Source organism: Actinomadura sp. 3N508 (genome assembly GCF_044326375.1).
GTDB lineage: Bacteria > Actinomycetota > Actinomycetes > Streptosporangiales > Streptosporangiaceae > Spirillospora.
Genome location: NZ_JBIRAX010000005.1, coordinates 616,976 through 661,944, shown reverse-complemented (window position 1 = coordinate 661,944; position 44,969 = coordinate 616,976). Strand labels below are relative to the sequence as shown.

Here is a 44,969-nt window from a genome sequence, read left to right as displayed (position 1 = left end):
GGGGGGGGGGGGGGGGGCCCCGGGGGGGTAAACGGTGGTGTCGCGGTGGGGTGGTGGCCGCGCGGGTGCGGGTGGGCGTGGCGGCGGGAGTGTGATCTACGACTCGGTGGGGCCGCCGGGCGTGGCGGCGCCGTCCGGTGTGGCGGCGCCCCCTTGGGGGGCGGGGTGGGCGGCTTTGGCGGGGCGGCGGCGGCGCGCGGGCGGGGTGACGCCGTCGGCGAGGCGGCGGGCGGTGACGAGGAAGCCGGTGTGGCCGATCATGCGGTGGTCGGGGCGGACGGCGAGGCCGTCGACGTGCCAGGTGCGCAGGAGGGTCTCGGAGGCGTGGGGTTCGGCGAAGGCGCCGTGGGCGCGGAGGTCTTCGACGACGCGGGACATCTGGGTGGTGGTGGCGATGTAGGCGCAGACGATGCCGCCGGGGATGAGGGCTTTGGCGACGGCGTCGAGGCATTCCCAGGGGGCGAGCATGTCGAGGACGACGCGGTCGACGTCGGTTTCGGCGAGGTGGTGTTCGAGGGCGCCGAGGGTGAGGTGCCAGGCGGGGTGGGGGCCGCCGAAGAACCTTTCGACGTTGGCGCGGGCGATGTCGGCGAAGTCGGGGCGGCGTTCGTAGGAGGAGACGAGGCCGTGGGCGCCGACGGCGCGGAGGAGGAAGCAGGTGAGGGCGCCGGATCCGGCGCCTGCCTCGACGACGCGGGCGCCGGGGAAGATGTCGGCCATGGCGACGATCTGCGCGGCGTCCTTGGGGTAGATGACGGCGGCGCCGCGGGGCATGCGGAGGGCGAAGTCGGCGAGGAGGGGCCGGAAGGCGAGGTATTCGGTGCCGCCGGTGGAGCGGTAGACGGTGCCTTCGGGGCTGCCGATGATGTCGTCGTGGGGGACGGAGCCCTTGTGGGAGTGGTAGAGCTTGCCGGGCTGGAGGGTGATGGTGTTGATGCGGCCTTTGGGGTCGGTGAGCTGAACCTGGTCTCCGGGCCGGAACGGGCCGTGGGGGGCGCGGCCGGGTGTGGTCGAGGGGTCGTTCGGCTGGGGTTCGCTCATGAACGTCAAGGCTAGCGGCGTGCGGGGCCCGGTCTGGACGCGGTCCGCGGGGGCCTGCGCGGCGGGTCAGATGCCGGCGAAGGCGCGGTCGAGGTCGGCGGCGACGAGGACGCCGTAGACGCGGCCGCCGGGTTCGAGGAGGAGGTACTCGGAGGCGGGTGCGCGGCGGAGCGCGTCCATGAGGTCTTCGCCGGAGATGTCGACGGGGAGGGTGAGGCGTTCGTCGACGCCGCGGGAGAGGTCGCCCGCGGTGACCCAGGGGCGGCGGTGTTCGGGCGTGGCGGTGACGGCCTTCTCACTGACGAGGCCGAGGGGCTTGCCGTCGTGGTCGGCGATGACGATGGCGCCGGCGTGGTCCTCGTGGGCGCGGCGGATGGCTTCGGCGAGGGGGGTGTCGGCGGTGACGAGGGTGGCGCGGCGGGCGAGGCGGCGGGCGGACAGCAGGGGGATGCGGTCGCGGACGTGTTCGGCGCGGATGGCGTGGGTGGCGCCGACCCAGATGAAGGACGCGACGAGCGCGGACCAGAGGAGGGCGAGCCAGCCGATGCCCTCTCCCGCGCCGGTGCCGTAGGTGGCGAGGAGGGCGCCGCCGATGAGGGTGGCGATGGCGACGCCGCGGCCGACCCAGCCGGCGATGATGGCGCCGCTGCGGCTGCGTCCGGTGGCCTTCCAGACGGCGGCGCGGACGAGGCGGCCGCCGTCGAGGGGCAGTCCGGGCAGGAGGTTGAAGACGCCGACGAGGAGGTTGGCGAAGGTGAGGGCGTCGACGAGGAGGAGCGCGACGTCGGGCATGGGGACGACGGCGCGGGCGAGGAGGCCGATGCCGGCGAGGACGAGGTTGACGAGCGGGCCGGCGAAGGCGATGAGGAACTCGCGGCCGGGGGTGGGGGCTTCGCGTTCGATGGAGGTCTCGCCGCCGAGGACGTGGAGGGTGACGGACCGGACGGGGAGTCCGAAGGCGCGGGCGGTGACGGCGTGGCTGAGTTCGTGGACGAACACCGAGCCGTAGAGCAGGACGGCGTAGGTGAAGGCGACGAGGTAGCTGGCGGGGCGTTCGACGACGTCGTGGACCTGTCCTTCGAACATGACGGTGACGAGGACGGCGACCAGGAACCAGCTGGGCGAGACGAAGATGGGGACGCCGAAGAGGCGGCCCATGAGGAGGCCGGGCCGCGGGGTGGGGCCGTCGCCGGGGCCGGTGCCGCCGGCGGGCGTCTTGCCCTCGGTCGGGGGCGCGCTGTGTGTCACGCCACCGATGCTACGGCCCTGGTGCCGCGGGCCGACCGGGTGGTCGGGGTCGGGGGGCCCGGCGGGGTGCGGGATTTCGTCGGGGGTGTCGCCTAGTGTGCTGTGCCATGACGACGACCGAGGCGGGTAGTGAGGCGTCCGTTCCGACCGCGCGCGGGGAGGCGGGCGGGGACGGGCCGGGGGCCGTGGAGGTGGTCGGGTCGTTGTCGCCGTCGCGGGCGAGCGATTTCATGACGTGCCCGCTGCTGTACCGGTTCCGGGTGATCGACCGGCTGCCGGAGCGGCCGAGCAGGGCGGCGGTGCGGGGGACGCTGGTGCACGCGGTGCTGGAGCGGCTGTTCGATCTTCCGCGGGGCGGGCGGACGGCCATGGCGGCGCTGGAGATGCTGGGCCCGGAGTGGGAGCGGCTGGTCGAGGCGGAGCCGGAGCTGGCGGGGCTGTTCGAGGACGGGGACGGCGGGGACGCGGAGCGGGCGGAGTGGCTGGGGCAGGCGCGGCGGATGGTGGAGCGGTACTTCACGCTGGAAGATCCGCAGCGGCTGGAGCCGGCGGAGCGGGAGCTGTTCGTGGAGACGGTGCTGGATTCGGGGTTGAAGCTGCGGGGCTACATCGACCGGGTGGACGTGGCGCCGAGCGGCGACGTGCGGATCGTGGACTACAAGACGGGGACGGCGCCGCGCGCCGATTTCGAGGCGCGTGCGCTGTTCCAGATGAAGTTCTACGCGCTGGTGCTGTGGCGGCTGCAGGGGCGGGTTCCGCGTCTTCTGCAGCTGATGTATCTGGGGAACGGGGAGGTTCTGCGGTACGAGCCGGACGAGTCGGATCTGCGGGCGACGCAGCGGAAGGTGGAGGCGCTGTGGGAGGCGATCCGGCGGGCGATGGACACGGGCGAGTGGCGGGCGCGGTCGGGCCGGCTGTGCGACTGGTGTGACCACAAGGAGCGGTGCCCGGAGTTCGGTGGCACTCCCCCGCCGCTGCCGGCGGCGCCGGTGCGCCGTCCGTCTCCCGCCGATCTGGAGGGCGTGTCCGGCGTGCAGGCCGCGGCCCGTGAGCGCGACGACCTGTAGCCCTGCCGAGTGCCCGTAACCCGTTCTGGCGCCCGGAGGCGCAGGGTGGGTCGCGGGGTGGATGGAGTGGGTGGGGCGTAGGGGCTGGGTGGGGCCGGGGCGGTGTCCGCAGGCGGATCGGGGCGGTGGATGCGTCCTCCTTGGGGAGGACTGCGGATCCGCGTACAGGATGGCTCACGACCTGGCGCGACCTCCTAGGGTGAGAGTCGTGTCACCCCGCATCCGTGGTCTTCATTCCTTCCGCGCCTGGCTGCAGGCGCGTCCGCTGGCAGCGGACACGCTGCTGGCGTTCGGGCTGCTGCTGGCGGGGCTGCCGCAGATGCTGCTGCAGGAGCTGCCGAAGACCGAGGAGTTCGAGGCATTCCGGGACCCGGACCTGTGGAGCGTGCTGGTCGTCGTCGTGGTGACGATGTCGCTGCGGTGGCGGCGGCGCCATCCGCTGCCGGTGCTGCTGTTCATCGTGGTGGGCGAGCTGGTGCTGGCGCTCGGGGACTATCCGCCGTCGGCGTCGGACGTGCTGGCGTACCTGATCGCGATCTACAGCATCGCCGCGCACCGGGGGCTGGCGCAGAGCGCGCTGGGCGGGCTGGTGGCGCTGACGCATCTGCTGGTGTATCTCGCGCTCCTGCCGGTGTCGACGTCGGCGGTCGAGATGCTGACGAACTTCGTGCTGCTGATCGGGGTGTGGGTGCTGGGCCGGAACCTGCGGCTGCGGCGCGCGTACTTCGCCGAGCTGGAGGATCGCGCGGCGCGGCTGGAGCGGGCGCGGGGCACCGACGCGCGGGCGGCGCGGATCGAGGAGCGGTCGCGGATCGCGCGGGAGCTGCACGATGTGGTCGCGCATCATGTGAGCGTGATGACGGTGCAGGCGGGCGCGGCGCGGCGGATCATCGACCGGGATCCGGGCAGCGCGCGGGAGGCGATGTCGACGATCGAGGAGGTCGGGCGGACGGCGCTGAGCGAGATGCGGCGGATCGTCGGGGTGCTGCGGACGGACCGGGATCCGGAGCGGGCGGGCCGGGAGCTGGCGCCGCAGCCGGGCCTGGGCGATCTCGGGGAGCTGCTGGATCACGTCCGGGAGACGGGGCTGTCGGTGCAGCTGTGGATCGAGGGTGAGGCGCGGCCGCCGTCGCCGGGGGTGGACGTGGCGGCGTTCCGGCTGATCCAGGAGGCGTTGACGAACACGCTGAAGCACGCGGGCCCGCAGGCGCGGGCGTGGGTGCGGCTGTACTACGGGGACGGGGACCTGACGGTGGAGATCGAGGACGACGGGCGCGGCACGGCGACGTTCATGGCGGAGGACGGCGCCAATCCGGGGCACGGCCTGGTCGGCATGTACGAGCGGGTGGCGCTGTACGGTGGCGAGTTGAAGATCGGTCCGCGGGTCGGTGGCGGGTTCGGGGTGCGGGCCCGTTTCCCGCTGGAGGCGTGAGATGCCGGAAGGCCGTAGGTTGGGCGGGAGTCCCGTAGGTTCGGGTGGGAGCGCCGTAGGTTCGGGCGAGGGCGCTGTGAGGCGAGGAGCGGGCACGATGGACGGAGCGGGACGCCGAGCGGGTGGAGCGGCGCGATGACGACGGTGCGGGTGCTGCTCGTCGACGATCAGCCGCTGCTGCGGACGGGGTTCCGGCTCATCCTGGAGGCGGAGCCGGACATCGCGGTGGTCGGTGAGGCCGGGGACGGTGCGGCGGCGGTGGAGCTGACGCGGTCGCTGCTGCCGGACGTGGTGCTGATGGACATCCGGATGCCGGGGGTCGACGGGATCGAGGCGACCCGCCGGATCATCCGGGAGGGTGCGGCCTCGCACGATCCGAAGGTGCTGATCCTGACGACGTTCGATCTGGACGAGTACGTGATCGAGGCGGTGCGTGCGGGGGCGAGCGGGTTCCTGCTGAAGGACTCCCCGCCGGAGGATCTCGTGCAGGCGATCCGGATCGTCGCGGCGGGTGATGCGATCGTGGCGCCGTCGGTGACGCGGCGGCTGCTGGACAAGTTCGCGACGCGGCTGCCCGCGGTGCGGGACGCGTCGCCGCCGCCCGGCCTGGACACGCTGACGGAGCGGGAGCGCGAGGTGCTGGGGCATGTGGCGCGGGGCCAGTCGAACGCGGAGATCGCGGCGGAGCTGGTGGTGAGTGAGACGACCGTGAAGACGCACGTGGGGAACGTCCTGGCGAAGCTGGGGCTGCGGGACCGGGTGCAGGCGGTCGTGTACGCGTACGAGACGGGTCTGAGCCGCCCGGGCCAGAGCTGACCCGTACCGGGGCCGGGCCTGACCTTGTAGGGCGCCGTGGAGGCGTGCCGAGCTCTCAGGGACGTCCCTGAGGGCTCGGCGTGCCCGTATCGGCGCAGGTGCCGGGCCTGGTGGTGCGGCGGGTCCGGGGCCGGTGGGCGCGGCGGGTTCGGGGTGGGCCCCTGAGACGCCCCCGTCTTCCGGATGGACGGGTCTACTCCGCTGGTACGAGCGGAGGGTCCCTTCTACTGCCTTGGGTGGACCGGCAAGTCCGTTCCTGAGGGGCATCACACGAGATCGTTCGCCTTCTAGTGTTTTGAGCGTCGGATCGCCGGGGGGACGGCGCGGTCGCGACACGCAACCAGTCCAGCTCACTCACTCTCGGGAGTTTCACGTGACGAACACCGCCCCATCGACCGCCGGCGCGAAGACCGCGCCCGGGGCGGGCGACTTCGCCGCACGGACCCAGCGGATCGCGAAGGTGTACGGGCGCGGCGACGCCCAGGTCGTCGCGCTCGACGGGGTCACGGTCGGCATTCCCCGCGGCCGCTTCACCGCGATCATGGGCCCGTCCGGGTCCGGGAAGTCGACCCTCATGCACTGCATGGCGGGCCTGGACTCGGTGGACTCCGGTGAGGTGTTCATCGGCGACACCGAGCTGACCCGCCTGAAGGACAAGCAGCTGACGCGGCTGCGGCGCGACAAGGTCGGGTTCGTGTTCCAGGCGTTCAACCTGGTCCCGACGCTGACGGCGCTGGAGAACATCACGCTGCCGATGGACATCGCCGGCCGCAAGCCCGACAGGGAGTGGCTGGACCAGGTGATCGACACGGTGGGGCTGCGGCCGCGGCTGAAGCACCGCCCGACGGAGCTGTCGGGCGGGCAGCAGCAGCGTGTCGCGTGCGCCCGCGCGCTCGCCGCCCGTCCCGCGATCATCTTCGCGGACGAGCCGACGGGGAACCTCGACTCCAAGTCCGGCGCGGAGGTCCTGGGGTTCCTGCGGGACTCGGTGCGGGGCATGGGGCAGACGATCGTGATGGTGACGCATGACCCGTCCGCGGCGGCGTACGCCGACCAGGTGCTGTTCCTGACCGACGGGCAGATCGTCGACACGATGCAGGGGCCGACGGCGGAGCGGGTGCTGGAGCGGATGAAGGGCTTCGAGACGGGCGCCGCCCGCCCCGCGCAGCCCGACGCCCAGCCGGGCGCGCGGTCTGCCGGGCAGCCGGGCGCGCAGGGGCCGGGGGTCGCGGCGCGATGATGGGCAAGGTCACGCTCCGCAACCTCGCGGCGCACAAGATCAGGCTGGTGCTGACGGCCGTCGCGGTGATCCTCGGCGTGGCGTTCGTGGCCGGCACGCTGATCTTCACCGACAGCATGAACAAGCAGTTCGACGACCTGTTCAGCCGGATCGGCACGAACGTGGCCGTCGACGTCCGCGCCAAGAAGGTCCTGGAGGGCGACGACGACGGGATGGCGGCGCAGCCGGTCCCGGCGAGCGTGCTGAAGGCGCTGGAGGGCGTCGAGGGCGTCAAGGACCCGAAGGGGAACGTCACCGGGTACGCGGCGGTCGTCGGCAAGGACGGCAAGGTCGTCGGGACGCCGCAGGACGGGCCGCCGCAGATCGGCGCGAACTGGACCGGCACCGGGACCTACGACCTGGCGTCGGGCCGCGCGCCGCAGGGGCCGGGCGAGGTCCTCCTCGACGACCGCACCGCGGAGAAGGGGAAGCTGGCCGTCGGCGACACCGTCCAGGTCCTCACGCAGGGCCCGCCGCAGCGGATGCGGGTCGTTGGTCTCATCGACGCCGGGAACCTGATGGGCGCGACGCTCACCGCGTTCGACACCCCGACGGCGCAGCGGCTGATGCTGAAGCCCGGCTACTTCAGCGACATCGAGATGGGCTCCACGGGCCCGTCGCAGGCGGAGCTGCGCGACCGGGTCGCGAAGGTCCTGCCGGCCGGGATGGAGGCCGTCACCGGGGAGCAGCTCCGCGAGGAGTCCAAGAGCGACATCGCGACGATGATGAACTTCTTCCGGACGTTCCTGCTCGTGTTCGCGCTCATCTCGATCTTCGTCGGGGCGTTCATCATCTTCAACACCTTCTCGATGCTGGTCGCGCAGCGGACCCGCGAGCTGGCGCTGCTGCGCGCGGTCGGCGCGGCCCGCGCGCAGGTGACGCGGGCGGTGATCGGCGAGGCGATCGCGGTCGGGATCGTCGGGTCCACGCTCGGGCTGGTGGCCGGGGCGGGCCTGGCGACGATGCTGCAGTCGCAGGTCGGGGACGCCGGTGACGGCGGCCTGACGTTCACCGCGACGCCGGTGATCTGGTCGTACGTGGTCGGGATCGTGGTGACGGTGGTGTCGGCGTACTTCCCGGCCCGGCGCGCCGCGAAGATCCCGCCGGTGGCGGCGATGCGCGACGACGTCGCGCTGCCGCAGCGGTCGCTGCGGATCCGGGTCGCGCTCGGGTCGCTGCTGACCCTGGCCGGTGCGGGCCTGATCGCGGTGGGCCTGGCCGGCAACGGCGGCAACCCGGTGATCCCGGTGGGCGCGGGCGCGTTCGCGGTGTTCATCGGCGTCGCGATGCTCGCGCCGGTGATCAGCGTGCCGGTGCTGCGGGTGCTGGGCGCGCCGGCGGCGCGGCTGATGGGGTCGCCGGGGCGGCTGGCGCGGCAGAACGCGCTGCGCAACCCGCGCCGTACCGCCGCGACCGCGGCCGCGCTGATGATCGGCCTGGCGCTGATCACCACGGTGAACGTGCTCGGCGCGACGATGCGGGCGTCGGTCGACGACCAGATCGACGCGCAGTTCGGCGCGGACTACCTGGTCGAGTCGGAGGGCATGGGCGGTGTCGCCGCGGGCGCCGCGGAGAAGATCACGGCGGTGCCGGGGGTGACGGCCGCCTCGCCCGCCTACGAGGGCGACGCGAAGATCGCCGGGAAGAACACGTGGTTCACGGCCGCCGACGGCGCCATGGTCGCGAAGGCCGCGAAACTGAAGATCGTGTCGGGTGGCACCGACCTCGGGAACGCCGGGATCATGGTGGACGAGGACACCGCGAAGGACAACGGCTGGAAGGTCGGCTCCGCGGTGCCGGTGCAGTTCACCGACGGGAAGACCGAGCAGCTGACGGTGACCGGGGTGTACACCAGGAGCGACCTGATCGGGAGCCGGCTGGTGTCCCCGCAGGTGTATCTGCGGCACACCGTGAACCCGTCCGTGGCCACGATCGTGGTGGACGCGGCGGCGACGACCGCGGCGACCAAGACCGCGCTGGAGACGGCGCTGAAGGACTACCCGAACCTGAAGGTGTCCGACCAGTCGGCGCTGAAGGAGGACGCCCGCAAGCAGGTCGACGGGTTCGTGACGTTCCTGACGATCCTGCTGATCATGTCCGTCATCATCGCGGCCGTCGGGGTGGTCAACACCCTCGCGCTGTCGGTGATCGAGCGGACCCGGGAGATCGGGCTGCTCCGCGCGATCGGGATCTCCCGGCGGCAGCTGCGCCGCATGATCCGGCTGGAGTCCATCATGATCGCGGTGTTCGGCGCGGTGCTCGGCATGGGCATCGGGGTCGCGTTCGGCGCGGCGCTGCAGAACGCGCTGGCCGACGAGGGCCTCGGCGTCCTCGCCGTCCCGTACGGGACGCTCGCCGTCTACCTGGTGGTCGCCGCGGTGATCGGGGTGCTGGCGGCGCTGTGGCCGGCGTGGCGGGCGGGGCGGATGGACGTCCTGAAGGCCATCGCCACCGAATAGCCGCCACCGAATAGCCGCCACCGAACGACCCCGGCGGGGGACGTGAAAGACCCGGCCGCCTCCACGTGGAGGGGCCGGGTCTTTCGCGTGCTCGGACGAGCGACCGTGCGACCGTGGGCGAACGAGACGATCTGGTCGGGCCGGACGCGGTCAGTCGGTCGGTTCGGCGGGGTCGTCGGCGGGCGCGGGGGCCTGCGCGACGGCGGCCTTGGCGACCGCGTCGGTGGCGCTGACCGTGGTGTTCTCCGGGAAGTGGCAGGCGGCCTGGTGGCCGGGGCTGAGCTCCACCAGCGGCGGCTCGACCTGCTTGCAGATGTCCTGCGCCTTCCAGCAGCGGGTGTGGAACCGGCACGCGGGCGGCGGGTCGAGGGGGCTCGGCACGTCGCCCTGCAGCCGGATCCGCTTCCGCTCGCCCCGCTGGGCGGGGTCGGGGATCGGCACCGCGGACAGCAGCGCGTTGGTGTAGGGGTGCATGGGCCGCTCGTACAGGTCGGCCCGGTCCGCCAGCTCGACGATCTTGCCGAGGTACATGACGGCGACGCGGTCGGAGATGTGCCGCACCACCGACAGGTCGTGCGCGATCACCACGTAGGTGAGGTCGAGCTCGTTCTGCAGGTCTTCGAGCAGGTTCACGACCTGCGCCTGCACCGACACGTCCAGCGCCGACACCGGCTCGTCCGCGACGATCAGCTTCGGCTTGAGGGCGAGGGTGCGGGCGATCCCGATGCGCTGCCGCTGCCCGCCGGAGAACTCGTGCGGGTACCGGTTGTAGTGCTCGGGGTTCAGGCCGACGAGCTCCAGGATCTCCTGGACGGCCTTCTTCACGCCCTGCTTGGCCTCGATGTTCTGCAGCCTGAACGGGGCCCCGACGATCGCGCCGACCGTCTTGCGCGGGTTCAGCGAGGAGTACGGGTCCTGGAAGATCATCTGAAGGTCGCGGCGGAGCGGCCGGAGCCGGCCCTGCGACATCTTCGTGATGTCGTGCCCCTCGAAGACGATCTTCCCGAAGCTCGGGTCGAGGAGCCGCATGATCATCCGGCCGGTGGTGGACTTGCCGCAGCCCGACTCCCCCACCAGCCCGAGGGTCTCGCCCTTGCGGACGGAGAACGACACGCCGTCGACGGCCTTCACCGCCGCGACCTGCCGGCGCAGCAGCCCCGCCGTGACGGGGAAGTGCTTGCCGAGGTTCTCCACCTCCAGGAGGGTCTCGCCCTCCCGGAAGGGACGGGCCGCGTCCGCCGGGGTCTTCGTAGTGCTCACCACAGTCTCGTTCCCACCCGTGCTCGTCACAGCTTCGGCCGGATCTCGTCGGCCCAGATCTCCCGGCGCTTCTCCAGCGGCAGATGGCACGCCGCCTTGTGGCCGGGTTCGAGCTCGATCAGCTCGGGCCGTTCCGTCGTGCTCTTGCCGTCGTTCATGTCCGCGTAGGGGCAGCGGGGATGGAAGGCGCACCCGGACGGCACGTTGATCAGGCTCGGCGGCGACCCGACGATCGGCAGCAGCCGGTCGGAGCGCTCGCGGTCGAGCCTCGGCATCGAGCCGAGCAGCCCCCACGTGTAGGGGTGCAGCGGCCGGTGGAAGGCGTCGTCCACGGAGGCGTACTCGACGGCGCGGCCCGCGTACATGACCAGGATGTCGTCCGACAGCTCCGCGACGACCCCCAGATCGTGGGTGATCATGATGACGGCGGAGTTGAACTCCTGCTGCAGGTCGCGGATCAGGTCCAGGATCTGCGCCTGGACGGTCACGTCCAGCGCGGTCGTGGGCTCGTCGGCGATGAGCAGCTCGGGGTCGCACGACAGCGCCATCGCGATCATGGCGCGCTGCCGCATGCCGCCGGAGAACTGGTGCGGGTAGTCGTCGACCCGCTTGTCCGGCTTGGGGATGCCGACCTTGCCGAGCATGTCGATGGCGTGCTTGCGCGCCACCTGCTTCGACACGTCGTTGTGGACCCGGTACGCCTCGATGATCTGGTGCCCGACCGTGTAGAACGGGTGCATCGACGACAGCGGGTCCTGGAAGATCATCGCCATGTCGCGGCCGCGGAGCCGGCGGACCTCGGTCTGCGAGGCGCCGACTAGCTCCTTGCCGTTCAGCCAGATCTCGCCGGATACCTTGGAGTTGCGCTTGTTGTGCAGGCCGAGGATGCCGAGGCTCGTGACGCTCTTGCCCGATCCGGACTCGCCGACGATGCCGAGGGTGCGGCCGCGTTCCAGCTGGAACGACAGCCCGTCCACCGATTTGACCAGGCCGTCGTCGGACGGGAAGTGGATCTTCAGGTCGCGGACCTCGAGGAACGCGGCGGGCGCCTCGCCGGTGCCCGCCTTGTCCGCGGTGGGCGCGGTGCCGGTCATCAGCCCAGCCTCACTCTCGGGTCGACGATGGCGTACAGCAGGTCGACGATCAGGTTGATCACCACGATGGAGAACGACGTGATCAGCGTGACGCCGAGCACCATGGGCAGGTCGCCGCTGCGGATCGAGTCGATCGCGAGGCGGCCGAGGCCCGGGATGCCGAACGTGCTCTCGGTCAGCACCGCACCGCCGAGGAGCAGGCCGAGGTCCAGGCCGAACACCGTCATGATCGGGGTCAGCGACGCGCGGAGCGCGTGCTTGGTCACGACGGTCTTCTCCGGCAGACCCTTGGCCCGGGCGGTGCGGATGTAGTCCTCGTTCATCGTTTCCAGCATGCCCGCTCGGGTGAGCCGCGCGTACATCGCCGCGTAAAGGAACGCGAGCGTCACCCAGGGCAAGACCAGCGCCTGGAACCATTTCACCGGATTGGCGGTGATGCTGGTATAGCTGCCGCCGCCGGGAAATATCTCGATGCTGTAGGAGAACAGCGCCAGGGACACCAGACCTGTGAAGTAGATGGGCAGCGACACGCCGCTCAGCGCGATCACCATCGCGGTGCGGTCCCAGAGGCTTCCCCGCCGGAGCGCCGAGATGACGCCGATGGTGATGCCTCCGACGAGCCAGATGACCGCGGCGCCGAGCGCGAGCGACGCCGTCGCCGGGGCCCGGTCGAGCAGCGTCTCGCGGACGGGCTGGCTGCTGCGGAAGGAGTATCCGAAGCACGGTGCCGGGCAGTGGTCGGTGACGGGGCCTGCCTTGTAGTCCCGGCCGGCGACGATGCCCTTGAGGTAGTCCCCGTACTGCACGAGGACGGGGTCGTCGAGGCCGAGCCGTTCCTTGGTGTCCTGGATCGCCTCCGGCGTCGGCGCCTTCCCGACGAACCCGGCCGCGATCTGGTCGGTGGTCTGTCCCGCCAGTTTCGGCAGCCAGAAGAAGATGCCGAAGGTCACCAGGCTGACCAGCAGCAGCATGACGACGGCGCCGATGAGCCGCCGGATGATGTATGCGAACAAATTGCTCGGCCCCACCCGCCGGCCGGGCGGACCTGTGGGTCCGGACCCGGCCGGCGGGCGTCGCCTTCACCTGCCTTCAGAAGGACGCATGGTCGAGCGGGGTGTTTACTCCGTCACGCCCATGTTGAGGTAGTCGTACATGCCGCCGTAGGAGTAGGTGATCCCCACGTTGGTGGCACGCTTCGGCCTGTACATCAGAGCCTTGGCGTAGATCAGCGGGACCTCCGCGGCCGTCTGCATGATCAGCTTGTCGGCCTCGCCATAGGCCTTCAGGCGGGCCGCCTCGTCCGGGTTCTGGATGGCGTCGTCGAGGGCCTTGTTGACCCCCGGGTCGTCGAGCTCGGCGAGGTTGTTGCCGCCGGACGGCTTGATGGCCTCACCGTGCGCGATCTGCTGCAGGAACCCGTAGCCGGTCGGCCAGTCCGCCGCCCACGCCATGATCATCATGCCGATGCCGTGGTCGTGCACGTACTTCGGCACGCCGACGTACTTCGAGAAGTAGTCACCGGCCGGGAACTGCACGATCTCGGTCTTGATGCCGACCTTGGCCAGGCTCTGCTGGATGGCCTGCGCCATCGCGACTTCCTTCGGCCGGTCGGACCGGGCCGAGATCTTGGTGCTGAAGCCGTTCGGCTGGCCGCACTCCTGGAGCGCCTGCTTGGCCTTGGCCAGCGTGGCCTGGTCGAGACCGCCGCCCTCGGCCTGCTTCTGCGGGTACAGGTCGAACTTGCTGTAGCCCGCGACCGTCGGGGGCAGCACCGTCGTGGCGACGTCACCGCCGGCCAGCGGGCCGCCGTAGGCGGTCTGCGCGGCGACCTTGTCGGTCGCGTACTGCACGGCGACGCGGCACTTGACGTTGTCCAGCGGCTTCACGTTGACGTTCAGCGACATGAAGCGCAGGAAGCCCTGGACGGGGTTGTCCACGTACGGCTTCTGCTCGGCGGCCAGCACCTTCGGCTGGGTGCCGGACTGGACGCCGACGCCCGCGATGTCCATCTCGAGCGAGCCGGCGAGCAGCCGCTGGTCGATGTCGTCCGCGTTCTGCTTGAGCTGGACTTCGATCTTGTCGGGCAGCGCCTTGCGGATCGGGTCCGTGCTCTGGTTCCAGTGCGTGTTGCGCGACAGCGTCATCGACTTGCCGCGCGTGTAGTTGTCGACCTTGTACGGGCCGCTGGAGACGATCGCGGACTCGTACTTCAGGCCGGTGTCCTTGGCCTTCGGCACCGGCATCGTCTGCGACATCGCGACCAGGTAGTCGAACTCCTGGAACGGCTCGTTCAGGTGGAAGACGATCGTCTGGTCGTCGGGGGTCTCGATGGACTTCAGACCCTCGTCGCTCTTGTCCTCGTACGGGCCCTTGTACGCCGGGTCGTTGTCGACCAGGTACTGCTTGAAGTACTTCGGCCCGTTCTGCAGCTCCTTGGAGTAGTTGCTGCGCTCGACCGCGTACTTCACGTCCTTGGACGTGACGGTCGTGCCGTCGTCGTACTTGACGCCGGTGCGCAGCTTGTACGTCCAGGTCTTGCCGCCGTCGCTGGCCTGGCCGAGGTCGGTGGCCAGGTCGGGGACGACCTTCAGGCTGGCGTCGCCGGCCTTCGGGTCGAACGTGGTCAGGCCGCGGCCGTACAGCCGGGCGAAGTTCTGCGAGAACGCGTAGTAGGTGTTGCCGGGGTCCGGCGCGTCCCAGTCGTCGGAGCTGGCGAGCTTGAGCGTCCCGCCCTTCTTGTCCGACTTGTTGACGACCTCGTTGACGCCGGCGTTGTAGCCCGGGCCGCTGCCCGAGCCGCCATCGTCCTCGCCGCCGCCGCAGGCGGCGAGCCCCGCGGCCGCGAGCACCCCGGCCGCAAGGACCGCGAACGGTCTCATCTTGTTCATGTGCAGGCGCACCCCTTCAATTAGACGGGTCCGAAGGAACCCGAGTCACTTGGACCGAGGGTCGAGAGCGTCCCGCAGCCCGTCACCGAACAGGTTGAAGGCGAGGACGGTGATGAAGATGGCCATACCGGGAATGATCATGTACATCGGGTCCGACTCGTAGATCGGCACCGCGAGGGTCAGCATGCCGCCCCACGACGGCGTCGGCGGGATGACGCCGACGCCGAGGAACGACAGCGCCGCCTCGAACAGGATGTTGGTCGGGATCAGCAGGGTCGAGTAGACCAGGATCGGCGCGACCAGGTTCGGCAGGATCTCCTTGAACAGGACGTAGAAGTTGCTGGCGCCCATGCTGCGCGCCGCGTCGACGAACTCGCGCTCGCGCAGCGACAGCGTCTGGCCGCGGATGATGCGGCCGATGTAGGGCCAGTTGAAGAATCCGATGACCACGACCAGCACCGACACGCGCAGCCCGTTGCCGCTCAGCCCCCACGCCCCGTCGGCGACGACGCCGACCAGCGCGATCGCGAACAGCAGCAGCGGGAAGGCGAGGAAGGCGTCCATGGCGCGGCTGATGATGGTGTCGACCCAGCCGCCGAAGTACCCGGCGGTGATGCCGAGGACCGTGCCGATGACGACCGACATCAGGGTCGCGAGGAACGAGACCAGCAGGGAGATCCGGGCGCCGTGGACGATGCGGGCCAGCATGTCGCGGCCGGAGCCGGGCTCGACGCCGAGCCAGTGGTCACTGCTGATGCCCGAGTGCCAGAAGCCGTACTTGGGACGGTTGTAGGTCGGGTCGATCAGGTTCTGGTGGTACTTCAGCGGGTCCTGGACGAAGTAGGGGCCGAAGATGGCGATGAGGATCAGGGCGATCACGACGATCGCGCCGGTGAGCGCCACCTTGTCGCGCTTGAGCCGCAGCCAGGCGATCTGCCCGAGGGAGCGTCCCTGGATCTTCTTCCGGTCGACGCCGGCCAGTACCGATTCCGGCTGAGCCTCTTTGTCGGACCCGGTCACCTCGATGGGTGCGGCCACGCTCCATACCTCCTACCGTCCGGCCACTGGTTCGGCCATTCCGCCGGCGTCCGGCCGGCGACCGCGGAGATCATCCGCCGGCCTCCGTGCCCGTCACGCCGCGTTCGCTGAAGGGAAACGTAGTCCTTCGGGCACGACTGTCCATCCGTGAAGCGACCTTCGCCAGTACCCGTATCTGACTTGTGATCTCGTCGTCATCTGGGCAACACGCGTCCGGACGTCCCGTCGGACAAATCGCCCGAATAGTACGTACGCCACTACCCCGGCAGGCAACACGAAGCCGGTCTAGACCAGAAAGCTTTATCGTACTGAGTCCGTTCCGAGACCGTTCCTCCGCAGGTCAACCACGGTCACCACGGATCGTCACGCGGGGCGGGACCTGGCACGGAGGGCGGTGCGGACGGGCCGGTCACACGGCGGCGGCCGGGACGCCCCCCGGATCGCGAGGAGGTCGTCCCGGCCCGCCGTGATCGCTTCACGGAGCCGGACGGAGCCCGGGCTCAGCCGGACGGTCGTCCGTCAGGAGATGCCGCGGTCGCGCAGGATCCGCTCGATCTCCGCCATCTCGGGGTCGCCGCCGCCCTGCGCGGGCCCCTCCACGGCGCCCTTCGCCCGGCCGGACCGCCCGGCGGACTTCGGCCCCGCCTGCCCGCCGCCGGCGGCCTTCTTCCCGCCCTTGCCCCCGGCGCCGCCGGCGTCCATGCGGCGGCTGAGCATGGCGCCCGAGGTCATGTAAAGGAGCACGGCGAGCCCCGCCACCGCGACGCCCGCCCACTTGACCGGGCTGAACGCCAGGTCGACGAAGAACTCGGTCACCCCGGTCATGGCCGCGGCGAGCGGCACCAGCGACAGCGCGGCGCCGCGCACGCCCACGCCCGCCCCGCGGCGGCGGTAGGCCCCCCAGCTGATGACCAGCCCCAGCAGGGTCACTCCGAGGCTGATCGCGAAAATGGCTGCGTCGCTCATGCCGGCCCTCAATCCCTACGCTTACGGTCCCTGCGCTGGTGCTCTTCCTCCATCGTCACACGCCGGAGGGGGGTTGCGTTCCTCCCGGCGGACGGTTTGCCGGGCGCCCGGCCTCCTCCTCCGGCGTGATCCGTCCCCTAGGGATCACCTCGCAGGTATCAGGGGCCCCTGCCACCACCGGCGCACCTCCCGCAGGACGAATCAGGCGAATCACCACGAATCAGGTCAACGTCCGGCAACGTTTGGGCGTCGGCCGGGTGGAGGCCCGTGACCAGGCCGGGCCACCCGCCGGGCGTGCGTCCCGGCCGTTTCAGGGCCCGGTGAACGCGGGGAGGGCGCGCAGCGACGCCAGGCTCACCTCGCGCAGCGAGGCCACCACCGTGCGCCCCGGCGCGGGCGGGATCGGCAGCACGCCAGGCACCGCGACGGTGACGCAGCCGGCCGCCTCGGCCGCCGCGACGCCGTTCGGGGAGTCCTCCAGCACCACGCAGCGGCCCGGGTCGGCGCCGAGCCGGGCCGCGGCGGTCAGGTACGGCTCGGGGTCGGGCTTGGTCCGCGTCACCTCGTCGCCGGCGACGCTCAGCGCGAAGTGCTCGCGGCCGATCGCGTCCAGCACCGGCTCCAGGAGGCGGCGGTGGCTGGAGGACACCAGCGCCGCGGTGACGCCCGCCTCGCGGATCTCGGCGAGCAGGTCCTTGGCGCCGGGCATCATCGGGACGCTGGCGGCGAGCCGCTCGGCCATGCCGTCCAGCATCCGCCGGCCGACCTCCTCGGGCGGGGCGTCCGCGCCGGTCAGCTCCAGCATGTAGTCGACGGCGACGGCGAGGGAGCCGCCGACGAGGCGCTCCTGGTGGGCGGGCGTCCATTCGCCGCCCAGCCATGCCATGACCTCCGACTCGACCTCGAGCCATACGCGTTCGGAGTCGATGAGCAGGCCGTCCATGTCGAACAGCACGGCCTGCATACCGCCACGGGTCACGTTTCTCCTCTCCTGCGGGGGTTCGCGGTCCGCCCGCGCGCGGCCGCTCCCGGGCCGTGCGCGCGACGCGCTTTTGGACGGTGTGTGCAAAGAGACGGTGACGGACTGGTCACCGGGCCGATACCGTGCCCCCAGTAACCTACTACCGGGTAAGGAACGGCATGAGCGCGTACCGCATCATCCTCGTCGGCACCGACGGCTCGGACTCCTCGTTCCGCGCGGTCGAGCGGGCCGCGCAGCTGGCCGCCGCCACCGGCGCGACGCTGCTGCTCGCCACCGCCTACAGCCCCATGCCCGCGCGCGAGCGCGCCGGCGCCGCCGACCGGCTCGGGGACCTGGCGTACAAGGTGCAGGGGTCCACGCCCGCCGAGGACGCGCTGCGCGCCGCGCGGGAGCGGGCCGTCGCGGCCGGGGCGCGCGACATCGACCAGGTCGCCGTCGAGGGCGACGCCGTCGACGTCATCTCCCGGCTGGCGAAGGACCGCGAGGCCGAGCTGGTCGTGATCGGCAACCGCGGGCTGAACAGCCTCGCGGGCCGCATCCTCGGGTCCGTCCCGGCGAACCTGTCGCACCGCTCCCCCTGTGACGTGCTGATCGTCCACACCACCGACGGTAAGTGACGGCGCCTCCCAGGTATTCCGCCGGGGAAACCGTCCGGTATTCCGCCGCGGGCGTACAGGGCGGGTGCAGGGCCGCGGAAGGGTGGGGTACGTCACCGTCAGGACGTAGGCTGACAGCCACCGATCATGAGCGGGGCCCCGACCCCCGGGAATGACGGCCCCCGACGGTGACGCTGTACCTGGGCGTCGGAAGGAGGCAGCGCGTGGTCGAGCTGGAAAGTCTGCCCGAACTGGTCGATCCGGTGCTCGTGGCCGCCTTTGAGGGGTGGAACGACGCCGGGGAGGCCGCCAGCGGGGTCATCGCGCACCTGGAGGCCACCTGGGAGGCCGTGCCGATCGCCGAGCTCGACCCCGACGACTACTACGACTTCCAGGTCACCCGCCCGATCGTGGAGATGATCGACGGCGAGACCCGCGGCATCACCTGGCCGACCACCCGCGTGTCGTGGGCGCGGCTGCCGGGCGGCAAGGACGTCGTCCTGCTGCACGGCATCGAGCCGAACATGCGGTGGCGGTCGTTCTGCCGGGAGCTGGTCGGGCTGATGATGGAGCTCGAGGTCCGCAACGTCGTGCTGCTCGGCGCGCTGCTGGCCGACGCTCCGCACACCCGCCCGGTGCCGGTCACCGGGGCGGCGTCCGAGGCCGGGCTCGTCGGCACGCTGCACCTGGAGCCCGCCCGCTACGAGGGCCCCACCGGCATCCTCGGCGTGCTGCAGGACGCGTGCGCCAAGGCCGATCTCGACACCGTGTCGCTGTGGGCGGCCGTCCCGCACTACGTCGCGCAGCCGCCGTCCCCGAAGGCGACGCTGGCGCTGCTGCGCCGCGTCGAGGACCTGCTGGACGTGACCGTCCCGCTCGGTGAGCTGCCCGAGGAGGCGCGGGCCTGGGAGAACGGCGTCAACGAGCTCGCGGAGGAAGACTCCGAGGTCGCCGAGTACGTCCGGACGCTGGAGGAGCAGAAGGACGCCACCGAGCTGCCCGAGGCGAGCGGCGACGCGATCGCCCGCGAGTTCGAGCGCTACCTGCGCCGCCGCGACCCGGGCTGACCACCCCCCGGGCCTCGGAGCACGTTCGCGGGGTCGTACTGCTCGCAATAAGCCCGGCATTTCGGTCATTTCCGCCTATCGTGCGGTCGCGTCACCGGCTTTTCGCTGGTCCTTTATAGGCTGGCGGGCCTACTCTGGCGGGCAGCCGCCCCGCAGAGGACCGGACGAGAGGACGCTCCCCGTTGCCCGATGCAACGCCCCTCCAACCGCACGACCCGGCCCGCCTCGGCGGGTACGAGCTGCTCGGACGGCTCGGCTCCGGCGCGCAGGGCACGGTCTACCTCGGCGCGGGCGCGGACGGCCGGCACGTCGCCGTCAAGCTCCTGCGGGTCCAGTTCGACGACGACGCCACCGCGCGGGCCAGGTTCGTCCGCGAGGCGGAGGTCGCCAAGCAGGTCGCCCGGTTCTGCACCGCCCAGTTCCTCGACGCCGAGGTCGCCGGCGACAGCCCGTACCTGGTCAGCGAGTACGTCCCCGGCGAGGCGCTGAACCGGGCCGTCGCGCGGGACGGGCCGCTGACCGGCGGCGCGCTGGACCGGCTCGCCGTCAGCACCGCCAGCGCGCTCACCGCCATCCACCGCGCCGGGATCGTGCACCGCGACCTCAAGCCGCACAACGTCCTGCTCGGCCCGGACGGCCCGCGCGTCATCGACTTCGGCCTGTCGCGGGTGCTGGACGCGGCCAGCGCCGTCAGCAGCCGCGCCGTCGGCACCCCCGCCTACATGGCGCCCGAGCAGGTGTCCGGCCAGGACGTCGGCGCCGCCGGCGACGTGTTCTCCTGGGGCGCGACGATCACGTTCGCGGCGACCGGGCGGCCGCCGTTCGGGTCCGACTCGATCCCCGCGGTCATGTACCGCGTCCTGCATCACGAGCCCGACCTCGGGAGCCTGGACGGCGAGCTGCGCGACCTGGTCGGCGCGGCGCTGTCGAAGGACCCGGAGGCGCGGCCCACGGCGGCGCAGCTGCTGCTGCGGCTCGTCGGCCACGAGGACGCGTTCGACACGGCGTCCGCGGCCACCACCTCCCCGTCCGCGCTCCCGGCACCTCCCATAGCGCCCGTGGCGGCCGGGGACGGGGCCGGGGAGAACACTCTGCCGCCTGCGGTCACCGCCCCGAACCCCGGCGGCGCCCGGCCCGGCGACCACCCGCCGCGCCGCAGGCGGCGCCGCCTCGGCCGGGCGGCCGTCGCGGCCTTCGCCGCCGCGCTCGTCGCGGCGGCCGCCGGTGCCGCGGGCTACACCCTGCTGGACCGGCCCCCTGACGACTCGCCCGAGGCCGGCGGGCCGCACGGGCAGGTGACGGCCCCGGGCACGACGGCCGCGCCGTCGACCGGGCCGTCCTCGCCCAAGCCGAGCCGCACCCGCACGGCGGGCTCGGCCGCGCCGGGGCGTCCCGGCCCCGGCGAGGGCACCCGGCCCGGGGACGGCGACGGCGGAGGCCCGCCGGTCACCAGCGACCCGCCGCCGAAGCCGGTCGTGCTCGGCTCCCCCAGCCCCGCCAAGTACTGCGCGGCCCGCGAGCAGGACACCCAGTTCCGCAGCCCCAGGTGGTACTGCGTGCCGAGCGACGGCGACATCGGCGTCGACACCCCGATCGAGATGACGACGGTGTGCGCGTCGCAGTACCGGCACGACGCCGAGGCGCGGCTGCGCGGCGACGCGGGCAACCCCTCCGACTGGGACTGCTACGTCCTGCAGTGACGGCCTAGAGCCCGACGCCCAGCAGCGCGTCGATGATCGCCTTGACCTGCGCCGGGGCGGCCTCGTCGGTGCCCTCCGCGGCGGCCCAGGCGTCGACGGCGGCGAGCGCGCCCGGCGCGTCGAGGTCGTCGGTGAGGCGGTCGCGGACGGCGGCGGCGACCGGCGCCGCGGGCGGCCCGGACGGCCGCGACACCGCGGCGCGCCAGCGGCGCAGCCGTGCGTTGGCCGCGTTCAGCCCGCCGCGCGTCCATTCCCAGTCGGCGCGGTAGTGGTGGGCAAGCAGCGCCAGCCGGATCGCCATCGGGTCGGTGCCGGACTCCCGCAGCTTCGACACGAACACCAGGTTGCCGCGCGACTTCGACATCTTCTCGCCGTCCAGGCCGACCATCCCGGCGTGGACGTAGGCGCGGGCGTGCGGCCGCTCCCCCGTGGCGACCTCGGCGTGGGACGCGCTCATCTCGTGGTGCGGGAACGCAAGGTCCGAGCCGCCGCCCTCGACGTCGAACGCCATCCCGAGGTACTCGATGGAGATCGCGGAGCATTCGACGTGCCAGCCGGGGCGGCCCGCGCCGAACGGGGAGTCCCAGCCGGGCTCGCCGGGCCGCTGCGCCATCCACAGCATCGGGTCGAGCGGGTCGCGCTTGCCGGGCCGGTCCGGGTCGCCGCCGCGCTCGGCGAACAGCGGCCCCATCTCCGCCCGCGTCAGCCCGCTGACCTGCCCGAACGTGGGGTCGGCCGCGACGGGGAAGTAGACGTCGCCGGACAGCTCGTAGGCGGCGTCGCGGCCGCGCAGCTTCTCGATCATCTCCACGATCAGCGGGATCGCCTCGACCGCGCCGACGTACCGGTCCGGCGGCAGGATCCGCAGCGCGGTCATGTCGTCGCGGAACAGCTGGATCTCCCGGTCGGCGAGCTCGCGCCAGTCCTGCCCGGTGTCGCGGGCACGTTCCAGAAGCGGGTCGTCGACGTCGGTGGCGTTCTGGACGTAGTGGACGCCGAGCCCGAGGTCCCGCCACACGCGGTTGACGAGATCGAACGCCAGGTAGGTGTTGGCGTGGCCGAGGTGGGTCGCGTCGTAGGGGGTGATCCCGCACACGTACATCCGCGCCGTGCCGCCGGGCGCGGCGGGGCCCGCGGGGCGGGCCGTCCCCGTCCCGGTGTCGTGCAGGCGGAGCGGCCGGGTCGCGGCGGGCAGGCCCGCTTCGGCGAGGCCGGGGACTTCTGAGGCGGGCCACGATCGCATACCGAAAGCTTATCCATGCCCTGTTCGCGGGTTTACGGCCGGATGGGTCGAGTGTCGCGAGTGTCCGGTCACCCGTGCCGGACGCGGGGGTCCAGGACCGAGTAGCCGATGTCCACGAGCAGGTTCGCGCCGATCACGAACAGCGTCACCGTGAGCGTCACCCCGATGATCACCGGCGTGTCGCCGGTCGCGATCGACTGGTGGACGAGCTGCCCCACGCCCTGCAGCCCGAACACCTTCTCGGTGACGATCGTTGACCCGACCAGCGCGCCGAGATCGACGCCGGCCTGGGTGACGACGGGCGCCAGCGCCGGCCGCAGCCCGTGCCGCAGCACGACACGGCGCTCCGGCAGCCCCTTGGCCCGCGCCGTCCGCACGTAGTCCTCGCCGAGGACGTCCAGCATCGCGCCGCGGGTCAGGCGCGTGTAGGACGCGAGCATCAGGAACGCCAGCGCCGTCCACGGCAGGATCATCCGCCGGAGGAAGTTCTCCTGCATCGGCGGGCCCGCCTCGAACAGGTGGAGGTTGGTGGCGAAGACGTACAGCAGCGCCAGGGCCAGCACGAACGGCGGCGTGGACAGGCCGGCCAGCACGAACGCCGTCGAGGCCCGGTCCCACAGCGTCCGCGCCCGGGCCGCGCTGAGCACCCCCAGCCCGACGCCGCCCGCGAACCACAGCACTCCGGCGCCGAAGACCAGCCACAACGTCGTGGAGAGCCGTTCGGCGATCAGCGCCGACACCGGCGTCCCGCTGATGTAGGAGTCGCCGAGGTCGCCGCGCAGCAGCCGCGCCACGAACCGCCAGTACTGGACGAGCACGGGCCGGTCCAGCCCGAGGTTCGCGCGGATCTGCGCCAGCGTCTCCGCCGTCGCGCGGGGCCCGCCGATGACCCGCTCCACCGGCACGGGCGAGACGTGCAGGAACACGAACACCAGCGTGGACACCAGCCACAGCACCACGGCCGAGTAGAGCAGGCGGCGCAGCACGAACCGCGGCAGCCCCCGGCTCACCGTCCGCCGCCGCGCGGGTCGAGGGCGTCGCGGATCCCGTCGCCGATCAGGTTGAACGCCAGCGTGATCGCCAGCAGCAGGGCACCCGGGACGGCGAGCAGCCACCACGCGGACCGGAAGACCTCGCTGCCCTCCCCGAGCATCGAGCCGAGGCTCGGCACCGGCGGCGGCACCCCGGCGCCGAGGAACGACAGCGTCGCCTCGAACACGATCGCCGCCGGGATCTGCAGCGAGGCCAGCACGGTGACCTGCGCGGCCAGGTTCGGCAGGACGTCCGCGACCATGATCCGGGCGTCGGAGGAGCCGAGCGCGCGGGACGCCTCGACGAACTCCCTGCGCCGCAGCGCCAGCACCTGGCCGCGGATCACCCGCCCGGAGGCCGCGACCGAGAAGAACGCGATCACCAGGACCGTCAGCGCGAGCCCGGCGGCGGCCGACGCGGGCCGGAACGTCGTCGCGAGCATGATCGCCACGAGCAGGTAGGGCAGCGCGAGCGTCATGTCCATCAGCCGCGCCAGCACCGCGTCGACGGCGCCGCCCGCGTACCCGGCGAGCGTCCCGACCGCGGTGCCGATGACCGTCGCGAGCAGCGCCGCGCAGACCCCGACGACCAGGGACACGCGCGTCCCGTAGGCGGCGCGGACGAGCACGTCCCGCCCGAGCTGATCGGCCCCGAGCGGAAACTCCGCACCAGGCCCGCGCGGCTGCCCCGCGACGTCGAGCCCAGTCTCAGGGAACGTCTGGTCGAAAGGATGCCCGGTCAGGTACGCCCACAAGGGCGCCAGCAACGCGAAGACAGCGACGCCGACCAACACAACAACGGACGCGACGGCAACCCGATCACGCCGAAAACGCACCCAAGCCGCCTGCGCCGGCGTACGCCCCGGCCCCGGCGCCGCGCGCTCGACGACCGGCCGCACGCCGGCATCGACGCGCCCGCTCAACCAAGCCCCCCGGCCACCGGCACACTCCCACGCCCAGATCGCGATGAGTGGCCAAGCTAACACCGAGCGTCAGCACACCGCCGCCGGTTCCTGGAAGATGCCAGAGGGCTAGAGCACCCGGGTCCAGGCCTCGGCGTCACCGGGCGAGGCGGAAAAGTCGTACCGGACGCCGTCCGAGCGGAGAGCGGTGAGGCTGACCGAGGTGGTCCCCCACACCCGCCCGTCGCCGAGGTCGAGCAGCGGCAGGAGGGCCCGGTGGTCGGCGCGGGGCAGCCCGTCGCCGTTCACCAGCGGCAGCCACTCGCCCCAGGCCCGCGCCAGCGGCTCGTCCGCACCGGGCTCGGGACGCGCCGCCGCTGCCAGCCGGGGCCGGAAATGCGCGAGACGGGCCGCCATGTAGGCGTCCTCGGTCTCCCCCTCATGCTGCCCTTCGCCCTCCAGCCCGCTGTTGACGATCACATGCAGCCCTGGCCCGAGGTCCCGCTCGGCGAGATCCACACCGTCCCAGCTCCACAGCCGCACCCGGTCAGGCTCCGCGCCGACGAGGTGGAACGGGTCAAACGATGCCAGGTCGATTCGCCCCAGCTTGCCGTCGGCGGCCACCCGCAACGGCAGCTCGCCCCGCGTGGACCGCCCCGCCTCGGGCGCCATCCGCCCCCGCCCGTTCAGGACGGTCGCGATCCGCGGCGCGCCGGGCTCCACGGCGAACCACGTCCCGCCCGCCCGCAGATCCCGCCCGGCGACGACCCCGGGCCGATCCGCCCAGTACCGCCCCGGCGGCTCCCACTCCCGCGCGACGAACTCGTCCCGCACACCGACGAGCAGCACAGGAACCGGGGAGGACGCATCAACACTGATGATCGCCGTGCACATGCCCCCAATTGCACCACCCACCCCGAATTGCCCGAAGCCCGGGGTCACACACAGATTCCTGGACGAGCCAGGACACGGTGCTTGGACGGAATCTCACTGACGGATATGGGCAGGCTCGCGAAAATGGCACGCCCGGCGCGCCACGACCCTGCACAACCTGATCCTTGGACGAGTCAGAGCCCGCCCACTCGGACCGAGCCCCAGCCCGGGTCACGGGTCGGGCGGCCGGAGGCGCCCAGCGCCGGAGGTCGCACGACCCGGCGAGCCGGGCGACCGGAGCGCCACGCCGCGACCCGCACGGTCACAACACACCCGCACCGTGGCGTGAGGATCGACCGGCTCGTGACGGGGGGTGTGGGGGGTCGTCCCCCCTCACTACAACGGCGGCCAGGGGATCGCCGGCCAGTCTTCTGGGGGGTAGGGGTGGATGCGGTGTTTGAGCATCAGGTCTACGCGGCGGCGGGTGGCGTCGACCTCGTCGGGGGTGAGGAGTTCGGAGAGGCGGGTGCCGAGCGGGCCGCCGGCGAGGCCTTCCTTGACGCGGCCGAGGGCCTCCAGGGCCTCGGGCGTCAGGGGCTTGCCGCGCCACTGCCACAGGACCGTGCGGAGCTTGTACTCGACGGAGAAGCACACGCCGTGGTCGCAGCCGTAGACGCGGCCGTCGCCGGGGGGCAGCAGGTGGCCGATCTTGCGGTCGGCGTTGTTGACGACGGCGTCGAACACCGCCATGCGGCGGACGGCCTCGTCGTCGGAGCGGGACAGGGCGACGAGGTCGACGTCGGGGTCGGGCTCCACCCACAGCTGGACCATGCCGGGGCCGTAGGGGCCGTCGCGGTGGACGGTCGGCGGGACGGTGCCCCAGCCCATGGTCTTGGACACCTCGTAGGCGGCGACCTCGCGCTCGGCGAGGGTGCCGTCGGGGAAGTCCCACAGGGGGCGCTCCCCCGCGACGGGCTTGTAGACGCAGCCGGCGGTCTTGCCGTCGTGCTCGATCGAGCAGTAGAGGGTGGCGTTGGACGCCTGGACGAGCCGGCCCTCCACGCCGAGCCGCCCGGCGCGCAGCAGCCGCTCGGCGGCGGCGACGTCGCGGGGGGAGACCGGGCAGCGGGGCGCGCCGCCCGCGGCGGCCTGCCCGGACGCGCCGCTCTCGCCCGCGGGCGCCCGGTCCCGGGAGGACTGCGTCATGTGCTCATTCTTCCGGCCACGCCGTCCATGATCCAGCACAACGGGCCCATTTCGTCCCCGGCGGGCGGGGACGTGCGGGGCGCGGGGCGTGGCGGGGGCGTCATCTCAGCCGAGGTATCCGTTCTGGCGCGGGCAGACGTGCCCCTCGGTGTCGAGGGGCAGGCCGCACAGCGGGCACGGCGGGCGTCCCGCGGCGACGACCTTCAGGGCGCGTTCGGCGAACGCGCGGGCCTGCGCGGCGCTGATCCGGACGCGCAGCACGGCGATGGCGGGGTCGTCCTCGCCGACCTCGGTCTCCTCCTCGGTCTCGGTGACCTCCTGCGCCTCGATGACGACCTGCTCGTCGTCGGGGTCCCAGGCCAGCGCCATCGTGCCGACCTTGAACTCCTCCTCGACCGGCTGGTCGAGGGGCCCGTCGTCGACCAGCTCGGACGGGGTGACGGCCGGCACCGGCGCCTCGCCGCCGCTGCGCCGCAGCACCTCGTCGAGCAGTTCCTCCAGCCGCTCGGCCAGCAGCGTGACCTGGAACTTCTCCAGTCCGACGCTGGTGACGCGGCGACCGGAGCGCGCCTGGAGGTAGAACGCGCGGTCGCCTGGCCGCCCGACGGCGCCGGCCACGAACCGCTCCGGCAGGTCGTAGGAGATGACGGGCATGACAAAGACCCTACGCGCCGCCGCCTGGGACCGCGTCATCCGGCCCGAGTCCGTCTTTTCCGGCGCTTTCCCCGGGCGTTTCGGGCATGAGGGGGGTGATGTCGCCGCCGGTGTCGTTGACGCGGACGACGAACGGGCGCGTTTCGGTGTAGCGGATGACGGTGAGCGAGGCCGGGTCGGCCTGGATCCGCTGGAACTGGTCGAGGTGGAGGCCGAGCGCGTCGGCGACGATCGCCTTGATGATGTCGCCGTGGCTGCACACGGCGTAGCGGGCGTCGGGGCCGTGTTCGGCGGCGATGCGCGCGTTCCAGTCGCGGACGGCGGTGACGGCGCGGTGCTGCGCCGCCGCGAGGGACTCGCCGTTCTCGCCTGGGAACTTCACGGCGCTCGGGTGGGCCTGGACGACGCGCCACAGGGGTTCTTCGGCGAGTTCCTTGAGGGGGCGGCCCGTCCAGTCGCCGTAGCGGACCTCGCCGAACCGCTCGTCGGTCTCGATCTTCTCGGCGGCGGCCTCCCCGGTGGCGCGCGCGGCGGCGATGGCCTCGGCGGTCTCGGCGCAGCGTTCCAGGGGGCTGGTCACGATGGCGGCGAGCGGCAGCGGCGCGATCCGGGCGGCGAGTGCGGTGACCTGCGCACGGCCCCGCTCGTCGAGGTGGACGCCGGGCGTCCATCCGGCCAGGAAGGGGCCGGTCATCGCGGTCATGCCATGCCTTACCAGCAGAAGCGTCGTCACAGCGGCCACTCTAGGAGATGGCCGTCATCGCGGGACGCGGCCCTCCGCACGGCGCGGATGCGGGAGAATGCCGCGTGTGATTGTGGACAAGGCGATCTACACCGACGGGACGCGCCGCGACATCGACGGCGACATCAGCGACGCCTTCGACCTCGCCCGCGCGGACGGTGACTGCTTCGTCTGGATCGGCCTGTTCGAGCCCGACGAGGAGGAGTTCGAGCTGGTCCGCGACGAGCTGCAGCTGCATCCGCTCGCCGCCGAGGACGCGGTGTCCGCGCACCAGCGGCCGAAGATGGAGCGCTACGACGACACGCTGCTCGTCGTGCTGAAGACGCTGTCCTACATCGACGCGACCTCCGACATCGAGGTCGGCGAGATCATGGTGTTCCTCGGCCCGGACTTCGTCATCACCGTCCGGCACGGCACGGGCAACCCGCTGGGGCCCGTCCGCAAGCGGCTGGAGGAGTCGCCGGAGCTGCTCAAGCACGGCGCGACGGCCGTGCTGTACGCGGTGTGCGACGAGGTCGTCGACCAGTACGGGATCGTCGCCCACGAGGTGGAGATCGACATCATCGGGCTGGAGAAGGCGGTGTTCAACCCGGGCGCGCGGGACGTCACCGAGAGCGTCTACTCCCTCAAGCGGGAGGTGCTGGAGTTCCGCAGCGCGGAGGACCCGCTGGTCCCGGTGCTGCAGGAGATCGCGAAGGGGCGGGTCGCCGAGTGCGGCTCGACCCGCGAGTACTTCCGCGACGTCCTCGACCACCTGCTCCGCGTCGACACGCAGGTCGACGCGCACAACGAGCTGCTCAACAGCGTCCTGACCGCGCATCTGGCGCTGCTCGGCAAGCAGCAGAACGAAGATATGAGAAAGATCTCCGCGTGGGCGGCGATCATCGCGGTGCCGACCGCGATCGCCGGGATCTACGGCATGAACTTCGACCACATGCCCGAGCTGAAGTGGAAGTGGTCGTACCCGGTCGTGCTGATGGTGATCGTGGTGATCTGCGTGCTGCTGTTCCGCCGCCTGCGCCGGAGCGGCTGGCTCTAGACCTGTGGCGGACCGCTAAATTGACCGCCTATGAAGGAGCGTCACCTCGGGCGGAGCGGGCTGCTGGTGTCCCGCCTGGGCCTCGGCACCATGACCTGGGGGCGGGACACCGGCCCGGAGGAGGCCGCGGCGCAGCTCGTCGCGTTCGTGGAGGCCGGGGGCAACCTGGTCGACACCGCCGACGTGTACAACGACGGCGACAGCGAGCGGATCCTCGGGCACCTGCTGCGCGAGCTCGTCGACCGGGACACCGTCGTCGTCGCGACGAAGGCCGCGATCCGGCCGAACGGCCGCTACGACGGGTCCCGCCGGCATCTGCTCCGCGCCCTGGACGCCTCCCTCGACCGCATGGACCTCGACCACGTCGACCTGTGGCAGCTGCACGTGTACGACCCGGCGACGCCGCTGGAGGAGACCCTGTCGGCGCTGGACGAGGCCGTCACGTCCGGCCGTGCCCGGTACGTCGGCGTGTCCAACTACGCGGGCTGGCAGGTGTCGAAGGCCGCGGCGTGGCAGCGGGCCTGGCCGGGCCGCGCGCCCGTGGTGGCCGCGCAGCTGGAGTACTCGCTGCTGAGCCGCGACATCGAGCGGGAGGTCGTGCCCGCGGCGGTGGACGCCGGGGCGGGGCTGCTGCCGTCCTCGCCGCTCGGCCGGGGCGTGCTGACCGGCAAGTACCGCACCGGGATCCCCGCCGGGTCGCGCGCCGCCGCCTCGCACTACGCCGACTTCGTCCAGCCGTACCTGGACGACGAGTGCGCCCGCATCGTCGAGTCGGTGGTGACGGCCGCCGAGGGGCTCGGCCGCTCGCCGCTGGCGGTCGCGCTCGCCTGGGTCCGGGACCGGCCGGGGGTCGCCGCGCCGGTCGTCGGTGCGCGGACGGCGGCGCAGCTGGGCGCGATACTGGAGAGCGAGGACCTCACGCTGCCGCAGGAGATCCGGGCGGCGCTGGACGACGTCTCCGACACCGCGACGGGAAGCCCGTGACCGACACCGAAGGCAACGACACACCGTCTCCGGCCGAGCGGGCGGCGCGCGCCGCGGAGGCGATGCGCGCCGCCGAGGCCGCCGCCGCGCAGGCCGCCGCCAGGCCCCCGGCCCCGGCCGGCGGGCCCGCGGCCGATCCGCCGCCGGGACGGCCCGAGCCGACCGCGCAGGAAGGGCTGCGGGCCCTCGCGGAGCTGTTCGCCGAGACCGGCGTCCCCGCCCCGCTCACGGCCCGCGCGGCGGCGCTCCTCGGGCCGGGCGCCGCCGGGCGGCTGCGCGAGGACCCGTGGCGGCTGCTGCGCGTCCCCGGCGTGCGGCCGCCGCAGGCCGACCACTTCGCCCGCGCGCTCCTCGGCCAGGACGCCCGGCCCGACGACCCGCGGCGCGGCCGGGCGCTCGTGCTGTACCTGCTGACCGAGGCGGCGCGCGGCGGGCACACGGTCACGCCCGCCGCCGACGTGGTGTCCGCGCTGGAGCGCCTCCAGGTCCCCGACCCGCGGGGCGCGGTGGAGGCGGCGCTGGACGAGGCGGACGTCCTCGCGCTCACCGAGGAGCCCGAGTTCGACGAGGAGTCCTTCGAGGAGGACGCCGAGCCGCCCGAGCCGGAGGAGACGCTCGGCCCGGCGCGGTGGGCGCTCGCCGAGGAGGCCGCGGCCGAGGGGTTCCAGCGGCTGACGCTCACCGCCGTGCCGCTGCTGGACGACGCGGATCTCAAGAGCCTCCGCGACGGCCTGCCCGAGGACCGCTCCCTCGCGCTCACCGCCGCGCTGCGCACCGGCGTGAGCGTCCTGCGCGGGACGCCCGGCGACCTCGCCGCCACCGTGCTCGGCATCGCGTCCGCCGCTGCCGGGGCGGGCGTCCGCACCGCCGTCGCCGCGCCGACCGACCGCGCCGCCGCCGGGCTCGGCGAACCGGCAGGGGCCGCCGTGACGAGCCTGCACCGGCTGCTGGAGCCGCGGGACGACCCGTCCGCCGCGCCGGGCGCCGTCGTCTACGGCCGCGGCGAGCAGCACCCGCTCGACCTCGACCTGATCCTGGTGACGGACGCGTCGGCGCTCGACGTCGAGCTGTGCGCCGTGCTCGTCGAGGCGTGCCAGGACGGCGCGCACCTGGTGCTGTGCGCCGAGCCCGCCGCCCCGCCGCCCGCCGGGCCGGGACGGCCGCTGGACGATCTGGAGGCGTCCGAGACGGTGCCCGTCGTCCTGCTCGACGCCGCGCCGCCGTCCGGCCCGGTCGGCGAGCTGACCGAGGCGGTGCGCGGTGGTGAGCTCGTCGCCGTGGACGCGCCCGGACGCGAGGTCGTCATCGTGCCCGCCGAGGGGCCGGGAGAGGCGGTGCACCGCGCCGTCCAGCTCGTCACCGACTCGATCCCGCGCGCGCTCGGGATCCCGGTCGAGGACGTCCAGGTCGTCGCCCCTGCCTCGGGCGGCGACGCGGGCGCCACCGCCCTGAACGCGGCGCTGAAGGCGCGCCTGAACCCCGGCCCCGGCAAGTTCGGCGGGATGGACCCGGGCGACCGGGTCGTCGTCGCCGCGCCGCTGCCGCACGCCCCGCTCGGCGAGACCGGGGTGGTCACCGGCGGCGGCGCGCACGGCCTGGAGGTCGAGTTCCCCGGCGGCGCCGCGGTCGTCGCCCCGGCGGACGCGTCCCGCCTGCGGCACGGCTGGGCGCTGACGGTCGCGCAGGCCCGCGGGACGCGCCGTCCCGCCGTGGTCGCGGTCATGTCGCCCGAAGGCCTGTCCCGCCCGCTGGTCGCGGCCGCGTTCGGGCTGGCCGGCCGGCACCTGTCGGTCGTGCAGGCGGCCGGGCCCGCGCTGGCGCGGGCCGTCCGCGAGGCCGGGACGCCCGCCCGCCGCACCCGCCTCGCGCGGCTCGTGACCCAGTGAACGTCGTGGCGGGGTAAAGAAACCGTCGAGCCGCGGTTTAAGGACCCACCCTTATGGGACACGATGTCAACAAAGGTGAGGGACCGGCATCGGGTGGAGGAGCGACATGCCCCATCGGCTCAGGCGGCTCGGTTCGGCGTCCGCGGCGGTCACGGCTGGGGCGCTCGTCCTGCTCCTCCCGGCGAGCGCCGCCGACGCCTCAGGCCGCGCAGGCACAGGGACGGCGGAGACCTGCAAGAAGGGAACCGACCCCGCGAGCACCATCGAGAACTGGGCGTGCAACCTCGGCAACCTGCGCGAGGCGATCCTCCCGTCGAGCCCCGACCCGAAACCGGAGCCGGCCCCGCCGAAGACGCCCGACAAGCCCGCCGAACCGGCGAAGCCCGCGCCCGGCTCGGGCGGCAAGGGCGCCGAGCCGCCCGCGAAGGCGCCCCGCAAGGCCCCCTCGGCGCCGGGCGGCGAGGTGCCGTTCGGGCCGTTCGGGCCGTCCGGGCCGTCCGGCTCCGCGGGGTTCGCGCCGTACGCGGCAGGTCCGCCATCCGATCCGGCCCTGCCGCCCGGTGCGCTGCCCGTGCCCGAACTCGCCACCGGCCCCGGCGCCCAGGCGCCGCGCGTGACGGCCGCACAGCCGCAGACGCGCCTCGTCTCCCCCGTCGCGGCGTCCGGGGACGACAGCGGCCAGATGCTGTGGGTCGCCGCCGCGGCCGGAGCGGCGGGCGCCGTGGCCGCGCTCAACCTCAACGTCGCCGCCCGCACCCTCCGCCGCCGCAGAGCAGCGGGCTGACCGGGACCTTCCCGGAGAAACGAGAGGCCCTTCCCGCGCGGTGGGAAGGGCCTCTCCTACGCCTGGTGACCGGCGCTCAGCCGGCGCCGCCGACGGAGTGCAGGCCGCCGTCGACGTGGACGATCTCGCCCGTCGTCGCCGGGAAGAAGTCCGACAGCAGCGCCACGCACGCCCGCGCGGTCGGCTCGCTGTCCTTGATGTCCCAGCCGAGCGGCGCGGTCTTCGGCCACATGTCCGTCATGCCCTCGAACCCGGGGATGCTCTTGGCCGCCATCGTCGACAGCGGGCCCGCCGCGACGAGGTTGACCCGGATGCCCTGCGGGCCCAGGTACTTGGCGAGGTAGCGGGAGCACGACTCCAGCCCGGCCTTCGCCACGCCCATCCAGTCGTAGACCGGCCACGCCTTGGTGGCGTCGAAGTCCAGGCCGACGACGGAGCCGCCGTCCTTCATCAGCGGCAGGCACGCCATCGTCAGCGACTTCAGCGAGTACGTGGAGGCGTGGATGGCGGTCGCGACGTCCTCCCACGGCGTCTCCAGGAAGGTGCCGCCGAGCGCGGTCTGCGGCGCGAACGCGATCGCGTGGACGACGCCGTCCAGGTGGTCGAAGCCGTGGTCGCGGAGGTTCCCGGCGAGGGCGTCGAGCTGCGCGGTGTCGGTCACGTCCAGCTCGATCACCGGGGGCGGCGAGTCGGGCCCGGACGGGAGCCGCTTCGCGGTCCGCGCGGTGAGCGTCGGGCGCGGGTAGGCGGTCAGCGCGACCTCGGCGCCCTGCTCCTGCGCGACCCGCGCGATGTGGAAGCCGATCGAGGCGTCGGTGAGGACGCCGGTGACCAGGATCCGCTTGCCTTCGAGAATGCCCATGACCCTCAGTGCCCCATTCCCAGTCCGCCGTCGACCGGGATCACGGCCCCGGTGATGTAGGCGGCGTCCTCGCTCGCCAGGAACCGCACCGCCTTCGCGATCTCCTCCGGCCGCGCGATCCGGCCGAGCGGGATCGAGGCCGTGATGGCCTTGTGCTGGTCCTCGGTCAGCACCGCCGTCATGTCGGTGTCGACGAACCCCGGCGCGACGACGTTCACCGTCACGCCGCGGGACCCGAGCTCGCGGGCGAGCGACCGGGCGAACCCGACCATGCCCGCCTTGGACGCGGCGTAGTTCGTCTGCCCCGCCGACCCCGTCAGGCCCACCACGGACGAGACCAGCACGATCCGCCCGGTGCGCTTGCGCATCATGCTCTTCACCGCGCGCTTGGCGACGCGGAACGAGCCCGTCAGGTTCGTGTCGAGGACGGAGGTGAACGCGTCCTCGCTCATGATCGCCAGCAGGGTGTCCTTGGTGATGCCGGCGTTGGCGACGACCACCTCCACCGGGCCCTGCTCCGCCTCGATCTTGCCGAACGCGGCGTCGACGTCCTCGGCGCTCGTCACGTCGCACCGGACGCCGAACAGGCCGTCCGGGGGCTCACCGGACCGGTAGGTGACCGCCACGGCGTCGCCCGCCGCGGCGAGCTCGCGGGCGATGGCCAGGCCGATGCCCCGGTTACCCCCGGTCACGAGGACAGAGCGACTCATCAGGACCCTCTCGTTCAGGCTGCGCGTTCCCGTTCACGCCGCACGATGGCTGCGGCACGACACTAGCGGCCGGGCCCGGCCCCGCGGATGTGCCGACCCGACAACTTCCGCCGACGCCGGTTTGTTCACGGGCGCCGGCACGCGAAACGCGGGCGGTACCCGGGCCGCGCCCGGGGGTAGGTTGCGGAGGGTGCATGACATCGATCCCTCCTTCACCGCGCTGCCGCTCCGCGCGCTGGCCGACGCGGCCCTCTCCCGGGCCCGGGAGCTGGGCGCCGAGCACGCCGACTTCCGCCTAGAACGCATCCGCAGCCAGACCCTGAACCTCCGCGACGCCGCGCTGGAGACCGCGCTGGACGCCGACGACGTGGGCCTGTCCGTCCGCGTCGTCAAGGACGGCACCTGGGGCTTCGCCGCAGGCATCGACCTGACCCCGGAAGGCGCCGCCCGCGTCGCCGCGCAGGCCGTCGAGGTCGCCGCCGTCGCCAGGCCCGTCAACCGCGAACCCATCGAGCTGGCACCCGAACCCGTCCACGGAGAGCGCACCTGGGTCTCCGCCTACGAGATCGACCCGTTCGACGTCCCGACCGGCGAGAAGATCGCGCTGCTGGCCGGGTGGAGCCGCCGCCTGCTGGGCGACGACCGCGTCGACCACGTCGACGCCACGCTCATGCAGGTCAAGGAGAACAAGTTCTTCGCCGACCTCGCGGGCACCGTCACCACCCAGCAGCGCGTCCGGCTGTATCCCGCGCTGGACGCCGTCGGCATCTCCGGCTCCCTGTTCGACACGATGCGGACGCTCGCGCCGCCCGCCGGATACGGGTGGGAATGGCTGTCCGGCGACCACTGGGACTGGGACGGCGAGCTCGCCCGCATCCCCGAGCTGCTCGCGGAGAAGCTCGCGGCGCCGTCGGTCGAGGCGGGCGTGTACGACGTCGTCATCGACCCGTCGAACCTGTGGCTGACGATCCACGAGTCGATCGGGCACGCCACCGAGCTGGACCGGGCGCTCGGCTACGAGGCCGCCTACGCGGGCACCTCGTTCGCCACGCCCGACAAGCTCGGCGAGCTGCAGTACGGCTCGAAGGTCATGAACGTCACCGGCGACCGCACCGCCGAGCACGGCCTCGCCACCATCGGCTACGACGACGAGGGCGTCCAGACCCAGGCGTTCGACATCATCGCCGACGGCCGCTTCACCGGATACCAGACCGACCGGCGCATCGCCCGCCTCACCGGCGCGAGCCGCTCAAACGGGTGCGCGTTCGCGGACGCCGCGTCCAGCATGCCGATCCAGCGGATGGCGAACGTGTCGCTCCAGCCCGCCGAGAACGGCCCGTCCACCGACGAGCTCATCTCCGGCGTCGACCGCGGCATCTACATCGTCGGCAACAAGAGCTGGTCGATCGACATGCAGCGCTACAACTTCCAGTTCACCGGGCAGCGGTTCTACCGCATCGAGAACGGGCGGCTCGCCGGGCAGCTCCGCGACGTCGCCTACCAGGCCACCACCACCGACTTCTGGAACTCGATGGAGGCCGTCGGCGGTCCGCAGACCTACGTGCTCGGCGGCGCGTTCAACTGCGGGAAGGGCCAGCCGGGGCAGATCGCGCCGGTCAGCCACGGCTGCCCGTCGGCGCTGTTCCGCGGAGTCAACATCCTCAACGCGCTGAAGGAGGCCGGCCAGTGAGCGGGATCGGGCCGAGCGAGGCCGTCGAGCGGGCGCTGGAGCTGTCCCGCGCGGACGGCTGCGTCGTCATCGCCGACGAGACCGGCACCGCGAACCTGCGGTTCGCGGGCAACACCCTCACCACCAACGGCGTGACCCGCTCCAGCCGCCTCACCGTCATCGCGCTGCGCAACACCGCGGACGGCGTCGCCGCGGGCGTGGTGTCTCGGTCGGCGGTGGACGCCGCCGGCATCGAGGACCTGGTCCGCGCCGCCGAGGCCGACGCCGCCGGGAACGAGCCCGCCGAGGACGCCCGGCCGCTCGTCGCCGAAGGCCCGCCCGGCGCGGCGGACGGATGGGACGACGGCCCGGCCGAGACCGGCATCGGCGTGTACGAGGGGCTCGCGCCCGCGCTGGGCCAGGCGTTCGCCGCCGCCGAATCGGCCGGCCGGCGCCTGTACGGGTTCGCCAACCACGTCGTGACCTCGACCTACGTCGGGAACTCGGCGGGGCTGCGGGCGCGGCACGTCCAGCCGACCGGGCTGCTGGAGCTGAACGCCAAGGGCGCGGGCGGCTCGGCGTGGGCCGGGGTCGCCACCCGCGACTTCGCCGACGTGGACGTGCCCGCCCTGACCGCCGACCTCGACCGGCGGCTGACGTGGGGCGAGCGGCGCGTGGACCTGCCCGCCGGGCGGTACGAGACGATCCTGCCGCCGTCCGCCGTCGCCGACCTGATGATCTACCTGTACTGGTCGGCGGGCGCGCAGGACGCGCTGGACGGCCGCACCGTCTTCAGCGCGCCCGGCGGCGGCACCCGTGTCGGGGAGAAGCTCGCGAGCCTGCCCGTCAGCCTGTCCAGCGACCCGGGCGCGGCGGGGCGGCAGTGCGCGCCGTTCGTGATCGCGCACGCGTCCAGCCGCGAGACGTCGGTGTTCGACAACGGCCTCCCGCTCGGCGCCACCGACTGGATCCGCGGCGGCGACCTCGCCTCGCTCACCCAGACGCGGCACTCGGCCGAGCGGACCGGGCTGCCGCTCACCCCCGCCGTCGACAACCTCGCGATGACGGGCCCGGACGGCGGCGCGTCCCTGGCGGACATGGTCGCCCGCACCGAGCGCGGGCTGCTGCTGACGTGCCTGTGGTACATCCGGGCGGTCGACCCGCAGAGCCTGCTGCTGACCGGCCTCACCCGCGACGGCGTCTACCTCGTCGAGGACGGCGAGGTCGTCGGGGCCGTGAACAACTTCCGGTTCAACGAGAGTCCCGTCGACCTGCTGTCGCGCCTCGCCGAGGTGGGTGAGACCGTCCCGACGCTGCCGCGCGAATGGTCCGACTACTTCACCCGCACCGCCATGCCCGCCATCAGGGTGAGCGACTTCAACATGTCGACGGTGTCTAAGGCGTCCTGAGGGCACGCCACCGCACTCCCCGCGGCCCGTCCCGGCCCGCCTGACGCGGGCCGGGCGGGCCCTGGGGCGCGTGTCAGGCGTCTTCGAGGCGGAAGCCGACCTTCATGGTGACCTGGATGTGCGCGACCTCGCCGTCCTCGATCTGGCCGCGGACCTCGGTCACCTCGAACCAGTCCAGGTGCCGCAGGGTCTGCCCGGCGCGCCTGACGCCGTTGCGGATCGCGGCCTCGACCGACTCCGGCGACGTCCCGACGATCTCCGTCACCCGGTATGTGCGATCGGTCATATCGTGCCTCCCGTGCTTGACCCGTACTGCTTCGGCCGTGCCGGCTTTTGACCCGTACTGCTGTCGCCTGCCGGACCCCTTGGGCTTACCGTGGAAACGTGAGGGTCAATCACCATCGGCCGCCGGCGGTCTACACGGTCACCGACGCACCGCTCCCACTGTCGGACGACATCGGGCACCGGCAGCGCCGCTACCTGGTGTCCATGGCCGTCCGGACCGTGTGCTTCGTCGGCGCGGTGCTGGCCGCGGTGGCCGGCGCGCCGCTGTGGGCGGTGATCCTTCTCATCGTCGGGGCGCTGTTCCTGCCCTACATCGCGGTCGTGTTCGCCAACGGCGGACGGGAGCCGACCCCCTCCGCGACCTTTGGTGACCCCATCGGGCGCGAACAGAAGTCCGTTTCCGGACAGCGACCAGAAATCGGGTCGTGACATTCTCTTGACTAACCGCGGGGGGTTTCGGTGTACGATTTGTACCGGCGCTCTGGTCCCCCGTCGGAGCGCCCGTGCCGGTGTTCCGGGCCCCCGTCGGAACACCGATGATGCGGCACCGGGTGGATTGCCCCCGTATCCACCCGGTGCCGCTTTTCAATGTCCGGGGTTCTTCCTGGCGGTTCCCGGGGTTCCGGCTGACCCGCGCGTGAACCGTCCTTGATCGTCCCGCCCGCGTAACTAGGCGCATCCGCGGGAGAACTCAAGCCCTGGCGGTGGCCTGGTCCGGCCAAGTCCGAAATCCCGAGCGGCCCGCCCGCCGTCCCGGGGGGCCATCGGCGCGGCGCGCCCGGCCCGGCACCGTTCGCCGGGCGTGCGCCTCGCCCGCAGGGGGCGGGCGGAGCGCTCAGGAGACCGTGAGCGGATGCGCGCCGCCCGCCGACAATCTGGGTCGCCGCCCACGCCCATGGGACCGTGCACGGCGATCTGAGGCCCGCGCAGGTGTCCCTCACCCGCACGGCACGGCCCGCCGTCCCGGGCACGCGGCGGTTGGTTCTAGAATGGGATTCGAATTAGGTCGGGCGTTCCGACAGGCCAGGGAGCGAAAGGGGACCCGCGTGCGCCGCACCCTGTTCAACGAGGACCACGAGGCGTTCCGGGAGACGATCCGGGCGTTCATCGAGGCCGAGGTCGCGCCGGTCTTCGGCGACTGGGAGGACGCGGGCCACCCGCCGCGCGACTTCTACCGCCAGCTCGGCGACCTCGGCGTGCTCGGCATCCAGGTCCCCGAGGAGTACGGCGGCGCGGGCGAGACCAGCTTCAAGTACCAGGCGGTCGTCTCCGAGGAGTGCGCCCGCGCCGGGGTGACCTTCGGCGGGTACTCCGTGCACGTCAACCTCGTCCTGCCCTACCTGCTGAAGTACGGCTCGGAGGAGCAGAAGAAGCGGTGGCTGCCGCCGTTCGCGTCCGGCGAGATGATGACGGCCATCGCGATGACCGAGCCCGGCGCCGGCTCCGACCTCGCCGGCATGCGCACCACCGCGCGCCTCGACGGCGACCACTACGTCCTGAACGGCGCCAAGACGTTCATCACCGGCGGCGTCCTCGCCGACCGGGTGCTCGTCGTCGCCCGCACCTCCCCCGCCACCCCGGAGAACCGCCGCGCCGGCCTGTCGATCCTCGCGGTCGACACCAGGAGCGAGGGCTACGCCGTCGGGCGCAAGCTGGAGAAGATCGGGCTGCGCAGCTCCGACACCGCCGAGCTGTCCTTCAGCGACGTCCGGGTGCCCGCCGAGGACCTCCTCGGCGAGGAGGGCCGCGGGTTCGAGTACCTGACCCACAACCTGGCCGAGGAGCGCCTCGGCATCGCCACCAGCTCCTACGCGTCCGCCGCGGCGGCCGTGGAGTTCGCCCGCCGGTACGTGCAGGACCGGACGGTCTTCGGCAAGACCGTCTCCTCGTTCCAGAACACCAAGTTCGTCCTCGCCGAGTGCGCCACCGAGGTGGAGGCCGCGCGGTCGCTGGTGGACCGCTGCATCGAGGCCCTCGACGCCGGGCAGCTGACGCCCGCCGACGCCGCCGTCGCCAAGCTGTTCTGCACCGAGGTGCAGGGCCGCGTGGTCGACAAGTGCCTGCAGCTGCACGGCGGCTACGGCTACATCCTGGAGTACCCGATCGCGCGGCTGTACGCGGACGCCCGCGTCACCCGCATCTACGGCGGCACCAGCGAGGTCCTCAAGACGATCATCGCCAAGGACCTCCAGGTCTGACTCAGTACCTCCGGGCGGCGGCCAGTTCGCGGGCCAGCGCGGCCGGGGCGCCGACCAGGGACGGGCCGTACCAGGTGAGGTGCCTGCCGTTGACGAGCGCGACGTCGATGCCCGGGAACGACTCGGGGCCGTCGTCCGCGGTGAACCGGTAGGGCTCGTCCGGCAGGACGACCAGGTCGGCGCCGGACGCGTTCAGCTCGCCGAGCGGGATCTTCGGGTACCGGTCGGCGTGGCCGGCGTAGACGTTGGAGACGCCCAGGCGGGACAGGACGTCGCCGGTGAAGGTGTCGCGCCCGACGACCATCCACGGCCGCCGCCAGATCGGGATCACGGCGCTGCGCGGCTCGCCGGGCGTGCCGTCCGACCAGGCGGCGGACGCCTCGTCCAGCCAGCCGGGCGGCGGGACGCGGCACGCCTCGGCGAGCATGCGGCGCAGCGACGCCAGCGCCTCGTCCACGGTGCGGATCTCCGTCATCCAGACCGCGATCCCGGCGGCGCGCATCGCCTCGACGTCGGCCGGGCGGTTCTCCTCGGTGTTGCCGAGGACGACGTCCGGCCGCAGCTCCGCGATCCTCTCCAGGTCGGGGTTCTTGGTGCCCCGGACGCGCGGCACGTCCAGGCCGGCCGGGTGGGTGCACCAGTCGGTGGCGCCCACCAGCAGATCCGGCGCGGTGACCGCGACCGTCTCCGTCAGCGACGGGACGATCGACACGATCCGGCGCACCCGGTCCGGGATCGGGACCGGGGCGCCGGTGTCATCAACGACCGTCATACGTTGCGGCGGTACTGGCCGCCTACCTCGAAGAACGCGTCGGTGATCTGCTGGAGGCTGCAGACGCGGGCCGCGTCCATCAGCACCGCGAACACGTTCTCGCCTGCCTGTGCCGCGTCCTTGAGCGCGGCCAGCGCCGCCTGCGCCTCGTCGCGGTGCGCGTCCTGGTAGCCGCGGACGCGGTCGAGCTGGGACCGCTTCTCCTCCTCGGTGGCGCGGGCCAGCTCGATCGTGTCGGGCGTCCCGTCGCCGGAGCCGGGGCTGCGGAAGGTGTTGACGCCGATGATCGGCAGCGAGCCGTCGTGCTTGCGCTGCTCGTACAGCATCGACTCGTCCTGGATGCGGCCGCGCTGGTAGCCGGTCTCCATCGCGCCGAGGACGCCGCCGCGCTCGCTGATGCGGTCGAACTCCGCCAGCACCGCCTCCTCGACCAGGTCGGTGAGGTCGTCGATGATGAACGACCCCTGCAGCGGGTTCTCGTTCATCGCCAGGCCCCACTCGCGGTTGATGATGAGCTGGATCGCCAGCGCGCGCCGCACCGATTCGGCCGTCGGGGTGGTGACGGCCTCGTCGTAGGCGTTGGTGTGGAGGCTGTTGCAGTTGTCGTAGATGGCGATGAGGGCCTGCAGCGTCGTGCGGATGTCGTTGAAGTCCATCTCCTGCGCGTGCAGGGACCGCCCGGACGTCTGCACGTGGTACTTCAGCTTCTGGCTGCGCTCGTTGGCGCCGTACCGGTCGCGCATGGCGACGGCCCAGATGCGACGGGCGACGCGCCCGAGGACGCTGTACTCGGGGTCCATGCCGTTGGAGAAGAAGAACGACAGGTTGGGCGCGAAGTCGTCGATGTCCATGCCGCGCGCCAGGTACGACTCGACGTAGGTGAACCCGTTGGCGAGAGTGAACGCGAGCTGGCTGATGGGGTTCGCCCCGGCCTCGGCGATGTGGTAGCCGGAGATGGACACCGAGTAGAAGTTGCGGACCTTGTTGGCGATGAACCATTCCTGGATGTCGCCCATCATCCGCAGCGAGAACTCGGTGGAGAAGATGCAGGTGTTCTGCCCCTGGTCCTCCTTGAGGATGTCGGCCTGGACGGTGCCGCGCACGGTGGACAGCACGCGCGCGCGGACCAGCGCGGCCTCCTCCTCGGTCGGCTCCCGCCCGTGCTCCTCGTAGAAGGCGTCCAGTCCCTGGTCGATGGCGGTGTTGAGGAAGAACGCCAGGATCGTCGGCGCGGGGCCGTTGATGGTCATCGACACCGACGTCGTCGGCGACGACAGGTCGAACCCGTCGTAGAGGGCCTTCATGTCGTCCAGCGTCGCGATGGACACGCCGGACGTGCCGACCTTGCCGTACACGTCGGGACGCTCGTCCGGGTCGCGACCGTAGAGCGTTACCGAGTCGAACGCCGTGGAGAGGCGCGTCGCGGGCTGGCCTTCCGACAGGAGCTTGAAGCGGCGGTTGGTGCGGAACGGGTCGCCCTCCCCGGCGAACATGCGCGCCGGGTCCTCGTTGTCGCGCTTGAAGGGGAACACCCCGGCGGTGAACGGGAACCGGCCGGGGAGGTTCTCGTTGCGCAGGAACCGGAGCAGCTCGCCGTGGTCGGTGAAGCGCGGCAGCGCGACGCGCGGGATGCGGCTGCCCGACAGGGACTCGCGGGTCAGCTTGGTGTGCAGCTCCTTGTCGCGGATCCGCACGACCTGCTCGTCGCCCGAGTAGGACTCGACGACCGCGGGCCAGCCCTCGATCAGGTCGGCGTTCTCCGGCGCCACGTCCCGGCGCGCCCCGGCCAGCAGGCCGTCGATCTCGGACGCGTCGGCCAGCTCGGCGCGGACCTCGTCGAGCCGCTGGACGCGCCGCACCGCCTCGATCTGCTTGACGGTGTCGGCGTGGTAGCCGCGGACGGTCTCGGCGATGTCGGACAGGTACCGCACCCGGCCGGGCGGGATGACGGTCGCGGCGCCGGTCGAGACCTTCGTGGTGATCTCGGGGAGGACGCCGTCCTCCAGGCTCAGGCCGTGCTCGCCGAGCAGGCCGCCCAGGTGCTGGTAGAGCGCGGTGACGCCGTCGTCGTTGAAGGTGGCGGCGCTGGTGCCGAACACGGGCATGTCCTCGGGCCGCTGCCCGAACGCCTCCCGGTTGCGGACGAGCTGCCGCGAGACGTCGCGCAGCGCGTCGGCGGCGCCGCGCCGCTCGAACTTGTTGATCGCGACGACGTCCGCGAAGTCGAGCATGTCGATCTTCTCGAGCTGGGACGCGGCGCCGAACTCGGGCGTCATCACGTACAGCGACACGTCGACCAGCGGGACGATCGCGGCGTCGCCCTGCCCGATGCCGGGCGTCTCCAGGATGACCAGGTCGTATCCGGCGGCCTTGCAGGCGCCGACGATGTCCTCGATGTTGTCGGGCAGCTCCCGGGAGCCGCGGGTGGCGAGGGAGCGGAAGAAGACGTGGTCGCCGTCGAGGGCGTTCATCCGGATGCGGTCGCCGAGCAGCGCGCCGCCGCCGCGCCGCCGGGTCGGGTCGACGGCCAGCACCGCGACGCGCAGCTTGTCCTGCTGGTCGACGCGGAACCGGCGGACCAGCTCGTCGGTGAGGGACGACTTGCCGGAGCCGCCCGTGCCGGTGATCCCGAGCACGGGGACGGGCCGCTTGCCCGCCGCCTCGGCGAGCAGCGCCCGGTCGTCTTCGGGCAGCTTCCCGGCCTGGAGGCAGGTGATGGCGCGTGCCAGCGCGTGCCGCTCCCCCGCCACCACGGCCTCTGCCGGGACGGGTTCGGCGGCGAGGTCGACGTCGCAGTCGCGCACCAGCTCGTTGATCATCCCGGGCAGGCCGAGCCGCTGGCCGTCCTCCGGCGAGAAGATCCGCACCCCGGCGCCGGACAGCCGCGCGATCTCCTCGTGGACGATCACCCCGCCGCCCCCGCCGAACACCTTCACGTGCTCGGCGCCCGCCTCCTTCAGGCTGCGCGACAGGAACTCGAAGTACTCGACGTGGCCGCCCTGGTAGGAGCTGATCGCGACGCCCTGCGCGTCCTCCTCCAGGACGGCGTCGACGACCTCGCGGACCGAGCGGTCGTGCCCCAGGTGCACCACCTCGGCGCCCTGCGACTGCAGGATGCGCCGCATGATGTTGATCGCCGCGTCATGCCCGTCGAACAGGGCCGCCGCCGTCACGAACCGCACCGGGTGCTCGGGCTTGTGCAGGTCCCCCGTCACCGCTCTCACCTCAACCCTTGGACATCCAATATTTGGAAGTTAAAGTAGTTTCCATGCGCGAGACAGTCAAGACCACGTACGGTGGCCCGGTGCCCGACACCCCCGACCCCATCGCCGAGGCCCATCGCCAGTGGAGCCTGCGCTGGCCCGAGCATGCCGACCACATGGCCGCCGTCACCTCGGTGATGCGCGCCCAGCAGCTCCTGCTGAGCCGGATCGAGGCCGTCCTCAAGCCGTACGCGCTGACGTTCGCCGCCTACGAGGCCCTGCGGCTGCTCGCCTTCACCCGCACGGGAACGCTCCCGATGGGCAAGATGGGCGCCCGCCTCATGGTCCACCCGGCCTCGGTCACCAACGTGATCGGGCGCCTGGAGCAGCGCGGCCTCGTCGGCCGCGGCCCCTCCCCGGGCGACCGGCGCGTCGTCCTCGCCGCCATCACGCCCGCCGGACGCGAGCTCGCCGAGGAGGCGACCCTCGCGCTCAACGAGTCCGGTTTCGGCATCGCCGCGCTGCCCGCCGAGCAGGCCGCCGAGATCACCGCCGCGCTGCATCCCGTCCGGCACGCCGCCGGCGACGTCGACTGACGCGCGTCCACGGGACGGGCGCGCCCGGCGGCGGACGGGGCGTCCCATATGCTGCGGTTCTGTATCCGGTGTGACGCGAGGAGGCGTGATGACGGATTCGCCGACGATGACGTACGGCGGCTATCTCCGGCTCGATGATCTGCTGTCCTGCCAGGAGACCCGGACGGACGCCCACGACGAGATGCTGTTCGTGGTCATCCATCAGGTGTACGAGCTGTGGTTCAAGCAGATCCTGCACGAGGCGGCGCTGCTGCAGCGCCGGCTGGAGGAGGGCAACAGCGCGGGCTCGCTGCACACGGCGCGCCGGATCGCCAAGATCCTCAAGACGGTGGTCGGGCAGCTGGACGTCCTGGAGACGATGACGCCGCGCCAGTTCGCCTCGTTCCGCGACGCGCTCGGCACCTCCAGCGGATTCCAGAGCGAGCAGTTCCGCGAGATCGAGGCCGTGCTCGGGCGGCGCGCGTTCCCGGCCTCGGACCTGCGCGACGACGCGCGGCTCCAGGCGGCGGTGGCGCGGCCGTCGATGTTCGACTCGCTGCTGCGCTACCTGGACGGGCTCGGGTTCCCCGTCCCGCGCGAGGCGCTCGACCGCGACACCTCCCGTCCGTGGGAGCCGGACGCGGGCGTGCAGAAGGCACTGGTCGCCGTCTACGCCGACGAGTCCGGGCCGGGCGCGGAGGTGTGCGAGGCGCTCGTCGACGTGGACGAGGGCATCCAGGAATGGCGCTACCGGCACCTGAAGATGGTCGAGCGGACGATCGGCGCGAAGATCGGCACCGGCGGCTCGGCCGGGGCCGACTACCTGCGCAAGACCCTGTTCGCTCCCGCGTTCCCGGATCTGTGGGAGGTCAGGTCCCAGACGGAGGAGGTCCCCCTCCATGGGGCGTGACGGCGGCGGCGAGGAGCGGGTCGCGATCATTGGGGCGGGGCTGGCGGGCTGCCTGCTGGCGGTGCTGCTCGGCCGCCGGGGCGTCCCGGTGACGGTGTA

General features: G+C 72.5%; 40 protein-coding genes (1 of these 40 cut by a window edge). 19 read left to right on the top strand and 21 right to left on the bottom strand.

Features of this window, described 5'->3' with window-relative positions; all coding sequences use genetic code 11:
* Positions 1-96: 96 nt before the first annotated feature.
* Both ACH34S_RS21795 and ACH34S_RS21790 read right to left on the bottom strand, forming a co-directional pair.
* Positions 97-1,041 (bottom strand): tRNA (adenine-N1)-methyltransferase, encoded by a 945-nt coding sequence (locus tag ACH34S_RS21795; protein WP_395954535.1) that lies wholly within the window; start codon positions 1,039-1,041, stop codon positions 97-99.
* A 66-nt stretch (positions 1,042-1,107) separates the two neighbouring features.
* Positions 1,108-2,289, bottom strand: coding sequence for a site-2 protease family protein (locus ACH34S_RS21790; RefSeq protein ID WP_395954534.1), 1,182 nt, complete (start codon positions 2,287-2,289; stop codon positions 1,108-1,110).
* Between the two features lie 107 nt (positions 2,290-2,396).
* On the opposite strand from ACH34S_RS21790, the gene ACH34S_RS21785 reads away from it, so the two are divergent.
* The 5 genes from ACH34S_RS21785 (at position 2,397) to ACH34S_RS21765 (ending at position 9,342) form a co-directional block, all read left to right on the top strand.
* Complete coding sequence (locus ACH34S_RS21785) at positions 2,397-3,356, top strand: RecB family exonuclease (RefSeq protein WP_395954533.1); 960 nt, start codon at positions 2,397-2,399, stop codon at positions 3,354-3,356.
* A 208-nt stretch (positions 3,357-3,564) separates the two neighbouring features.
* A complete protein-coding gene (locus ACH34S_RS21780) occupies positions 3,565-4,788 on the top strand; it encodes a sensor histidine kinase (protein ID WP_395954532.1) in 1,224 nt (407 codons plus the stop codon).
* Between the two features lie 135 nt (positions 4,789-4,923).
* The gene (locus tag ACH34S_RS21775; RefSeq protein ID WP_395954531.1) at positions 4,924-5,604 is read left to right on the top strand and encodes a response regulator; all 681 of its coding nucleotides are present in this window, start codon (positions 4,924-4,926) and stop codon (positions 5,602-5,604) included.
* A 373-nt stretch (positions 5,605-5,977) separates the two neighbouring features.
* A complete protein-coding gene (locus tag ACH34S_RS21770) occupies positions 5,978-6,844 on the top strand; it encodes an ABC transporter ATP-binding protein (protein WP_395954530.1) in 867 nt (288 codons plus the stop codon).
* Positions 6,841-9,342 carry an ABC transporter permease gene (locus tag ACH34S_RS21765; RefSeq protein WP_395954529.1) on the top strand — a complete coding sequence of 834 codons (2,502 nt, stop codon included), beginning with the start codon at positions 6,841-6,843 and terminating at the stop codon, positions 9,340-9,342. Before ACH34S_RS21770 ends, ACH34S_RS21765 begins: the two co-directional genes overlap by 4 nt.
* A gap of 150 nt (positions 9,343-9,492) precedes the next feature.
* On the opposite strand, the gene ACH34S_RS21760 is transcribed toward ACH34S_RS21765, so the two are convergent.
* The 7 genes from ACH34S_RS21760 to ACH34S_RS21730 form a co-directional block, all read right to left on the bottom strand.
* Entirely contained in the window at positions 9,493-10,602 is a 1,110-nt protein-coding gene (locus ACH34S_RS21760; RefSeq protein WP_395954528.1) for an ABC transporter ATP-binding protein, read from the bottom strand.
* A gap of 26 nt (positions 10,603-10,628) precedes the next feature.
* Complete coding sequence (locus tag ACH34S_RS21755) at positions 10,629-11,696, bottom strand: ABC transporter ATP-binding protein (RefSeq protein WP_395954527.1); 1,068 nt, start codon at positions 11,694-11,696, stop codon at positions 10,629-10,631.
* Complete coding sequence (locus ACH34S_RS21750) at positions 11,696-12,709, bottom strand: ABC transporter permease (protein ID WP_395954526.1); 1,014 nt, start codon at positions 12,707-12,709, stop codon at positions 11,696-11,698. The genes ACH34S_RS21755 and ACH34S_RS21750 overlap by 1 nt, the downstream gene beginning before the upstream one ends.
* Positions 12,710-12,814: 105 nt before the next feature.
* The gene (locus ACH34S_RS21745) at positions 12,815-14,584 is read right to left on the bottom strand and encodes an ABC transporter substrate-binding protein (protein WP_395954525.1); all 1,770 of its coding nucleotides are present in this window, start codon (positions 14,582-14,584) and stop codon (positions 12,815-12,817) included.
* Between the two features lie 45 nt (positions 14,585-14,629).
* Entirely contained in the window at positions 14,630-15,622 is a 993-nt protein-coding gene (locus ACH34S_RS21740) for an ABC transporter permease (protein ID WP_395954524.1), read from the bottom strand.
* 519 nt (positions 15,623-16,141) lie between these two features.
* On the bottom strand, positions 16,142-16,588 hold the full coding sequence (locus ACH34S_RS21735; RefSeq protein WP_395954523.1) for a hypothetical protein: 447 nt from the start codon (positions 16,586-16,588) through the stop codon (positions 16,142-16,144).
* A gap of 310 nt (positions 16,589-16,898) precedes the next feature.
* Positions 16,899-17,552 carry an HAD family hydrolase gene (locus tag ACH34S_RS21730; RefSeq protein ID WP_395954554.1) on the bottom strand — a complete coding sequence of 218 codons (654 nt, stop codon included), beginning with the start codon at positions 17,550-17,552 and terminating at the stop codon, positions 16,899-16,901.
* 176 nt (positions 17,553-17,728) lie between these two features.
* On the opposite strand from ACH34S_RS21730, the gene ACH34S_RS21725 reads away from it, so the two are divergent.
* The 3 genes from ACH34S_RS21725 (at position 17,729) to ACH34S_RS21715 (ending at position 20,933) form a co-directional block, all read left to right on the top strand.
* Positions 17,729-18,187 (top strand): universal stress protein, encoded by a 459-nt coding sequence (locus ACH34S_RS21725; RefSeq protein ID WP_395954522.1) that lies wholly within the window; start codon positions 17,729-17,731, stop codon positions 18,185-18,187.
* 203 nt (positions 18,188-18,390) lie between these two features.
* Positions 18,391-19,233 (top strand): PAC2 family protein, encoded by an 843-nt coding sequence (locus ACH34S_RS21720; protein WP_132180955.1) that lies wholly within the window; start codon positions 18,391-18,393, stop codon positions 19,231-19,233.
* Between the two features lie 182 nt (positions 19,234-19,415).
* The gene (locus ACH34S_RS21715; protein ID WP_395954521.1) at positions 19,416-20,933 is read left to right on the top strand and encodes a serine/threonine-protein kinase; all 1,518 of its coding nucleotides are present in this window, start codon (positions 19,416-19,418) and stop codon (positions 20,931-20,933) included.
* A gap of 4 nt (positions 20,934-20,937) precedes the next feature.
* Here ACH34S_RS21715 and mshC read toward each other — a convergent pair whose 3' ends face one another.
* The 7 genes from mshC to ACH34S_RS21680 form a co-directional block, all read right to left on the bottom strand.
* The gene (mshC, locus tag ACH34S_RS21710) at positions 20,938-22,176 is read right to left on the bottom strand and encodes a cysteine--1-D-myo-inosityl 2-amino-2-deoxy-alpha-D-glucopyranoside ligase (RefSeq protein ID WP_395954520.1); all 1,239 of its coding nucleotides are present in this window, start codon (positions 22,174-22,176) and stop codon (positions 20,938-20,940) included.
* Between the two features lie 68 nt (positions 22,177-22,244).
* On the bottom strand, positions 22,245-23,186 hold the full coding sequence (locus ACH34S_RS21705; protein ID WP_395954519.1) for an ABC transporter permease: 942 nt from the start codon (positions 23,184-23,186) through the stop codon (positions 22,245-22,247).
* Positions 23,183-24,106, bottom strand: a complete 924-nt coding sequence (locus ACH34S_RS21700; protein ID WP_395954553.1) for an ABC transporter permease — start codon at positions 24,104-24,106, stop codon at positions 23,183-23,185. The genes ACH34S_RS21705 and ACH34S_RS21700 overlap by 4 nt, the downstream gene beginning before the upstream one ends.
* A 132-nt stretch (positions 24,107-24,238) precedes the next feature.
* Entirely contained in the window at positions 24,239-25,003 is a 765-nt protein-coding gene (locus tag ACH34S_RS21695; protein WP_395954518.1) for an NRDE family protein, read from the bottom strand.
* A 375-nt stretch (positions 25,004-25,378) separates the two neighbouring features.
* Positions 25,379-26,188, bottom strand: coding sequence for an SCO1664 family protein (locus tag ACH34S_RS21690; RefSeq protein ID WP_395954517.1), 810 nt, complete (start codon positions 26,186-26,188; stop codon positions 25,379-25,381).
* 105 nt (positions 26,189-26,293) lie between these two features.
* Complete coding sequence (locus ACH34S_RS21685) at positions 26,294-26,842, bottom strand: DUF3090 domain-containing protein (protein WP_395954516.1); 549 nt, start codon at positions 26,840-26,842, stop codon at positions 26,294-26,296.
* 10 nt (positions 26,843-26,852) lie between these two features.
* The gene (locus tag ACH34S_RS21680; protein WP_395954515.1) at positions 26,853-27,575 is read right to left on the bottom strand and encodes a histidine phosphatase family protein; all 723 of its coding nucleotides are present in this window, start codon (positions 27,573-27,575) and stop codon (positions 26,853-26,855) included.
* 67 nt (positions 27,576-27,642) lie between these two features.
* Between ACH34S_RS21680 and corA the strand changes: the two genes are divergently transcribed.
* The 4 genes from corA (at position 27,643) to ACH34S_RS21660 (ending at position 32,277) form a co-directional block, all read left to right on the top strand.
* The gene (gene corA / locus ACH34S_RS21675) at positions 27,643-28,623 is read left to right on the top strand and encodes a magnesium/cobalt transporter CorA (RefSeq protein ID WP_395954514.1); all 981 of its coding nucleotides are present in this window, start codon (positions 27,643-27,645) and stop codon (positions 28,621-28,623) included.
* 30 nt (positions 28,624-28,653) lie between these two features.
* Positions 28,654-29,607: an aldo/keto reductase gene (locus ACH34S_RS21670; RefSeq protein ID WP_395954513.1), complete on the top strand. Its 954-nt coding sequence runs from the start codon at positions 28,654-28,656 to the stop codon at positions 29,605-29,607.
* Positions 29,604-31,493: a helix-hairpin-helix domain-containing protein gene (locus ACH34S_RS21665; RefSeq protein ID WP_395954512.1), complete on the top strand. Its 1,890-nt coding sequence runs from the start codon at positions 29,604-29,606 to the stop codon at positions 31,491-31,493. Before ACH34S_RS21670 ends, ACH34S_RS21665 begins: the two co-directional genes overlap by 4 nt.
* A gap of 106 nt (positions 31,494-31,599) precedes the next feature.
* Positions 31,600-32,277 (top strand): hypothetical protein, encoded by a 678-nt coding sequence (locus ACH34S_RS21660; RefSeq protein WP_395954511.1) that lies wholly within the window; start codon positions 31,600-31,602, stop codon positions 32,275-32,277.
* Positions 32,278-32,353: 76 nt separating this feature from the next.
* On the opposite strand, the gene fabI is transcribed toward ACH34S_RS21660, so the two are convergent.
* Positions 32,354-33,139 (bottom strand): enoyl-ACP reductase FabI, encoded by a 786-nt coding sequence (gene fabI, locus ACH34S_RS21655; RefSeq protein WP_395954510.1) that lies wholly within the window; start codon positions 33,137-33,139, stop codon positions 32,354-32,356.
* Positions 33,140-33,144: 5 nt separating this feature from the next.
* A complete protein-coding gene (locus ACH34S_RS21650; protein ID WP_395954509.1) occupies positions 33,145-33,849 on the bottom strand; it encodes a beta-ketoacyl-ACP reductase in 705 nt (234 codons plus the stop codon).
* A gap of 190 nt (positions 33,850-34,039) precedes the next feature.
* Here ACH34S_RS21650 and ACH34S_RS21645 point away from each other — a divergent pair, with 190 nt between their 5' ends.
* Positions 34,040-35,539 (top strand): TldD/PmbA family protein, encoded by a 1,500-nt coding sequence (locus tag ACH34S_RS21645; RefSeq protein ID WP_395954508.1) that lies wholly within the window; start codon positions 34,040-34,042, stop codon positions 35,537-35,539.
* Positions 35,536-36,927 carry a metallopeptidase TldD-related protein gene (locus ACH34S_RS21640; RefSeq protein WP_395954507.1) on the top strand — a complete coding sequence of 464 codons (1,392 nt, stop codon included), beginning with the start codon at positions 35,536-35,538 and terminating at the stop codon, positions 36,925-36,927. Before ACH34S_RS21645 ends, ACH34S_RS21640 begins: the two co-directional genes overlap by 4 nt.
* A gap of 73 nt (positions 36,928-37,000) precedes the next feature.
* Here the strand turns inward: ACH34S_RS21640 and ACH34S_RS21635 are convergent, their stop codons facing one another.
* Positions 37,001-37,213 (bottom strand): dodecin, encoded by a 213-nt coding sequence (locus ACH34S_RS21635; RefSeq protein WP_395954506.1) that lies wholly within the window; start codon positions 37,211-37,213, stop codon positions 37,001-37,003.
* Positions 37,214-37,311: 98 nt separating this feature from the next.
* Here ACH34S_RS21635 and ACH34S_RS21630 point away from each other — a divergent pair, with 98 nt between their 5' ends.
* A complete protein-coding gene (locus ACH34S_RS21630) occupies positions 37,312-37,641 on the top strand; it encodes a DUF3099 domain-containing protein (protein WP_395954505.1) in 330 nt (109 codons plus the stop codon).
* Positions 37,642-38,258: 617 nt separating this feature from the next.
* On the top strand, positions 38,259-39,410 hold the full coding sequence (locus tag ACH34S_RS21625) for an acyl-CoA dehydrogenase family protein (protein ID WP_395954504.1): 1,152 nt from the start codon (positions 38,259-38,261) through the stop codon (positions 39,408-39,410).
* 1 nt (position 39,411) lies between these two features.
* On the opposite strand, the gene ACH34S_RS21620 is transcribed toward ACH34S_RS21625, so the two are convergent.
* Together ACH34S_RS21620 and icmF are read right to left on the bottom strand one after the other, a co-directional pair.
* Positions 39,412-40,182 (bottom strand): helical backbone metal receptor, encoded by a 771-nt coding sequence (locus tag ACH34S_RS21620; RefSeq protein WP_395954503.1) that lies wholly within the window; start codon positions 40,180-40,182, stop codon positions 39,412-39,414.
* Positions 40,179-43,397, bottom strand: coding sequence for a fused isobutyryl-CoA mutase/GTPase IcmF (gene icmF, locus ACH34S_RS21615; protein ID WP_395954502.1), 3,219 nt, complete (start codon positions 43,395-43,397; stop codon positions 40,179-40,181). The genes ACH34S_RS21620 and icmF overlap by 4 nt, the downstream gene beginning before the upstream one ends.
* Before the next feature lie 53 nt (positions 43,398-43,450).
* Between icmF and ACH34S_RS21610 the strand changes: the two genes are divergently transcribed.
* From ACH34S_RS21610 to ACH34S_RS21600, 3 genes are all read left to right on the top strand, one after another.
* Positions 43,451-43,981 (top strand): MarR family winged helix-turn-helix transcriptional regulator, encoded by a 531-nt coding sequence (locus ACH34S_RS21610; protein ID WP_395954501.1) that lies wholly within the window; start codon positions 43,451-43,453, stop codon positions 43,979-43,981.
* Positions 43,982-44,069: 88 nt separating this feature from the next.
* Positions 44,070-44,870, top strand: coding sequence for a tryptophan 2,3-dioxygenase (locus tag ACH34S_RS21605; RefSeq protein ID WP_395954500.1), 801 nt, complete (start codon positions 44,070-44,072; stop codon positions 44,868-44,870).
* Positions 44,860-44,969, top strand: partial view of an FAD-dependent oxidoreductase gene (locus tag ACH34S_RS21600; RefSeq protein WP_395954499.1) — the 5' portion only. The gene runs 1,207 nt beyond the window's last position; only the first 110 of its 1,317 coding nucleotides appear in the window; its start codon is at positions 44,860-44,862; the stop codon falls past the right edge of the window. The genes ACH34S_RS21605 and ACH34S_RS21600 overlap by 11 nt, the downstream gene beginning before the upstream one ends.

Bases quoted from the DNA above. Each gene is read 5' to 3' on its own strand.
- ACH34S_RS21785 (WP_395954533.1), top strand. From the start codon at position 2,397: ATGACGACGACCGAGGCGGGTAGTGAGGCGTCCGTTCCGACCGCGCGC.
- fabI (WP_395954510.1), bottom strand. From the start codon at position 33,139: ATGGGCATTCTCGAAGGCAAGCGGATCCTGGTCACCGGCGTCCTCACC.
- ACH34S_RS21690 (WP_395954517.1), bottom strand. From the start codon at position 26,188: ATGACGCAGTCCTCCCGGGACCGGGCGCCCGCGGGCGAGAGCGGCGCG.
- ACH34S_RS21775 (WP_395954531.1), top strand. From the start codon at position 4,924: ATGACGACGGTGCGGGTGCTGCTCGTCGACGATCAGCCGCTGCTGCGG.
- ACH34S_RS21735 (WP_395954523.1), bottom strand. From the start codon at position 16,588: ATGAGCGACGCAGCCATTTTCGCGATCAGCCTCGGAGTGACCCTGCTG.
- mshC (WP_395954520.1), bottom strand. From the start codon at position 22,176: ATGCGATCGTGGCCCGCCTCAGAAGTCCCCGGCCTCGCCGAAGCGGGC.
- ACH34S_RS21670 (WP_395954513.1), top strand. From the start codon at position 28,654: ATGAAGGAGCGTCACCTCGGGCGGAGCGGGCTGCTGGTGTCCCGCCTG.
- ACH34S_RS21755 (WP_395954527.1), bottom strand. From the start codon at position 11,696: ATGACCGGCACCGCGCCCACCGCGGACAAGGCGGGCACCGGCGAGGCG.
- ACH34S_RS21610 (WP_395954501.1), top strand. From the start codon at position 43,451: ATGCGCGAGACAGTCAAGACCACGTACGGTGGCCCGGTGCCCGACACC.
- corA (WP_395954514.1), top strand. From the start codon at position 27,643: ATGCCGCGTGTGATTGTGGACAAGGCGATCTACACCGACGGGACGCGC.
- ACH34S_RS21605 (WP_395954500.1), top strand. From the start codon at position 44,070: ATGACGGATTCGCCGACGATGACGTACGGCGGCTATCTCCGGCTCGAT.
- ACH34S_RS21695 (WP_395954518.1), bottom strand. From the start codon at position 25,003: ATGTGCACGGCGATCATCAGTGTTGATGCGTCCTCCCCGGTTCCTGTG.
- ACH34S_RS21725 (WP_395954522.1), top strand. From the start codon at position 17,729: ATGAGCGCGTACCGCATCATCCTCGTCGGCACCGACGGCTCGGACTCC.
- ACH34S_RS21745 (WP_395954525.1), bottom strand. From the start codon at position 14,584: ATGAACAAGATGAGACCGTTCGCGGTCCTTGCGGCCGGGGTGCTCGCG.
- ACH34S_RS21660 (WP_395954511.1), top strand. From the start codon at position 31,600: ATGCCCCATCGGCTCAGGCGGCTCGGTTCGGCGTCCGCGGCGGTCACG.
- ACH34S_RS21685 (WP_395954516.1), bottom strand. From the start codon at position 26,842: ATGCCCGTCATCTCCTACGACCTGCCGGAGCGGTTCGTGGCCGGCGCC.
- ACH34S_RS21650 (WP_395954509.1), bottom strand. From the start codon at position 33,849: ATGAGTCGCTCTGTCCTCGTGACCGGGGGTAACCGGGGCATCGGCCTG.
- ACH34S_RS21795 (WP_395954535.1), bottom strand. From the start codon at position 1,041: ATGAGCGAACCCCAGCCGAACGACCCCTCGACCACACCCGGCCGCGCC.
- ACH34S_RS21620 (WP_395954503.1), bottom strand. From the start codon at position 40,182: ATGACGGTCGTTGATGACACCGGCGCCCCGGTCCCGATCCCGGACCGG.
- ACH34S_RS21730 (WP_395954554.1), bottom strand. From the start codon at position 17,552: ATGCAGGCCGTGCTGTTCGACATGGACGGCCTGCTCATCGACTCCGAA.
- ACH34S_RS21765 (WP_395954529.1), top strand. From the start codon at position 6,841: ATGATGGGCAAGGTCACGCTCCGCAACCTCGCGGCGCACAAGATCAGG.
- ACH34S_RS21635 (WP_395954506.1), bottom strand. From the start codon at position 37,213: ATGACCGATCGCACATACCGGGTGACGGAGATCGTCGGGACGTCGCCG.